45 protein-coding genes, 2 tRNA genes, 1 riboswitch and 1 other annotated feature are annotated in these 52,688 nt (G+C 37.7%); of the genes, 40 read left to right on the forward strand and 7 right to left on the reverse strand.

The window, feature by feature from the left end:
* Nucleotides 1–172: 172 nt before the first annotated feature.
* The 22 genes from ACRX5O_RS22750 (at nt 173) to rlmH (ending at nt 19,969) form a co-directional block, all read left to right on the forward strand.
* A complete protein-coding gene (locus ACRX5O_RS22750) occupies nt 173–694 on the forward strand; it encodes a phosphatase PAP2 family protein (protein WP_433908038.1) in 522 nt (173 codons plus the stop codon).
* A gap of 11 nt (nt 695–705) precedes the next feature.
* Complete coding sequence (locus tag ACRX5O_RS22755; RefSeq protein ID WP_433908039.1) at nt 706–1,857, forward strand: glycosyltransferase family 4 protein; 1,152 nt, start codon at nt 706–708, stop codon at nt 1,855–1,857.
* Between the two features lie 129 nt (nt 1,858–1,986).
* Nucleotides 1,987–2,274: a 30S ribosomal protein S6 gene (rpsF, locus tag ACRX5O_RS22760; protein ID WP_119710417.1), complete on the forward strand. Its 288-nt coding sequence runs from the start codon at nt 1,987–1,989 to the stop codon at nt 2,272–2,274.
* 72 nt (nt 2,275–2,346) lie between these two features.
* Entirely contained in the window at nt 2,347–2,868 is a 522-nt protein-coding gene (ssb, locus tag ACRX5O_RS22765; protein WP_119710416.1) for a single-stranded DNA-binding protein, read from the forward strand.
* 50 nt (nt 2,869–2,918) lie between these two features.
* On the forward strand, nt 2,919–3,158 hold the full coding sequence (gene rpsR, locus ACRX5O_RS22770) for a 30S ribosomal protein S18 (protein WP_066059822.1): 240 nt from the start codon (nt 2,919–2,921) through the stop codon (nt 3,156–3,158).
* Nucleotides 3,159–3,285: 127 nt separating this feature from the next.
* Nucleotides 3,286–4,224: a YybS family protein gene (locus tag ACRX5O_RS22775; protein WP_433908040.1), complete on the forward strand. Its 939-nt coding sequence runs from the start codon at nt 3,286–3,288 to the stop codon at nt 4,222–4,224.
* Nucleotides 4,225–4,252: 28 nt separating this feature from the next.
* Nucleotides 4,253–6,226 carry a DHH family phosphoesterase gene (locus tag ACRX5O_RS22780; protein WP_433908041.1) on the forward strand — a complete coding sequence of 658 codons (1,974 nt, stop codon included), beginning with the start codon at nt 4,253–4,255 and terminating at the stop codon, nt 6,224–6,226.
* Nucleotides 6,223–6,672, forward strand: a complete 450-nt coding sequence (rplI, locus tag ACRX5O_RS22785; RefSeq protein WP_433908042.1) for a 50S ribosomal protein L9 — start codon at nt 6,223–6,225, stop codon at nt 6,670–6,672. Before ACRX5O_RS22780 ends, rplI begins: the two co-directional genes overlap by 4 nt.
* Nucleotides 6,673–6,801: 129 nt before the next feature.
* Complete coding sequence (dnaB, locus tag ACRX5O_RS22790; protein WP_433908043.1) at nt 6,802–8,166, forward strand: replicative DNA helicase; 1,365 nt, start codon at nt 6,802–6,804, stop codon at nt 8,164–8,166.
* Between the two features lie 191 nt (nt 8,167–8,357).
* A complete protein-coding gene (locus tag ACRX5O_RS22795; protein WP_119710412.1) occupies nt 8,358–9,650 on the forward strand; it encodes an adenylosuccinate synthase in 1,293 nt (430 codons plus the stop codon).
* 146 nt (nt 9,651–9,796) lie between these two features.
* A tRNA-Glu gene (locus tag ACRX5O_RS22800) sits at nt 9,797–9,868 on the forward strand.
* 88 nt (nt 9,869–9,956) lie between these two features.
* Nucleotides 9,957–10,088: a hypothetical protein gene (locus ACRX5O_RS22805; RefSeq protein WP_433908044.1), complete on the forward strand. Its 132-nt coding sequence runs from the start codon at nt 9,957–9,959 to the stop codon at nt 10,086–10,088.
* An 88-nt stretch (nt 10,089–10,176) separates the two neighbouring features.
* Nucleotides 10,177–10,249, forward strand: a tRNA-Phe gene (locus ACRX5O_RS22810).
* A 377-nt stretch (nt 10,250–10,626) separates the two neighbouring features.
* Nucleotides 10,627–12,102 carry a peptidoglycan DD-metalloendopeptidase family protein gene (locus ACRX5O_RS22815; protein WP_433908045.1) on the forward strand — a complete coding sequence of 492 codons (1,476 nt, stop codon included), beginning with the start codon at nt 10,627–10,629 and terminating at the stop codon, nt 12,100–12,102.
* Between the two features lie 166 nt (nt 12,103–12,268).
* Nucleotides 12,269–12,976 (forward strand): response regulator YycF, encoded by a 708-nt coding sequence (gene yycF, locus ACRX5O_RS22820; RefSeq protein WP_119710410.1) that lies wholly within the window; start codon nt 12,269–12,271, stop codon nt 12,974–12,976.
* A 7-nt stretch (nt 12,977–12,983) separates the two neighbouring features.
* Nucleotides 12,984–14,819, forward strand: coding sequence for a cell wall metabolism sensor histidine kinase WalK (walK, locus tag ACRX5O_RS22825; protein WP_433908046.1), 1,836 nt, complete (start codon nt 12,984–12,986; stop codon nt 14,817–14,819).
* Nucleotides 14,816–16,153: a YycH family regulatory protein gene (locus ACRX5O_RS22830; protein ID WP_433908047.1), complete on the forward strand. Its 1,338-nt coding sequence runs from the start codon at nt 14,816–14,818 to the stop codon at nt 16,151–16,153. The genes walK and ACRX5O_RS22830 overlap by 4 nt, the downstream gene beginning before the upstream one ends.
* A complete protein-coding gene (locus ACRX5O_RS22835; protein ID WP_433908048.1) occupies nt 16,140–16,949 on the forward strand; it encodes a two-component system regulatory protein YycI in 810 nt (269 codons plus the stop codon). Before ACRX5O_RS22830 ends, ACRX5O_RS22835 begins: the two co-directional genes overlap by 14 nt.
* Nucleotide 16,950: 1 nt before the next feature.
* Nucleotides 16,951–17,745, forward strand: a complete 795-nt coding sequence (locus ACRX5O_RS22840) for an MBL fold metallo-hydrolase (RefSeq protein ID WP_433908049.1) — start codon at nt 16,951–16,953, stop codon at nt 17,743–17,745.
* A gap of 119 nt (nt 17,746–17,864) precedes the next feature.
* Complete coding sequence (locus tag ACRX5O_RS22845) at nt 17,865–19,079, forward strand: S1C family serine protease (protein ID WP_433908050.1); 1,215 nt, start codon at nt 17,865–17,867, stop codon at nt 19,077–19,079.
* Nucleotides 19,080–19,250: 171 nt separating this feature from the next.
* Nucleotides 19,251–19,409 (forward strand): CxxH/CxxC protein, encoded by a 159-nt coding sequence (locus ACRX5O_RS22850; protein ID WP_119710404.1) that lies wholly within the window; start codon nt 19,251–19,253, stop codon nt 19,407–19,409.
* 80 nt (nt 19,410–19,489) lie between these two features.
* The gene (rlmH, locus tag ACRX5O_RS22855) at nt 19,490–19,969 is read left to right on the forward strand and encodes a 23S rRNA (pseudouridine(1915)-N(3))-methyltransferase RlmH (protein WP_433908051.1); all 480 of its coding nucleotides are present in this window, start codon (nt 19,490–19,492) and stop codon (nt 19,967–19,969) included.
* A 150-nt stretch (nt 19,970–20,119) separates the two neighbouring features.
* Here the strand turns inward: rlmH and ACRX5O_RS22860 are convergent, their stop codons facing one another.
* Nucleotides 20,120–21,985 carry a glycoside hydrolase family 15 protein gene (locus tag ACRX5O_RS22860; RefSeq protein ID WP_433908052.1) on the reverse strand — a complete coding sequence of 622 codons (1,866 nt, stop codon included), beginning with the start codon at nt 21,983–21,985 and terminating at the stop codon, nt 20,120–20,122.
* A gap of 502 nt (nt 21,986–22,487) precedes the next feature.
* On the opposite strand from ACRX5O_RS22860, the gene ACRX5O_RS22865 reads away from it, so the two are divergent.
* The 7 genes from ACRX5O_RS22865 (at nt 22,488) to ACRX5O_RS22895 (ending at nt 29,208) form a co-directional block, all read left to right on the forward strand.
* Entirely contained in the window at nt 22,488–22,757 is a 270-nt protein-coding gene (locus ACRX5O_RS22865; protein ID WP_433908053.1) for a CD3324 family protein, read from the forward strand.
* Nucleotides 22,758–22,901: 144 nt separating this feature from the next.
* Entirely contained in the window at nt 22,902–23,552 is a 651-nt protein-coding gene (locus ACRX5O_RS22870) for a FusB/FusC family EF-G-binding protein (RefSeq protein WP_433908054.1), read from the forward strand.
* 768 nt (nt 23,553–24,320) lie between these two features.
* Entirely contained in the window at nt 24,321–25,043 is a 723-nt protein-coding gene (locus ACRX5O_RS22875; protein ID WP_433908055.1) for an ABC transporter ATP-binding protein, read from the forward strand.
* 11 nt (nt 25,044–25,054) lie between these two features.
* The gene (locus ACRX5O_RS22880; protein ID WP_433908056.1) at nt 25,055–25,921 is read left to right on the forward strand and encodes an ABC transporter permease; all 867 of its coding nucleotides are present in this window, start codon (nt 25,055–25,057) and stop codon (nt 25,919–25,921) included.
* 24 nt (nt 25,922–25,945) lie between these two features.
* Nucleotides 25,946–27,013 (forward strand): ABC transporter substrate-binding protein, encoded by a 1,068-nt coding sequence (locus ACRX5O_RS22885; RefSeq protein ID WP_433908057.1) that lies wholly within the window; start codon nt 25,946–25,948, stop codon nt 27,011–27,013.
* A 178-nt stretch (nt 27,014–27,191) separates the two neighbouring features.
* Nucleotides 27,192–27,270: riboswitch (ZMP/ZTP riboswitch) on the forward strand.
* A 58-nt stretch (nt 27,271–27,328) separates the two neighbouring features.
* Complete coding sequence (locus tag ACRX5O_RS22890; protein WP_433908058.1) at nt 27,329–28,528, forward strand: phosphoglycerate dehydrogenase; 1,200 nt, start codon at nt 27,329–27,331, stop codon at nt 28,526–28,528.
* A gap of 137 nt (nt 28,529–28,665) precedes the next feature.
* Complete coding sequence (locus ACRX5O_RS22895) at nt 28,666–29,208, forward strand: phospholipase D-like domain-containing protein (protein WP_433908059.1); 543 nt, start codon at nt 28,666–28,668, stop codon at nt 29,206–29,208.
* 63 nt (nt 29,209–29,271) lie between these two features.
* On the opposite strand, the gene ACRX5O_RS22900 is transcribed toward ACRX5O_RS22895, so the two are convergent.
* Nucleotides 29,272–29,898, reverse strand: coding sequence for a histidine phosphatase family protein (locus tag ACRX5O_RS22900; protein ID WP_433908060.1), 627 nt, complete (start codon nt 29,896–29,898; stop codon nt 29,272–29,274).
* Between the two features lie 78 nt (nt 29,899–29,976).
* Nucleotides 29,977–32,007 (reverse strand): sigma-54 interaction domain-containing protein, encoded by a 2,031-nt coding sequence (locus ACRX5O_RS22905; RefSeq protein ID WP_433908061.1) that lies wholly within the window; start codon nt 32,005–32,007, stop codon nt 29,977–29,979.
* Nucleotides 32,008–32,237: 230 nt separating this feature from the next.
* On the opposite strand from ACRX5O_RS22905, the gene ACRX5O_RS22910 reads away from it, so the two are divergent.
* From ACRX5O_RS22910 to ACRX5O_RS22945, 8 genes are all read left to right on the forward strand, one after another.
* Nucleotides 32,238–33,668, forward strand: a complete 1,431-nt coding sequence (locus tag ACRX5O_RS22910) for a YfcC family protein (RefSeq protein WP_433908062.1) — start codon at nt 32,238–32,240, stop codon at nt 33,666–33,668.
* A 33-nt stretch (nt 33,669–33,701) separates the two neighbouring features.
* Nucleotides 33,702–34,874: a beta-aspartyl-peptidase gene (gene iadA / locus ACRX5O_RS22915; RefSeq protein WP_433908063.1), complete on the forward strand. Its 1,173-nt coding sequence runs from the start codon at nt 33,702–33,704 to the stop codon at nt 34,872–34,874.
* Nucleotides 34,875–35,502: 628 nt separating this feature from the next.
* Entirely contained in the window at nt 35,503–36,117 is a 615-nt protein-coding gene (locus tag ACRX5O_RS22920; protein WP_433908064.1) for a hypothetical protein, read from the forward strand.
* Nucleotides 36,110–37,810 carry a GMC family oxidoreductase N-terminal domain-containing protein gene (locus tag ACRX5O_RS22925; protein WP_433908065.1) on the forward strand — a complete coding sequence of 567 codons (1,701 nt, stop codon included), beginning with the start codon at nt 36,110–36,112 and terminating at the stop codon, nt 37,808–37,810. Before ACRX5O_RS22920 ends, ACRX5O_RS22925 begins: the two co-directional genes overlap by 8 nt.
* Before the next feature lie 65 nt (nt 37,811–37,875).
* A complete protein-coding gene (locus ACRX5O_RS22930) occupies nt 37,876–38,403 on the forward strand; it encodes a DUF3231 family protein (RefSeq protein WP_433908066.1) in 528 nt (175 codons plus the stop codon).
* 380 nt (nt 38,404–38,783) lie between these two features.
* Nucleotides 38,784–39,959: a ParM/StbA family protein gene (locus tag ACRX5O_RS22935; protein ID WP_119710389.1), complete on the forward strand. Its 1,176-nt coding sequence runs from the start codon at nt 38,784–38,786 to the stop codon at nt 39,957–39,959.
* A gap of 8 nt (nt 39,960–39,967) precedes the next feature.
* A complete protein-coding gene (locus ACRX5O_RS22940; protein WP_433908067.1) occupies nt 39,968–40,552 on the forward strand; it encodes a hypothetical protein in 585 nt (194 codons plus the stop codon).
* Between the two features lie 263 nt (nt 40,553–40,815).
* Nucleotides 40,816–41,094, forward strand: coding sequence for a hypothetical protein (locus ACRX5O_RS22945; protein WP_433908068.1), 279 nt, complete (start codon nt 40,816–40,818; stop codon nt 41,092–41,094).
* Nucleotides 41,095–41,162: 68 nt separating this feature from the next.
* On the opposite strand, the gene ACRX5O_RS22950 is transcribed toward ACRX5O_RS22945, so the two are convergent.
* The 4 genes from ACRX5O_RS22950 to ACRX5O_RS22965 form a co-directional block, all read right to left on the reverse strand.
* A complete protein-coding gene (locus ACRX5O_RS22950; protein WP_433908069.1) occupies nt 41,163–42,425 on the reverse strand; it encodes a glutamate-5-semialdehyde dehydrogenase in 1,263 nt (420 codons plus the stop codon).
* 13 nt (nt 42,426–42,438) lie between these two features.
* Nucleotides 42,439–43,569 (reverse strand): glutamate 5-kinase, encoded by a 1,131-nt coding sequence (gene proB, locus ACRX5O_RS22955; RefSeq protein ID WP_433908070.1) that lies wholly within the window; start codon nt 43,567–43,569, stop codon nt 42,439–42,441.
* A 33-nt stretch (nt 43,570–43,602) separates the two neighbouring features.
* Nucleotides 43,603–44,457 carry a pyrroline-5-carboxylate reductase gene (gene proC / locus ACRX5O_RS22960; protein ID WP_433908071.1) on the reverse strand — a complete coding sequence of 285 codons (855 nt, stop codon included), beginning with the start codon at nt 44,455–44,457 and terminating at the stop codon, nt 43,603–43,605.
* A gap of 289 nt (nt 44,458–44,746) precedes the next feature.
* Nucleotides 44,747–48,253 (reverse strand): bifunctional 2',3'-cyclic-nucleotide 2'-phosphodiesterase/3'-nucleotidase, encoded by a 3,507-nt coding sequence (locus ACRX5O_RS22965; RefSeq protein WP_433908072.1) that lies wholly within the window; start codon nt 48,251–48,253, stop codon nt 44,747–44,749.
* A 333-nt stretch (nt 48,254–48,586) separates the two neighbouring features.
* Nucleotides 48,587–48,797 (forward strand) — a binding site (T-box leader).
* A 49-nt stretch (nt 48,798–48,846) separates the two neighbouring features.
* On the opposite strand from ACRX5O_RS22965, the gene proB (ACRX5O_RS22970) reads away from it, so the two are divergent.
* From proB (ACRX5O_RS22970) to ACRX5O_RS22980, 3 genes are all read left to right on the forward strand, one after another.
* On the forward strand, nt 48,847–49,977 hold the full coding sequence (gene proB / locus ACRX5O_RS22970) for a glutamate 5-kinase (protein WP_433908073.1): 1,131 nt from the start codon (nt 48,847–48,849) through the stop codon (nt 49,975–49,977).
* Nucleotides 49,974–51,221, forward strand: coding sequence for a glutamate-5-semialdehyde dehydrogenase (locus tag ACRX5O_RS22975; RefSeq protein WP_433908074.1), 1,248 nt, complete (start codon nt 49,974–49,976; stop codon nt 51,219–51,221). The genes proB (ACRX5O_RS22970) and ACRX5O_RS22975 overlap by 4 nt, the downstream gene beginning before the upstream one ends.
* Nucleotides 51,222–51,367: 146 nt before the next feature.
* Nucleotides 51,368–52,579, forward strand: coding sequence for an ATP-binding protein (locus tag ACRX5O_RS22980; protein ID WP_433908075.1), 1,212 nt, complete (start codon nt 51,368–51,370; stop codon nt 52,577–52,579).
* The last annotated feature ends 109 nt before the right edge of the window (nt 52,580–52,688 follow it).

Here is a 52,688-nt window from a genome sequence, read left to right on the forward strand (position 1 = left end):
AGTCCGGTACAATACCGGACTCAGACCTTAAGAGCTGCCTGATGAAATAAAATGTCTAACTTTATGGGGTCACTTCAAATCAAGGTGGTTTTTTACGTTTTCTTAACAGTAAATCAACCTGGTTTCAATGTTTTCCGCTTAAACTGAAAGCATTAGAAAGGTGGGTGTATAAGTGAAGCGAACAATGGATTGGATTGTAAAATCTGATGAAATCATTTTCTACTTATTAAACAAGCAGCCGTTATTCCTAATTCAAATCTTTAGATGGGTTACTCATTTAGGTGGTGCTCTTTGCTCTATGGGAATACCTTTATTCGTTTGGGTGTTTGGTCCGTTAGAGCTTAGAGAAGTAGTTATCGTCGTTTACTTTTCTTTGACCTTAAGCCATTTGTTTGTCTTTTTAGCTAAGAGGCAATTTCGACGACTTAGGCCTCACTTATCAACCTTACAAGCTACCATACATGGTCCAACACTAAAGGATCCTTCCTTTCCGTCTGGCCATTCTACAGCAATATTCTCAGTTGTTACACCTTTTATTTTATTTGATCCATTTTTAGCTCCTTTATTGTTTCCTATTGCAATCATGGTTGCGCTTTCTCGTGTAATACTAGGCGTCCACTATCCAACCGATGTGTTAGCAGGTTCGTTACTAGGTGCTTTCACAGCAATGGGATTTTGTCATCTATTTTTCTAGGGGGGATCAGTTTGAGAATAGCTATTTTTACTGACACATTTTTTCCGCAAGTAAACGGTGTAGCAAAATCATTGAAAAGATACTCTGATTACCTACTACAAAAAGGGCATACAGTAGAAATATTTGCACCTGAGTTGGAGGGGAGTAATACGTACCCCTATGTTCACCAATTTATGAGTATTCCTTTTTTTATCTACCCAGAATGTCGAACAGCATTGGCTCTGCCGAATACCATCCTTGAACGAGTACAAGCATTTTCTCCAGACCTTATCCACGTGGCTACGCCATTAACGATGGGAGTACTAGGTTCCCATGCAGCTAAAAAATTGCATATTCCTATCATTTCCTCTTATCACACACATTTTGATCAGTATCTGGATTATTACAAGCTGAGTTGGATCTCTCCAATTCTGTGGAGATATTTAAAATGGTTTTATTCTTCCTCAGAACGAATTTTTGTTCCCTCTAAGGAGACGTTAACGCATCTCCAAACAAAAGGCTTCACCAATTTATCTATGTGGTCGAGAGGGGTAGACTGCTCACTTTTTCGTCCTTCTAACCAAACGGTCAACATTCGAGAAAAATATAATATAAAAGCTCCTTATATTCTTCTTTATGTAGGAAGACTTGCACCAGAAAAAGACCTATCTACACTACAAAAGATCATTGAACATTTCTCGAAAAAGTGGAAAGTAAGCGTCCACTGGTTAATTGTAGGGGATGGTCCTAGTTTTGAGGAGATATCTAGTCTTTCGAACGAGAGCACAAATATAACAATGACGGGGTATTTAAGTGGGAATGAACTGGCTTCTTGTTATGCAGCTAGTGATTTATTCGTATTTCCATCTCAAACAGAAACATTTGGGAACGTTGTACTAGAGGCACTTGCTAGTGGAACTCCTGCAATTGTCTCTAATCGTGGAGGAGTAAGTGGAATTGTAGAGCATAACAAAACTGGAAAGATATGTGAAGCTGGCGATTACCAGGATTTTATTAAGCAGACGGAACAATTACTCACTAACAAAGTGAGTAGGCTCATCATGGGGAAAAATGCAAGAGAATATGCACTAAAGCAAACATGGGAAGGAATCTTCGACGATTTAATCAATGAGTGTAAACGAACGATTAAGCGGAAATTAGTAAATTTAAAAAAGAATGCTTAACTGTAATCAATGAGTGACTTCAATCTAACCTTGTGTTTCGTTTCTTACTATGATATAATTTCTTCTTGTGAGTAATGAATATTGCTCCTTGCCCAATTGGGCCGTTTAGACCAAAAGGAGGTGAACGTGATGAGAGCGTACGAAATTATGTACATCATCCGCCCAAACATTGAAGATGAGGCTAAAAAAGCCTTAGTTGAGCGTTTCAACACTATCTTAACTGATAATGGTGCGGAACTTACTGAAGCAAAAGAGTGGGGTAAGCGTCGTCTTGCATACGAAATCAATGATTTCCGTGATGGCTACTACCAACTTGTAAAAGTTAACTCTGATGCAGCTGCAGTGGAAGAATTCTCTCGCTTAGCTAAAATCAGCGAAGATATTATCCGCCACATGGTTACTAGAGACGAAAAATAAGAATAGATAAGCACTTCTAATCTTGATGTTTCACGTGAAACATTAGACGTAGAAGAAAGGGGGTTGATTCTGATGATGAATCGTGTTGTTCTAGTCGGTCGGTTGACGAAAGATCCTGAATTACGCTATACACCAAATGGGGTTCCTGTGGCTACTTTTACACTTGCGGTCAATCGTGCTTTTACGAATCAGCAAGGAGAAAGAGAAGCAGATTTCATCAACTGTGTGATTTGGCGTAAACCTGCAGAAAACGTAGCAAACTTCTTGAAAAAAGGCAGTCTTGCTGGCGTAGATGGTCGTGTTCAAACACGCAGCTATGATGGACAAGATGGTAAGCGAGTATATGTCACTGAAGTATTAGCTGAAAGTGTTCAATTCTTGGAGCCAAGAGGTGCTTCTGGTGGTTCTGCTCCTGGCGGAAACGCAGGAGGCTTCGGAGGGCAAAGAGAAGCTTCACCATACGGGAATAACAATCAGAATCAACCATATAGAAACAACAATAATAATAACCAAGGTTTTACAAGAATGGATGAAGATCCATTTGCAAATGACGGTGGTCAAATCGACATTTCTGATGATGATTTACCATTTTAAATCCTTGAACATACGATAACTTTTATTAAAGGAGGGAAATACTCATGGCAATGGGCGGAGGACGTAGAGGTGGACGCGCGAAGCGTCGTAAAGTTTGCTTCTTTACAGCAAACGGAATCACTCATATCGATTACAAAGATGTAGATCTTCTTAAAAAATTCATCTCAGAACGTGGTAAAATCTTACCTCGTCGTGTAACAGGTACAAACGCTAAATACCAACGTAAATTAACAGTTGCTATCAAGCGTTCACGTACTATGGCATTACTACCATACGTTACTGGTGAATAATGAACGGAGAAAGACACCCTTAGTGGTGTCTTTTTTTATTCTTAACTTTGACATCTAATCTGTATGAGTTGAATCCATCTCTAGAACTAGATAAAATAGAAGTGATGCAATTAAATGAGGTGAGGGATTGAATAATGTTCGACAGTTAACAACAGGAGCTTTGTTACTAGCTATTTATGCAGCTCTTCTTTTGTTAACAACGTATTTGCCCCTATTAGGGATGGTAACCAACTTGTTCTTGGGATTACCTTTTATTCTTTTTGCGTATAAAAATGATCGCAAAAGTATGCTAGTGTTTTTTGTTGCTTCCATTTTACTATCACTAATTGTGGGAACAGTATTTGCCATCCCAGTAGCCATTACCTTTGGTCTAACAGGCTTAGTGATGGGAGACTTTATAAGAGAGAAGAAAAGTAGGGAAGCGATTTACTTTGGTGGCTCCATAGCCTTTCTATTAACCGTTGTGTTGACCTATGCTATTTCAGTTGCTTTTTTCCAAATTGACTTTATTGACGAAACCATAGCAGCAACCAAAGCTTCCATAGAATCCTCCCTTTCAATCATGGAATCATTAGGACAAACTCCCAATGAGAAGCAGATGGAAGAACTACTTGCTGGAATAGAGGCGGGAAGGTTTTTAAAACCAACTTTGTTTGTTATGGCTGCATTTCTTGCAGTGTTCTTTATTCAACTAGTTAGTTTTCCTATAGCAAAACGTTTTCAAGTTGAAATTACGAATTGGAAGCCTTTTCGTCAACTTCAGTTGCCAAAAAGTATTTTATGGATCTATTTATTTTCCATTATTGCTTCGATGATATTTAACCCTGAAGAGGGAAGTTTTGCTTTTATGGCCATTGTAAATATCGCCTTTTTACTTCAATGGTTAATGGTTTTACAAGGTTTGGCTTTCATTTATTACTTTAGTAATGCAAAGAAGTTTCCAAGGGCAGTGCCAATAATGTTCACAATTGGAGTCTTGTTATTTCCACAACTACTTTATATTGTACGGATATTAGGTATAATTGATTTAGGCTTTGATTTAAGAAAGAGGATAAAGAATCAATAAAATACACTACTGTGTGGGAGCTGAAATTATGCCTTCTTATCTAGAAAAGCGATCGATTCGCTACCCCATCTACGCATTAATTGCCATAACAGTGGTGCTTCTCGGATTAATTGCTGTGTACAATTGGTTACTAGGCTTAATCGGATTAATAGTAGCATTCCTTCCCTTTTTCTATATCTTTCAGCTTGAAAGAAAACAAAGAAAAGAAATGGAAGAATACATAACTACATTGTCCTATCGAGTGAAAAAAGTGGGCGAGGAAGCGCTCATGGAAATGCCAATTGGTATTATGTTAATTAATGATGACTACTATATTGAGTGGACGAACCCGTTCTTAGCTTCATGCTTTGAAGAGGATACACTTGTTGGTAGGTCACTCTATGATGTAGGCGAATCACTTATTCCTTTAATTAAGCAAGATGTTGAAACAGAAATCATCACGATTCATGATCGTAAATTTAGAGTCATTCACCGTCCTGAGGAAAGACTCCTGTACTTCTTTGATGTAACTGAACAAACAGAAATTGAAAAGTTATATGAAGATGAACGCACCGTCATTGCAATTATTTTCTTAGATAATTATGATGAATTAACGCAAGGAATGGAAGATCAGACAAGAAGTAGTTTGAATAACCTTGTCACATCGATTTTAAATAAGTGGGCGCAGGAAAATGGAGTCTTCCTAAAAAGAATTACCTCTGAACGCTTTATTGCTGTATTTAATGAAAATATCTTACAGCTGCTCGAGAAAGGGAAGTTTTCTGTCCTTGATGACGTGAGAGAAACGACTTCAAAACAAAATGTCCCGTTAACCTTGAGCATTGGAGTAGGTTCTGGTGTATCGTCACTACCAGAGTTAGGCTCATTAGCACAATCTAGTCTTGATTTAGCGCTAGGTCGTGGTGGGGACCAGGTGGCGATTAAGTTAACAAATGGTAAGGTTAAGTTTTTTGGTGGAAAGACGAATCCAGTTGAAAAACGGACAAGAGTACGTGCGAGGGTCATTTCGCATGCACTTAAGGAGCTTGTAACAGAAAGTGACAAGGTCATCATTATGGGGCATAAAAGTCCGGATATGGACGCTATTGGAGCTTCAATAGGTATACAAAAGGTTGCCCAAATGAATGAACGGGATGCTCATATCGTCTTAAATCCAAACGATATTGATACAGGTGTTCAAAGGTTATTAGAAGAGATCAAAAAACATGAATCATTGTTTGAACGATTTGTTACACCGGAGCAGGCACTAGAGCTTGCAACGGAGGACACTCTGTTAGTGGTTGTTGATACACATAAACCTTCATTAGTTATTGAAGAGCGTTTATTAACAAAAATTGACCATGTTGTGGTTATTGACCATCATAGACGAGGAGAAGAGTTCATTCAAAGTCCACTACTCGTTTATATGGAGCCATATGCGTCCTCAACAGCAGAGCTCGTTACCGAGTTATTAGAATATCAGCCAAAACGTGGAAAGATTGATATGCTTGAAGCAACAGCTCTTTTAGCTGGTATTATTGTAGATACAAAAAGCTTTACTCTTCGTACAGGAGCTAGAACCTTTGATGCTGCTTCGTATTTAAGAGGGCAAGGGGCTGACACGGTTCTTGTACAAAAGTTTTTGAAAGAAGATGTTGATTCATTCTTAAAACGTGCTAAATTGATCGAAACGGTTTATTTTTTCAAAAAAGGGGTCGCTATTGCAAAAGGAAATAACACGCAGGTTATTGACCAAATTTTAATTGCACAAACGGCAGATACCCTGCTGACGATGGACGGAATTCAAGCTTCATTTGTTATTTCGAAGCGTTCAGATCAAACAGTTGGAATTAGTGCCAGGTCGTTGGGTGACGTGAACGTCCAAATTATTATGGAGAATCTCGATGGTGGAGGCCATTTAACAAATGCAGCAACACAGCTGACTGATGTAACTATTGAGGAAGCGGAAGAAAGACTGCAAACGGCCATTCACGAGTATATGGAAGGGAGAAAGAAAGAATGAAAGTGATCTTTTTGAAGGATGTTAAAGGAAAAGGAAAAAAGGGAGAAGTGAAAAATGTTGCCGATGGGTACGCACAAAACTTCTTGATTAAACAAGGACTTGCAGTAGAAGCGAATTCAACAAATGTTAGTACCCTTGAGGGACAGAAAAAGAAGCAAGAGAAGCTAGCTGCAGAAGAGCTTGCTGAAGCAAAAAAACTAAAAGAAACGATTGAAAAAATCACAGTAGAATTAACTGCAAAAGCTGGTGAAGGTGGGCGACTTTTTGGTTCTATCACTAGTAAGCAAATTGCAGAAGAGCTGCAAAAAAAGCATAATATTAAAATTGACAAACGTAAAATTGAATTAGAAGATGCTATCCGTGCTTTAGGTTATACAAAAGTACCGGTAAAGCTTCATACCGAAGTTCAAGCTACGTTAAATGTACACGTAAAAGAAGTAAACTAAATTTGGAAGTTCCATTTCGGTATATTCATGATAAAATAGAGTAGCTAACAAAATGTGACCCGTTTTTCTGGTCACATTTTTTCTGGTTTTTATCATATCCTCTAAGAAAGCAAAGGGAGGTTACTATAAATGAATGATTTATATGCTGACCGTCTCCCTCCTCAAAATATAGAGGCTGAGCAGGCGGTTTTAGGTGCGATATTTTTAGAACCATCTTCTCTTACAATGGCTTCGGAAATATTAATTCCTGATGATTTTTACCGAGCAGCACATCAGAAAATTTTCCAAATGATGTTACAGCTGAGCGACAAAGGAAAAGCCGTCGATTTAATAACAGTGACAGAAGAGCTTTCAGCTGCGAAGCTCCTTGAAGATACTGGTGGCGTAAGCTATTTAAGTGAATTAGCTGGTTCGGTTCCGACAGCTGCTAATATAGAATACTATGCTAAGATAGTTGAGGAAAAATCATTACTTCGACGATTAATCCGTACAGCAACCACCATTGCTACAGACGGTTATACGCGTGAAGACGAAGTTGAAGTTTTGTTAGGAGAAGCAGAGAAAAGTATTTTAGAAGTATCCGGCCGAAAAAATGCGGGTGCTTTTCATAATATAAAGGACGTCCTTGTCCGAACATATGACAATATTGAAGTCATGAATAATCGTGTTGGGGAAGTAACGGGTTTAGCAACAGGGTTCTCAGAGCTTGACCGTATGACAGCAGGGTTTCAACGGAATGACCTAATCATTGTAGGAGCACGACCATCCGTTGGTAAAACAGCCTTTGCCTTAAATATTGCGCAAAACGTCGCATCAAAAACCGGTGAAAATATTGCTATTTTTAGTCTCGAGATGGGTGCTGAACAGCTTGTGATGCGTTTGCTTTGTGCAGAAGGAAATATTGATGCACAAAGGCTTAGAACGGGTTCATTAACAGACGAGGACTGGGGTAAGCTAACGATGGCTATGGGGAGCTTATCGAATGCTGGAATCTTTATTGATGACACCCCAGGGGTAAGAATTACAGATATTCGTTCAAAATGTCGCCGTTTAAAGCAGGAACATGGCCTAGGTATGATTCTGATTGATTACTTGCAGTTAATACTAGGAAGTGGGCGATCTGGCGAGAACCGTCAACAAGAGGTATCAGAAATCTCCCGTTCCTTAAAGGCTCTTGCTCGTGAGCTGAAAGTACCTGTTATTGCCTTATCACAGCTTTCTCGTGGAGTAGAACAGCGTCAAGATAAGCGTCCAATGATGTCAGATATCCGTGAATCAGGAAGTATCGAGCAGGATGCCGACGTAATTGCCTTTTTATATCGTGATGATTATTATGATCGTGAATCGGAAAGTAAGAACATTATCGAAATCATTATTGCGAAGCAGCGTAATGGTCCGACTGGAACAGTATCGTTAGCGTTTGTGAAGGAATATAATAAGTTTGTTAACTTAGAGCGGCGTTTTGATGATAATGGAGTTCCATCTGGAGCTTAATAGATTAGAATAATAAAAGACTAGCAGAACCGGCTAGTCTTTTTTCTATGAAAAACGAATTAATTACGAACAAAAAATATTAATCTTACAAAAATCGTTCGGGTTTTATTGACTTTTAGCGGTTCACATTGGTAAACTAATGATGTTTGATTGCACGAAAAAAACTAAGTTACCTTTGGAGGTGCTGTTATATGTCATCAGTAGTTGTAGTTGGAACACAATGGGGAGACGAGGGAAAAGGAAAGATCACAGACTTCTTATCAGAAAATGCAGAAGTGATCGCTCGTTACCAAGGAGGAAATAATGCCGGCCATACGATTAAGTTCGGCGGAGAAACGTATAAGTTGCATTTAATTCCTTCTGGAATCTTCTATAGTGATAAGGCTTGTGTGATTGGAAATGGAATGGTTGTAGACCCAAAAGCTTTAGTAAAAGAGCTTGCTTACTTACATGACAAGGGTGTTACAACAGATAATCTTCGTGTGAGCAACCGTGCACATGTTATTTTGCCTTACCATTTGCGCCTTGATGAAGTAGAGGAAGAAAGCAAGGGAGCAAATAAGATTGGTACTACGAAAAAGGGAATTGGCCCAGCTTATATGGACAAGGCAGCGCGTATCGGAATACGTATTGCTGACCTTCTTGACCGTGAAGTGTTCGAGGAAAAGCTAGCACGTAACCTAGAAGAGAAAAATCGTTTGCTTGAGCGTATATATGAGACTGAAGGCTTTAAGATTGAAGATATTCTTGATGAGTATTACGAGTATGGTCAACAAATTAAACACTATGTGTGTGACACTTCAGTTGTGTTAAACGATGCACTTGATGAAGGACGTCGCGTTCTCTTTGAAGGTGCTCAAGGAGTTATGCTTGATATTGACCAAGGTACATACCCGTTTGTTACATCTTCAAATCCTGTGGCAGGTGGAGTGACGATTGGATCGGGTGTAGGTCCTACGAAAATTAAGCACGTAGTTGGGGTATCTAAGGCTTATACGACTCGTGTAGGGGACGGTCCTTTCCCAACGGAATTAGATAACGAAATTGGTCACCAAATTCGTGAGGTGGGCCGTGAATATGGTACAACTACGGGACGTCCGCGTCGTGTCGGTTGGTTTGATAGCGTAGTCGTCAGACATGCTAGAAGAGTAAGTGGAATTACAGATCTATCTCTAAATTCCATTGACGTGTTAACAGGTATTGAAACATTAAAAATCTGCGTGGCGTACCGTTACAAAGGGGAAGTAATTGAAGAATTCCCGGCTAGCTTAAAAACATTAGCTGAATGTGAGCCAGTCTTTGAAGAGCTGCCAGGCTGGACGGAGGACATCACAGGCTGCAAATCACTTGCTGAGCTACCAGCAAATGCTCGTCACTATTTAGAGCGAATTGCACAGTTAACAGGTATTCCATTGTCAATTTTCTCTGTAGGTCCAGATCGTACACAAACGAATGTTGTGTTAAATCCATGGAGACAAAGCTAATCAAATTAATCTCAATATTCGCCACTGATCGTAGTGGCGAATATTTTATTTAAGTAAAATGAATTTTTTTATAAAAACATATTGCAAACTATAAAGCTATTATGCTAATATAAAAAACGTCGTCATAATATGTCGAATAAGCACATGGCCCCTTGGTCAAGCGGTTAAGACACCGCCCTTTCACGGCGGTAACACGGGTTCGAATCCCGTAGGGGTCATCACACTATTCCAATCTCTTCAAAGGCAAGAGGTTGGAATTTTTATAAATACATAATTATGGCTCAGTAGCTCAGTCGGTAGAGCACGATGAATAAGCTCCAAAGAAAAGACATCCAGCGTACCGATTTGAAAAATCGGGACGAAGGACAGAGCAATACATATCTAGGGTTAAATAATAAATGCGGCTCAGTAGCTCAGTCGGTAGAGCACGATGAATAAGCTCCAAAGAAGAAACATCCAGCGTACCGATTTGAAAAATCGGGACGAAGGACGAAACAATACATATCTAGGGTGAAATATTAATTACGGCTCAGTAGCTCAGTCGGTAGAGCAAAGGACTGAAAATCCTTGTGTCGGCGGTTCGATTCCGTCCTGAGCCATCTATGAAAGAGGAGTTTGTCCTATGACAAATTCCTCTTTTTTGTTACAGAGATGTAATATTCAAGTAAATTTCTTCCAAGAAATTTGTCGAAAATAGCCGTAGTGATTTTTCTAAGAAATGAAAGCGTTTCTTTTGGAAAAGCTGTTATATCAATGTTTTGCTAGAAAACCTACGCAAGATATCATTCTATTCATTCGACTAGCTTTTGTAATATAATGTCATTAATTATACATTTGTGTTACATATCAGGTGCTAGTAAACTCTTACTGGCTTATTTATGGTAAAGTAAAGAAGTCTTATTATGCAATAATATAAAAATAAAAGAGTTAAAAGCACTAAAAGTGTTTTGTTGCGCTAGTCTAGGAGGATTAGAGAATGGGTTTTTTCAATAAGAGACTTTCCGAACTAACGATCAACACATCTAATAGTCTAAAACCTACAATAAAAATGGCAGCTATTTCAGCAATGGCAATAGGAGCATTTACATTTGGTGTAAGTACTGCATCTGCTAGTGGCTCTAATTTAAGCACCGTATACTATGTATATATGAATAAAGAATATGTTGGTACTGTTTCTGACAAAGAAGTGGTTCAAGAAATTCTAGATGAAAAAGTAGAAGAGTTTAAGCAATCATATACAAATTTAGATTTAGCAGTTGATTCACAACTTACATATGTTTCAGAGCAAGTGTTTAGTTCTAGTGCTAAAACAAATGACGAAGAAGTTGCAGAAATCATCCAAAGTAAACTGGCCGTTCAAGCAAATGCTTCAGCATTAGTTATTGATGGAAAAGCTGTAGCTTACTTAAATAGCGAAGCAGAGGCGGATCAGGTGTTAAATGCTTTGAAGCTAAAGTATGTTTCACAGGACCAACTAACAGAGTTGGAAACTCGTAAGGCAACTCCTGAAGTGGTATTATCTCCTCTAAAGGAAAATGAAGTTCGTCTATTAGACGTTTCATTCACAAAAGAAGTTTCACAAAATGTAGAAAAAGTTACTCCAGATAAAATACTAACTGTTGAGGAAGCAGTTACCTTTTTAACTAAGGGTACATTAGAAGAAAAGAAATACTCTGTGAAAGAGGGAGATGTGTTAGGTGGAATCGCCTCAGCACATGGAATGGAAATGTCACAATTATTATCCATTAACCCGGGTATGACAGAAGATAGTGTGTTAAAGATTGGGCAAGAATTGAATGTAACCTTCCTGCAACCCCTTCTTCAAGTAGTAGTAGTGAAAGAAAAAGCAAAAAAGGAAACAATACCATTTGCTAATCAAGTAATAGAAGATGAAGCAATGTATAAAGGTGATACAAAAGTAGAACAAGAGGGAAAAGAAGGGGCTCGTGAGGTAACATATAAAGTCTCAGAGCAAAATGGAATCCCTGTAGCTCAAGAGGTTACAAGTGAACAGGTCCTTCAAGAACCTGTTAATTATATTGTTAGAAAAGGAACAAAAGTTGTACCATCTCGTGGTGACGGGTCCCTTGCATGGCCTGCAAATGGAGGTTATGTTTCCAGCCAAATGGGCTTTAGATGGGGCAAACAACATAAAGGTATAGATATTGCACGACCTAGCAGTGGAACCATTAAAGCTGCTGACAATGGAACAGTCGTATCTGCTGGGTATGATGGCGGGTATGGAAACAAGATTGTCATTGATCATAATAACGGAATGCGTACGGTTTATGCGCATTTAGCTTCAATCAGTGTAAGTGTTGGCCAAACAGTTGTTAAAGGGTCAGCTATTGGAGTGATGGGTTCAACTGGAGATTCAACAGGTGTCCATCTTCATTTTGAAGTTTATAAAAATGGTAGTTTAGTAAATCCACTAAATTATGTAAATAGATAATATATTAATACCTCTAGTGAAAACTAGAGGTTTTCTATTTCTTAATGAAGTGATATGCCTGCTAAAAGCGTGAATTCAATGGCATATCATGATAAAGTAAGGATTATGAACAGTAAAAATAGCGGAAGATAAAATAAATATTACAGTCAACTAAAGGAGCTATGAAATGGAAAAACGTATACTAGTTGTCGACGATGAAAAACCGATTGCAGATATCCTTCAATTTAACCTTAAGAAGGAAGGGTACGACGTATATTGTGCATATGATGGGAACGAAGCATTAAAGATGGTAGAAGAAATTATGCCAGACTTAATCTTATTAGATATTATGCTTCCTCAACGTGATGGAATGGAAGTATGTCGGGAAGTTCGTAAAAAATATGAAATGCCTATTATCATGCTAACAGCAAAGGATTCTGAAATTGATAAAGTTCTTGGTCTTGAACTTGGTGCAGATGACTATGTAACAAAACCATTTAGTACAAGAGAATTAATTGCTCGTGTGAAAGCAAATTTAAGAAGACATCAAACAAATTTAAGTCAGCAGGAAGAAGATGAGACAAATGAGATTGAACTAGGCTCATTGACGATTCATCCAGATGCTTATATTGTTTCAAAGCGCGGTGAGATGATCGAGCTTACTCACAGAGAGTTCGAACTGCTTCACTACTTAGCCCAGCATATCGGACAAGTGATGACGAGAGAACATCTATTACAAACCGTTTGGGGTTACGATTATTTTGGCGATGTTCGTACAGTCGATGTGACCGTTAGAAGACTTCGTGAGAAAATTGAAGATAACCCAAGTCACCCAACATGGATTGTGACAAGAAGAGGGGTTGGATACTATTTACGAAATCCTGAGCAGGAGTAATCAGTAAATGAAAAAGGTTGGGTTCTTTCGATCTATTCATCTTAAATTTGTCATGATTTACGTATTGTTAATATTAATTGCAATGCAAATCATCGGTGTTTATTTTGTTAGGCAGCTTGAAAACACATTGTTGAGAAATTTTGAAACCTCTATTGAAGAGAGAGTTAATCTTTTAGCCTATTACTTAGGGGAAGAGCTAGGCAAGGAACGTAATCCAGATGATGAAGGGCCAACTATCGAAGAGGCTGTTAAGAACATACTGTCTGATTTAAATACGACAGATATAACAGAGGTTCGTTTAATAGAGGCTAGTACTCAAAAAATAATTGGCACATCAGATCCTTATAATCAAGGAATTGTAGGTCAAAGATCTACCGATACATTAATTAGGCGTGTCATTGCTACATCCTCTGATGAAGGAGAGGATGTCACTCAAATAGATCGACAGAAAGGACGGATTTGGATATTAGTAAAACCTGTTCGTTCCGATGATGATGTTACCGGAGTTATTTACTTGGTAGCGAAGAAAGAAAATGTGTATTCACAAATGAAAACCATTAATAATATTCTTGCGACAGGGACTGGTATTGCATTATTGATTACAGCAGTACTTGGAATTTTACTAGCACAAACGATTACAAGGCCGATTTCTGATATGCGAAAGCAGGCACAGGCAATGGCTAAAGGAAATTTCTCTCGAAAGGTAAAAGTATACGGATATGATGAGATCGGTCAGTTGGCCATTACTTTTAATAACCTTACAAAAAAGTTGCAAGAGGCACATGCAACGACTGAAGGAGAACGTCGAAAGTTATCGTCTGTTCTCTCCTATATGACAGATGGTGTAGTTGCTACCGATAGAAAAGGGCGAGTAATCCTTATCAATGAACCTGCGGCAAAGCTTTTAAGTGTTTCACGTGAAACAATATTATCTAGCTCCATTGTGTCTTTATTAGGCTTAGAAGAAGACTATTCGTTTGAAGACTTACTTGTAGAGAAAGAATCGCTTATTTTGGACTATAGCACAGCGACAAAACCTCTTATTCTACGGGCGAATTTTTCAGTCATTCAAAAGGAAACAGGTTTTGTAAATGGACTAATAACGGTTCTTCATGATATTACAGAACAAGAAAAAATTGACTTAGAGAGACGAGAATTTGTTGCCAATGTGTCACACGAGTTGCGGACACCTTTAACCACGATGAGAAGCTACTTAGAAGCATTATCAGATGGTGCATGGAAGGACGAGGAAATCGCTCCAAACTTTTTAAGTGTGACGCAAACAGAAACAGAGCGTATGATACGTCTAGTGAATGATTTGCTTCAGCTTTCTAAAATGGACAGCAAGGATTATCGCCTTAAGAAGGAATGGTTTAATTTTATAGATTTCTTCAATCGAATTATTGATCGTTTTGAGATTATTAAGGACGAAAATACTGCTTTTGAACGAAACCTATTAGATCATGCTGCCTTTGTTGAGGGAGATGCAGACAAGCTTACACAAGTTCTTGATAATATCATTTCAAATGCTATGAAGTATTCTCCACAGGGTGGGAAAATCACGTTTAAAGTGGAGGAAAAGGAAGATCATATTGTAGTTAATGTCAGTGATCAGGGGATGGGCATTCCAAAAGAAAATCTTCAGCAAATTTTTGAACGATTTTATCGAGTGGATAAAGCAAGAACAAGAAAGCTTGGTGGAACAGGTCTAGGACTAGCCATCGCAAAAGAAATGGTAGAAGCCCATGGAGGAGAGATTTGGGCGGAGAGCGTGGAAGGGAAGGGGACAACAGTCTCATTCACCCTCCCTTATGATCGAAATGAGGAGGATGATTGGACATGAAATATGAAACGATAAAGTCTATCGTCCTATTAATTCTTGTTGTTTTTAGCATTCTTCTTACATGGATGTTGTGGACATATCAGCCCAATTATGACACTTTGAAGGAAAGTGGTAATACCGTTGAAGAGGTATCGCTTGGTGAAACGAAGGAATTGAGCAAAATTGTTCGCCCTGAACGATTGTTTTTACATCAAGGCGAGAAACACTATGGTACATTTGATTCCTTTGAAATTGATCAAACCATGAAGGAGTTAAGCTTATGGGGATTCAGCGAGTTTGAAGATATATCAGAACTCGTAAAAAACATTCCTTCCTTTATTTATGATAAAAACGCTTTAGAACTTATTTTTCCTGATATTGTTCCTTTAAAGGAGTATCGAAGCGCGTTACAATTACCTAGTAATGATCTTCCTAAAAGTAATTTTGACCGAATTGTTATTGATTTAGAGCCAGAAACAAGAGAGGGAGGAGTCGTTTATTTTATTTCCTCCAAAGAACATGAAGTGCTTCGAGCATATGTTTCAGCCTCTTATATCAATGATTTTAAAGAGCGCTATTATACGAACATAAATGAGAATGAAAAGCTTGCACTATATGAACCAATTAATCGGGAAAGTTTTACGATGCTTAGAAAAGAGCCTGTAAAAATTGCCTTTTATAAGCATCTAACTGTGGACTTATCGACGGAAAAACTTCGTGGCGCCTTATTTAGCGATCCGAATGTAGTGTCAAAGAATTATAGCTCTTTCGGTGAAGAGTACACGGATACTACTACATTGTTGAGTATCAATAATGAAACAAATACCGTTTCCTATGTGAAAACAGAAGATGTTGAAAGTGAGACAACAACGAAATCGAGTCACCTCCTGGAAAAAAGTATTGATTTTATTAATAGTCATGGTGGCTGGACGGATAATTATCGATATGTAGGAATGGATGAGTCAGAACAGGTCATATTATTCCGATTATACGATTTAAATGGTTACCCCATCTTTGGCGACAATGGAATATCGGAAATTTTACAAATGTGGAATGCTAGTGGAATAAATAAATATTTTCGAAGTAATTTCATGTTAGGAAGAAGATTGGAAGCAACTGAAATTACGCTTCCCTCTGGTGTCAGTGTACTAGAGGAGTTGAAAAAAGTAGAAGATGTTGACCTTGATTTTCTTCAGGATCTTACGATTGGCTATCACATGTCTAAGGTTACCGAAACCGAAATTACCCAGAATTCACTAATTTATTTAGAACCCTCTTGGTACTATAAGTATAACGATGAGTGGAAAATGGTACCCAGCAGCGAGAATGGGGGGATAAAGCATGGATTGGAGTAGAATTAAAACCATCTTTATCCTTTCCTTTTTCGTTTTAAATATCTATCTTATGAATGAGTTCTTAAAGATTCGTACCGCAACCAAATATGAATATGCGACCAATCCTTCTTTAGAAAACCGATTAAAGGCGGATGAAATCACATACAATGATCTTCCAAAAAACCTTGAAAAGGACAAGTACTTAAGTACGGTACCGAAAGTGTTTACAGAGGAAGAGGTTGAAATGCTTATAGATACAACACTCAGTGGTCAAACCATTACGATAAGAAACAACCAATACATTGAATCAGAATTGGATACACCTTTAAAAGTGAGTAGCAAAGGGCAACCACCTGAGTTAGATGCGTTTTTAAAAGGATCAGTCATGAATGGTGACCAGTATCGTTATTGGGGTAGAGATGATACCGAAAATAGTATTACTTATTATCAGCAGTACCAAGAAAAGCTATTTTATAAAAACCAAAGTGGCCAAATCACGTTCAAATTAAATAGTGATAATGAAGTAGTTTCCTACAAACAAACATTCCTCGGTAAAATCGAGGAGCTGTCGGAAGATGAAAGAATTATTCAGCCCATCAAGGCGATAGAAACACTTTATGAAAATGGCTATTTACCGTATGGAACGAAGATAGAGAGAGTCGAGTTTGGCTATTACACACTTGTTCGTTTAACTTCATCACAGGTATTAACACCTGCGTGGCGCTTTGTGTTAAACGGAGGGGAGAATTTATTTGTGAATGCCTTTGAAGGACAAGTCATTCAACTAAAGGACGAAGAAAATAATTGGAGTGAATAGTATGTCATTGCATTTTAGTATCCTAGCGAGTGGGAGTACAGGGAATGCGATTTATGTAGAATCGGAAGGTCAGTCCTTTCTAGTAGACGCAGGACATAGTGGGAAGCAAATGGAGGCTCTTTTTCAAAAAATTGATCGGGACATTAGTAAGCTGTCTGGACTTTTTGTAACCCATGAGCATAGTGACCATATCAAAGGAGTCGGAATATTAGCGAGAAAGTACAAGCTTCCTGTTTATGCTAATGCAAAAACATGGGATGCCATGAATCATTTGGTAGGGGAAATTCCTGTGGAGCAGAAATTTACGTTTGACATGGAAACAGTCAAAAGCTTTGGTGGGGTAGATATTGAATCATTTGGCGTGTCCCATGATGCGGCAGAGCCCATGTTTTATGTATTTCATCATAATGGAAAGAAGCTCGTTCTAATTACAGATACAGGATATGTTAGTGATCGTATGAAGGGAATCATTCAGAACGCAGATGTGTTTGTTTTTGAGAGCAACCATGACGTTCAAATGCTTCGTATGGGAAAGTATCCATGGAGCATTAAGCGCCGAATTTTGAGTGACGTTGGACATGTATCGAATGAAGATGCAGCCATTGCGATGAGTGAAGTAGCTGGTGATAACACAAAACGTATTTACTTAGCTCATTTAAGTCAAGACAACAATATGAAAGATTTAGCTAAAATGTCTGTCGAGCAAACACTTCAAAGCAAGGGCATCATCATTGGAGAGCAATTTGATTTATACGATACCGATCCTAAAGTTCCAACGGTGTTAACTGCGGTATAATAAAGGTGATTCCGACTTTCGGGTCACCTTTTTGGTTTATTCTCTGGCAAGAAGGGATTATATTATATATAGGGATAAAAACTACATAGATAATGATTGTTTGAAAGGATTGGTGAATCGTGGGTTATTATGATCAAGACTACGAAACACGGTACAGAAAACAAAAGGGAAATCGAGGAGGGTACTTTTTAGCAAGCTTAGTTGGAGCCATTTTAGGTGTTTTTCTTATTGTGGTTGCCTTGCCTCGAATTGGCTTTGATGTTCTTCCATATTCAACAGAAACAGATTCAGATGTAGAAGACGGTACGACAAACAACGACGCTGTTAGGACAGAAAATGTTAGCTTAAACGTAGTGACAGATATAACAAAGGCAGTAGAAAAAGCAGGAGATGCGGTAGTTGGAATTACGAATCTTCAAACGACCAGTTTTTGGTCAGAAACAAGTAGTCAGGAAGCAGGGTCAGGATCAGGTGTTATTTATAAAAAAGTGGATGGCAAAGCATATGTTGTAACAAACCATCACGTAATCGAAGGGGCAAACTCACTTGAGGTTACATTGTCTGATGGAACAAAGCTTGAAGCTAAGCTAAGAGGCAGTGATGTTTGGACTGATTTGGCTGTTCTTGAGGTTGATGGAAGCAAAATAGAAACTGTTGCTGAGTTTGGTGATTCGGATGCTTTAAAAATTGGAGAGCCAGTTATCGCCATTGGAAATCCACTTGGGGCAACGTTTTCTGGCTCAGTTACACAAGGGATTGTATCAGGTTTAGAGCGTGCGATTCCTGTTGATATCAACCAAGATGGTGCGATTGATTGGCAGGCTGAAGTTCTCCAAACGGATGCTGCAATTAACCCTGGTAATAGTGGTGGAGCATTAATTAATATCAGTGGGCAAGTGGTTGGCATTAACTCTATGAAGATTGCTCAGAGTTCCGTAGAGGGAATCGGCCTCTCCATTCCAATAAAGTCCGCTGAGCCAATTATTAGTGACCTAGAGGAGTTTGGTGAGGTAAAACGACCATACATGGGAATCCAACTTCAATCAGTAAATGAAGTATCAGCCTATCATCAGAAAGAAACATTGAAACTTCCGGAAGATGTAACATCTGGAGTGGTGATTATGACGGTGGATCCAAACTCACCTGCAGAACAAGCAGGATTAGAAGATTTGGATGTGATTGTTGAAATGGACGGCGATCCAATTAAAGATGTAATTGATTTAAGAAAGCATCTATATAATAAAAAGAAAGTTGGAGATCAGCTGAAAATTAAATTCTACCGTGCTGGAAAGCTTCAAGAAACAACGATGAAGCTAGGTGGAAATACATTATAGTTGAGGGAGAAATGCAGGCATGATGTCTGTATTTCTTTTTTGTGGATAGAAATTTCGCGGTACTTTTGGTAGGATGGGATAGGAATGTGGATAAGTTTTGGACAAACTACATATAAGATATCCACATAGGATTTTGTTGAAGTTTGGAGAATTTTGAAGGAGGGAAATAACATGATTTACTGCTGTGAAGAACACGTAGATCTTGCTATAGATACGGTCGTAGATGAGTTTGAGACATTTCCAACCTTACTAAAAGTTGAGGGAAATGAGTTATCAACAACTTGTGAATATTGTCGAAATGATGCTATATATATGGTAGGGAACAAATGATCCTATACAACATGTGGATTAAAAATGTGGACATGTGGATAACTTCTGTGGATATCTTGTTCGTAAAGTGAGGATGAAGTGTGAATATCTCATTATTAACAATTGGCAAACTTAAAGAAAAATACTTAAAGCAAGGGATCGATGAGTATTTGAAAAGACTAACGGCCTATGCGAAGGTCGAAGTGATTGAGCTCCCAGATGAAAAAGCTCCAGAGCAATTAAGTGAAATAGAAATGGAACAGGTAAAGAATAAAGAAGGAGAGCGGCTGTTAGCGAAAATTTCTCCAGATACATATGTCATTGCCCTAGCCATTGAAGGAAAGCAACGATCGTCAGAAGAACTGGCGGATATGATTGATAAGTTAGCTACATACGGAAAAAGTAAAATTGCCTTTGTTATTGGAGGTTCGCTTGGCTTAAGTAAGGATGTACTAAACCGTGCAGATGAGAAGTTATCATTTTCTAAAATGACATTCCCACATCAATTAATGAGGTTGATCCTGCTTGAACAGGTATATCGGGCTTACCGGATTAATAGGAATGAACCGTACCATAAGTAAATGAGGTTTTTCCTTAAATTAAAGGAGAAAGTAATAGTTAAACTACTTTCTCCTTAGTGGGGCAAATGGGGATTATAAATAGTAATGACTTTTGAAACGATTTCTCCGATAAAATTATTAAGTTATTTTATAGAAAAATTAGCAGGGCTCTCAACCATATAAACTATTATATAACAATAGTGATCTTATCACACCTGATTGAGAATAACTTGGCATCGCAATCCCTCTTGGACGGCCTTTACTGTACAACAACTCGGGTAAAAGTCCACAAAAAGCGCTGTTATTGTAATTATGGTTAAAATATTTCCAGGCTTGGTTTACATCATTGTTAACTAAGAATGCTTCTCCTAACCAGAAGGTTGGCCCTGTCCACGGTTTTAAATCACCTTCTTCCGTTGTTAAACTCTCATGTCTCCAAATACCTCCGATGAAGGGATCTTCAAGTCTTTGCTGAATGGCTTTAAGTGTTGGTTTCAGCCACTCTTTTGGAAATATAGGGAATTCAGAGAAAAATAGAGTAACAGATGCATCTAATCGTTTTGTTTCCATAGATCGAGTTACAATTCCGTTATGGACGTTATGCTTAGAAATTGCATGAATTAATTCAGAGGCTCCTTGTTTTAATCGATACGCTTTCTTATTTTCAAAGATAGCTTCAGCCATTTCTGCTGCTCTTAATAATCCAAATGCTGAAATAGCTGATGTCCATGTCATATGTTCGAATTTTTCCCCTAAATGCGGCCCGAATGTTTCCCAAATGCCGGCATCTGGGAAGATAAGTCCGCTTGAGTCACGATTTTTCAAAATCCATTCGGTAGAATAATTTATAATTGGCCAAAGATCATGTATGATCGTATGATCTTTTACCAACGACCATACTTGCCATATTCCGTATAAAATGAGTCCAGTCGTATCGTTTTCAAAAGCATGCTCGTTCGGTAAACGTGTTACTACATTATAAGCAAAGTAATAATTGCCATCGGGGCGTTCTTTTAAATAACTCAACGTTGCGTATAATGCCCTTACGGCGTCTTCAAGATGTCCAGCTAGCGCTAAAGTAGATGCAATCCACAAGCTATCACGAATCCATACATTTCCTTGATACGGTTTAAATCCAATGATAATAGGTGTTCCATCTTTTTGTAGGCTCATTTTTAATAAAGTGTTACTTACTTTCCAAAAATAGTCTAGCTTATGTGGGAGTGCTTTGATTTCTACTGTATTACTGTGCCATGTTTGCCATGCTTTTAATGTCTGTTGTTCACTTTGATTAATGTGAACCAATGTACTTTCTAATTCTTTAAGGGCTTCCTCTTTAGAAGCACCTGCTGCAAATACCTGAAAGACAGGCTTGCTATATTCCGGACCTGGGACCCTTTGAGCGGGAATGGTAAAGACCAAGGGAACAGGGAGCAAACTGTGTTCAAAGATCGTTACCTGACTTCCAGTTACTGCTTTAGAAATATCGCCTGTTATTCCTTCTACAGAAGGGGAAATAGTGGTTGCCAGCCATTTGTTTTCAGAAATTCGAGAAATAAAGATGTTATCAATTCTTTGAACAATGTTTTGTAAATGCACGACAGGGTAGATCGATACTTCTGAAGGGTTGCTACGGAGAGTTTTAATTTCGATAGAGCGTATAAAAGAGTTTCTATTAGGAGGAGCCCATGTTTTTGTTCTAACTATTGTATTACCTTTATGAGAGACTACTTCATATATTCCATAGCCATGAATGTACCTAGTGCTATTTATTGAAATAATTTCCCCGATTTGTCCCAGCTTCTCTTGAATGATTCCATAGGGATCATACCAAATTCTCTCATTATGGTCTTTTGCTAGTATGTAAGAACCTGAATTATCTAAAAGTGAACTTGACATGTCAAAGCTTTCGAAAAAAAGTTGACTTATTTTATCAACTGGACGACATGCAACATCATATTGCTGAAGCCAAGCTAATACAATACCATTTGAAATAGGAGCATGATTGTCTTGATTTTTACCAATAAAATAATGCATTCATTTCACTCCTTAATTGAAAAAAATCAGGCCATCAATATAATATTAAATATTTGGGATTTTTATGTTGTAAATAGGGAAAGAATGAAATGAAGTCAGTTCCTGAGCATGATATATTAATAAATAAGATAGGTTAGGTTATTAACCATGTATAGACAGGTTAATAGAACAACCTCACTTAAACACATCACGGTGAACCGTATCATAAATAGGTGCGGTTTTTTTTGAGTAAATTGTAAAAACGCGATTGTTTTTCTTGAAAAAACAAGGCTAAAACAATTCAATAGAAGGTGAATTTCGATATAATGAAAATAAAGGGGGTGCTTACAAATGGAGAATCACATAAGATTGTCTGGTACTTCTTCCACTCATGCAAAGCCTATTATTGGAAAGGCGATACTTTGCATGGGGCGAAACATTTAGTTTTATCGCTGAATAAGCTTTTCTAATATTTTGGCTTTGCACCTTATTTTTTCAAAATCAAAATAAGGAGCGGGCAAAATTGAAATATATTAATGCAAACAAAGTTTTACCTGAAAAGCTAATCGTGGAAATCCAAAAGTATGTTCAGGGGGAAACCCTTTATATTCCTAAGCAGGAAACGGAGTATCAAAAGTGGGGAACTTCAAGTGGAGGAAGACGGCTGCTTGACCACCGTAATGCAGCAATTAGAAATTCTTTTATTAGTGGCAGTAGTATTCATCAACTGGCTGAGGAATATTACCTTTCAACAGAAACGATTAAGAAAATAGTTTATTCATATAAAAAGTAGGCGAAAAGCACTGGTGAAAATCCTTCATCAGTGCTGTTCTTATGTAAAAAACGTTTCTAAGTCATTTTATCCATTTTAGAAGTTTACTGCACTATTTAAAATAAGTGTAAAGAGACGGCAGCAAAATGATTGGAGATAAACGTAATGACCGAAAAATTTATTAAAAATGAACAATTAAATTTTATAAAAAAACAGATTGCCTTAATTAAGGACAGCACTAAAAAGAACGTACCTCAAAACGTTTTGGCTGCTGTGATCGACTTAGCCAATGCCAAAATCTCGGAACTCTTTCCCAATGTATCAATGGACCAACAAGAAATGCTGGATCTTTCCAGATTGAAAACAGATAAAGAGTATGAGCAATATATCCAACATCTTTCGGACTATTTGCTGCCCTTTCCAAGAATCACCGAGCAGCAACTGAAAAAAATGTTTCCGAAACAAAAAAAATTAAAGCTGCCTGATTTATCAAATATAGACCACAGCCAGCTGACCTATTTAAGCTGGAACGATCTAAGATCCAATAAAAAATTTATAGTATATGAGCTGGAGGGAAAACTGGTCGGTATTGAATGTGAATTTGCACCGACTAGTAAAAAAAATCTTTGTTCCTTCTGTAATAACTTTGGTGAAGTTTCCTATTTTTCCACCGTAACAAAAGCGAAAAATCCACGAAACTCGGATTATTACAAGTCCATCGGTAATCTTATTTGCTCCGATAGCAGCGAATGCAATAAAAAAATAACTAGTGTAGAATATTTAGCCACTTTTCTAAAAGACTCACTAGGAATGTGAAGACTTTACATGGTACCTGTCATCATTGTGAAGTTTTCATATTTGTTTTTACTTCATTAATTTAATCAAAAACGCACACTTCTGTACAAAAATAATTAAGTTAATGCCTCTTTCAACTCAGCATCTTTTGTATTACCTCATATAGATGCGTTACGGTGAACCGTATCATAAATAGAGAAACTTTTTCACTTATAACGAAAGCTGGTCAGATTCAGATAGAATAATAGCCTGTATCGAGGGTAAATGAAAGCCTAGTACTACAGGATAAATGGTATACGATGATGAACTGTTCCCCAAATCTTAAGAGGATTGGTTCCTGTATTTCACAGGATTCAATCCTTTTAATGTTTTACTAACCCTTGCATCAATCTACATTTAAAAATCAAAATACATTTAATTGAATACAAACTCCCACTCTATTAAAAAAAAGTGTGTGAGGAAACCTAACATATTAATTATCTTGATAGTGATTCTGAACCGTTTCTGCTTGAGGATATTTTTAGAAGAATCATGAAGCAAGTTCAGGTGAGTTTTTTATTAAGGAAAGCTTATAGACCGCCATTTTAAAAGAAAAGTCACAAAGAAGAATGATGAAAAGAGGGATAAATTCTAAGTGGAGATTGACCCTATCTAAAATAAAGAGACAGATATTTTAGATAATTATTACAAAATAAAAATACATTTTTAGTCATTTTAAATAATGACGAAGATTAACCTTTATGATTATAATGAGTCCATGTTATAAAATATTACATGAGAGGTAAGAAAATGAAACTTACTATTCAGAATGTGAAAAAGAACTTTAATGATCGACAAATTCTAAAAGGAATTAATCTTCATATTAAAAATCATGAGTTTATTTGTGTACTAGGTCACAGTGGTTGTGGTAAATCAACCTTGCTTAATTTAATTGCAGGTTTTACCCAGCCGGATGAAGGAGTAGTCATTGTTGATAATGAAATCGTACGTGAGCCTTCAAAGGAAAGAGGTGTGGTATTCCAAGAGCATGCATTGTTTCCATGGTATACAGTTTTGGAAAATATCTCTTTTGGACCTATTGTTCAAGGAGCGGATAAAGAAACCTCGTTACATAAAGCAAAAAAATATTTAAACATGATCGGATTGGATCGCTATGAAAATCATTATCCATCTGAACTTTCTGGTGGTATGAAGCAAAGAGTGGGTATTGCCAGAGCGTTAGCAGGAGAACCCAAGTTGTTATTGATGGATGAACCGTTTGGAGCATTGGATGTTTTTACACGTGAGAATATGAGAAATGAGTTAATTGATATTTGGAAAAAGTTAGAGACAACTATTATTTTCATTACACATGATATATCTGAAGCGATTTGCTTAGCTGATCGGATTATTGTAATGAAAGACGGTCAAATTGCTCGTGATGTTAGTGTTAAATTGCCCCGTCCACGGAAGATCACCGAATCAGGATTTGGTGAATTAATGACAGAGCTTGAACAGACGTTAGTTCATTAGGAGGAAGTAGGATGGAAATGAATAAAGTGGCGGAAGTAAACAAAAATGCATTTGTCTCCTCTCTAGATTCTCCCCAACAAGTAAAAGTAAAAAAACGTCAAAAACCGGTAAAAAGTTATATTCCGATTCTTGCATTCTTTCTCCTTTGGGAAACCTTCTCGAGAGTCAATATTACTTTGGAACTTATGAATCCGAAATTCCTTCCGCCACCAACAATGGTGTTAGTTCGAGCGTGGGAAATGATTCAAACTGGAATCTTGCTGGAAAGTTTATTATCAAGTACCCTTAGGGTCTTAATCGGCTTCTTAATTGGCGGTGTACTTGGTGTGGCAATGGCCTTACTAATTGGAAAGTCTAAAAGAGTGGACGATTGGATAACACCTGTTCTGAATATGCTTGGTCCAATTCCTGCGTTGGCGATCTTGCCGCTATTCATTATTTGGTTTGGAATTGGAGAGGTTCCGAAAATCACTTTAATTGCTTGGACCGTATTTTTTCCTGTTTTAACTAATACAGTAGATGGCATAAAATCCGTCAATTCTACCTTGATCCGATCAGCGTTAAGCTTAGGGGCTAATGAAAAGCAGATTTATAGAAAGGTTGTTTTACCTTCTGTTTTGCCTAATATTTTAGCAGGCTGTCAGATTAGTTTAGGTTTAGCTTTCGGTGCTTTAGTTGTTTCTGAAATGATGGGAGCTACTTCGGGTTTAGGTTATATCATTGTAGATGCGAGAAACTACTTTAAGCTGTCTGATATGTACGTATCCATCATTGCTATCGGGATTGAATATAGTCTTTTTTCAGTCATGCTAAAAATAGTAGATAAAAAAATGCTTACGTGGAGACGCGGTGGATTCTCACAAGCCGTTGAAAAATAAAAATTAAAAAAGGTGGAGTAAAAGATGAGAAAAAATATTCTAGTCATGATTACAACATTATTTTTAGCTATTTTATCAGCTTGTGGCAACAGTACCGAAGAAACCAGTTCTGATAGTAGCAAAAGCAATAATTCTAGTAAAGAATTAGAAATGACAGAATTTGAAATAGTAGGGGTGAGGGATGCCCAAATTTCGTCTCAACAAATCATTGCAGACAAATTAGGTTATTTTGAAGAAGAAGGATTAAAAGTTTCGAATAAGTTGATTGAAAGTGGCCCGGATATTGGTCCCATGGTCTCTGGAGGTAGTGCCCCTGTAAGTCTTCAAACCAACTTTATGGATATTATCTTATCTTCAAATGATGTAGATGTTAAAATTGTCGCTCCATTAGCACAAATTGCTGGAACGCAAGCGGTTGTTGCAGGGCCAAAGGCAGATATAAATGAACCAAAGGATCTTGAGGGTAAGACAATTGGAATTCCAGCTGGAGCTGATGTACAGATTGCTATCAATAATATGGCAGAAGAATATGGCGTAGATTTGGAAAAGGTGAAGGTTGCAAACTTAGCTCCAAGTGATGCTTTAACCGCTCTAGAAAGTGGTGATATTGACGCGATGGCTGCTTGGGAGCCGTTCATTACAAAAGGAATTACGGCGGGTGGAAAGTTACTATTTAGTGGAACAAGTAGCGAGCTTGAAGGGGAACCAAAAGAAGTGGATTGGATGAGTGTTCATTCCACTCTACAAATAACCGATAAATTCCTTGAAGAAAACCCGAACACGGTAAAAGCCATTATCCGTGCACTTGAGAAGGCAACTGATTATATTAACGAGAACCGGGAAGAAGCAATTAAGATCTTAGCGCCAGAACTTCATTTATCGGAGGAAGAACTAACGGAAATCATGAATCGTAACGTATATGACATGACAGCAGACGAATCCTTTATTGAGGGAAGTAACGGACAAGCCGTTACCGATTATCTACTAAGCGTTGGAAACATCCAATCTGCACCAGAACAATCTGAGTATATTGACTTAACCTTATTAAAAGAAGTAAACCCAGAGTTAGTGAAAGCAGAACTTGCTAAGTAACAGAAAGTGAACAAATCCTATAAAACTCTAGCATAGGGCAGAAGGGGAATTATTATGGAGATTTAAAGTTTCTGCTAGGGCAAGTCGATAGGTAAATTTTAGTAGTAAGAAAATTAAAATAATAATCATATTTAAGGTTGAAGACTGATTAAGAAATTGTTAGAATAAGATAAATGAAAAGACTTTGTGTGACTGGCGAAACGCGGATAACCGCGAGGGAGCACATGGTGTCGTAGCCGTTCGCCTGGGCAGAGGTAAGGGTTATTAACCCTTACCTCTTTTTGTTCAAATTTATAATAAAAAAGGAGAAACAATATGAGCCCAATTACATTAAAAAAAGTGAACCAGATTAAAACATTAAATAATATTGCTGAAAGCGGGTTAAAAGTCTTTCGTAAGGAAAACTTTGCAGTCGACAATGACTGTGAAAATCCGGATGCAATCATTGCTCGTAGCTTTAATATGCATTCAATGGATTTCGGTAGTAATTTAAAAGCAATTGCAAGAGCTGGAGCAGGTGTTAATAATATTCCTGTCGACAAATGCACAGAGCAAGGAATTGTCGTTTTTAATACTCCTGGAGCAAATGCGAATGCTGTAAAAGAGATGGTTTTAACTACAATAATGGCGTCATCAAGAAACCTTTTTGCTGGTGTGTCATGGACAAAGACCCTAGAAGGTGAAGGGGAACAGGTTCCAAAGCTTGTAGAAGCAGGGAAAAAACAATTTGTAGGAAAAGAAATTAAAGGTAAAACTCTAGGTGTTATTGGACTAGGTGCAATTGGAGCACTTGTAGCGAATGATGCCATTGCTTTAGACATGGATGTGATTGGTTTTGACCCATTTATCTCTGTTGATACAGCATGGAATTTATCACGTACGGTCCAACGTGCTTTAACCATTGAAGAATTGTTTGCAAACGCTGATTATATCACTGTACACACACCATTAACTAATGATACAAAGGGAATGTTTAATCAAGCCACATTTAGCATTATGAAACCAGGTGTTCATATTCTGAACTTCTCACGTGGGGAACTTGTGAACGAAATAGATTTGGCAGTTGCTCTTGAAGAAGGAATCGTGGGTCAATATATTACAGATTTCCCTAATGAAAATGTATTGAAAATGGAAAACACCATTTGTGTTCCGCATCTTGGTGCATCAACTGCAGAGTCTGAGGAAAATTGTGCGATTATGGCAGGGCGTCAAATAAAGGATTTTCTTGAGACAGGAAATATTAAAAACTCAGTGAATTTCCCGAATGCCACTCTACCGTATTCAGGAAAACAACGTGTAGCAGCTTTCCACCAAAATATCCCTGGAATGGTTGGGAAGATTACCTCAGCTCTTTCAAGCTATGATTTAAACATTGCAGACATGGTGAACAGAAGTCGAGGAGAATATGCATATACAATGATCGATATTGATAATAATGTAACGAGTGATATTATTCCTCAGTTAGAGGAAAAAATCAGCTTAATTGAAGGTATTGTAACTGTACGTATACTTTAATGAGCGTTTACCAAAGGTGATACAAATTTTTGTATCACCTTTTTTGTTTTTCTAAAAAAGGATTCATTTAAGGTTCATTTAAGATAAATGGTGTAAAAATGATATAGCTTTAGAGAGAAAAACAAGGAGGTTTAACTTTGAATAGAAAACTAGGAAGGATTCTTTTGATCATATCACTCGTAGTGAACCTTTTATTAGTAGGTAAGATCATGATAGATTCAAGTGAAACAGAGTTGTCCTACGCAATTAGTGGATTTCAAGGTAGCCCAGAGGATGATTTAATAGAGGTAATTAATAACACAAAAGAAGAGCTTAGTATTGCTATCTATAACCTAGATAATGATAACATCGTAGCTGCTATTTCTGCCGCAGCGGAAAGAGGCGTTTCCATTAGAATCATAGCCGATGGGGAAAATACAGAAAACAAAGATAGTAAAGAAATATTCGATAAGCTAGAGGCACTAGATATACCGATTAAAATAAATACAGATGAAAAAATGCACATAAAACTAACCATATCAGATAACCAAACCGTCGTAACAGGCTCCTTTAATTACACAAAAGACTCTGCAGAAGATAACCAGGAAGTCCTCTTAACCGTAAGTGATTCGGACTTAGTTTCATCTATGAATGATACATTTAATGAAATGTGGGATAGTGGTGATTTGGCGGAGTGGTAGAAGTCAGGAAATTAATTCAGTAGTTAAACACCTCTATACCATCCGTATAGAGGTGTTATTATATTATTGATACCTGTCCCTAAAGGAAGTGTCAGCAATCGTTTCTACACTAAATTCACCGTTGCCATACTTAATTATGGAAACACTGCAATTATCATGGTGTGGATAATCGCTCATTTTTGTTAATTGCATTAAGTAGTTACCGATCGTTACTCCGTGTGAGAAAACGAGTATATTTCCGCCTTCATTTTTGTGCTTGTCTATGATTTCTTTAACCACGGAGGTTGTGCGTGTATAAAGCTGGGAGTAGCTTTCTCCTTCTGGTGCAGCCATATTAAGGTCGTTAAGGGTAAATAATTGTTCAAGTATATTTCCATATCGCTCGGTGATTTCTGATTCTACAAGTGACTCTAAAGCACCAAAGTTCATTTCTTTCAGGCGTGGGTCTGTCATAGTTGGGAGATTTCGATGACCAACTGCATACTTAGCTGTATCTATGACTCGTTGGCTTTCACTAGTGTATACAGCAGTAAATTCAATATCATCTAGGCCCATTCCTACAGACTTAGCTTGAGCAATTCCGCGTTCGGTAAGCGGGGAATCACAAAACCCTTGCATACGTTTCTCTATATTATATTGAGTCTCACCATGACGTACAAAATAAAGCTTTAGTTCTTTTTCGGAGGACAAGCTATAACACCTACTTTGTATTGTAATTATTGTTTAGTTACCAAGAATTTTACCATACCTACTGAAGAATTGTTATTACTATTGGTTGATATAAGAAGAGAGGAAATTTACCCCTTTTGAGGTGATTTTTGTTCCAGCTCTTCCTTTCCCTTTAATGATTAAGTCTTGAGATTCTAAGAAATCAAGTCGTTTCCTAACCTGTTGGGGAGATAAGTAATATTTAGATTCTTTACTATATGAGGAAATCCATTCTCTACTAGCTGCTTTTCCAGAATCATTGCATGCTTTAATTGCATCTAAAATAAACAAATACTCATCCTGTTCTAGTTTACTTTCAACTAGAATCAAGCTTGAACGTTCTTGTGTTATAGAAGGGGTTAGTCCATTACTGGGAATGTCATTTTCAGTTATGAGATGATTTTCACATACGGTAAGCATATAATCAACCACACTCTTTAATTCTCGGATATTACCTGGCCACTCATGCTGTAAAAGGAGATTCGTTACCTGATTCTCGATTTTTATATCTAACCGATGTTTTTTGATAAAAGAATCAACAAGTAAGGGTATATCACTTTTTCTCTCTCTTAAAGGAGGGATTGAAAAGGTTAGAACATTAAGACGATAATATAAATCAGAACGAAACGTACCTGCTTGGATCTTATCTTGTAAATTTTTATTAGTAGCAGCGATAATTCGAACATTAATGGGAATGATTTTATCTCCACCAATTCTACGAATCTCATTTTCTTGTAGGACTCTTAATAAATGGGCTTGAACGTTAAGGCTAATATCTCCAATCTCGTCTAAAAAGAGGGTTCCATTATCCGCTAACTCAAATAATCCTTTTTTTCCGCCTTTCTTTGCCCCTGTAAATGCTCCATCCTCATATCCAAATAATTCACTTTCTAGTAAGCTCTCCGTTAATGCACTACAATTAACAGCCAAAAATGGTCCGGATTTTCTTGGTGAGTGGAGATGTATCGCGTTGGCAAACAGCTCTTTTCCAGTTCCTGTTTCTCCTTGAATAAAAACGGGATGTTCTGACTTAGCTAGCTTTTTAGCAATGTTTTTACACTGTAAAATTTTCGGGTCGTGTCCAATAATATCTTGTAAATCATATTTTGCATATAAACCCTTCTTTTTTAACTGTCGTTGAGCTGCTTTTTCAATCTCAAATGCTTGATTTACACTTTTAAAGGTAGCAACAATGGTATTTTCTATACTCATTTGAGAGCGAAAGATAACAATTTCTATCCCTTTAACGGTAAAAAATTTACTATTTTCATTTCCGTGTAGGATAAAGTCAACAATCTCAGCGGGAAGTAGGGTTCCGATTGGTTTATGCAAAATATTTTGTGAAGAGAGTTGAAATAGTGCTTCTAAATGGTGGTTGAAAACGGTAAGTTCCTGCTGTGAATTCACCGCCAATACTCCGTCATCAACGGAATCAACGACCTTTTGTAAATGATCGTTCAACAGTTTTGTTTTTTGATCAGCGCTCAATAATTTCTTATGTAATTCTACAATATTACGGATATATCTTTCTGATATCCGAGACGAAATATCTGTATGTAAGTGACAGTAATCTACTAGTTTTAGAATGGTAGTCATATCAAAAAGTCGAACGTGAACATCAATAATATTTGGAATAAATGGTGGACAAAGATGAGGTTCTCCAGGTGTGACGGCTGTATCAATATCTTCATAATATAATTGTCCTATTTGAAAAGGGACAAATTGAATATGGTTGATACCCAGCTGATATAAAGACTCAATAAATTCTGTGGTTTCTGAATAATTATCGTTTACTAAAAGAACTTTTTTATTTTCAGGGATCTTCAACAGCTGGTCAATATATTCATGGTGAATCATACGTTTTCCAACAAAAAAATGTTCACATTGTATTTCTAACTTTTCAAAAGCCTCCTGTTTCACTACTTCTGATGAAAATAGTAGTAACGGTTCCCTTAAATAAGAGGGTATTTCTTCATCCATTGCATAGCTTTTCACATCAATATAATCACCAAGTAATTGTTGAAGTTGGCCATGCAACACTCTTTTTGTTGTTGAACCTCCTGCGATTAAAGTAATACAAGGTTTTCTCATAAAAACACTCCTTATACACTTAATTGGTTTAATAGTAAACCCAATTAAGGTCAAAAACAACCAATTAATAAAATAAAGAAATAAAGAAATGGCAATAAGAAAGGGTTTTAATTTCTGGCACGGTACTTGCATCAAAGTATGTGACTAGCTCAATTCTGAATATTCAAACTGTGGAATGTTTTTTTTAGAATTGAATGGTGATTGTTTGAATAAAAAAGGGGGAAAAATGGATGAGTCAACAGTTAAAGAATTCTGTAATAATTTCACCGGAGAAGCAAAGCAATAAGAAACAAAAAAAGATTAATGTTTTTGCTTTGTTGTTAGGAATTTTATTGATCTCTACGATTCTAACTTATATTGTTCCAGCAGGGGAATATACTCGCGTGGAAGTAGATGGACGTACTGTTGTAGACCCTGATACCTTTCAGTGGAAGGATGCAACTCCTGTTGGCCCGTTTGATATGATCCAATCTATTCATACTGGAATGGTAGAAGCAGCTAATATTATTTTCTTTGTTCTTATTATCGGAGGTTTTTTTGGCGTATTAAGTGCAACAGGAACCGTTGATGTATTAATCCAAACAATGGCCAATAAACTGACTAAACGAGAAAAGCTACTTATCCCGGTGATGATGTTATTCTTTGCTACAGGTGGGTCATTAATGGGTATGGCAGAAGAAACACTCGCTTATATTCCGCTACTCATCCCTTTAGCTTTAGCATTGGGTTTTGACACCATTACTGGTACAGCTATGGTGATATTAGGGGCTTCAGCAGGGTTTACAACAGCTGTGATGAATCCATTTACAGTAGGAATTGCTCAAGGAATTGCTGAGTTACCTATGTTTTCCGGAATGGGATATCGACTGATTCTGTTTGTGATTGTCTATCTTGTTTCTGTAGTATTTGTGTATCGGTACGCAATGAAGGTAAAGAAAAATCCTGAAATTGGATTCTATGGAAATTATTCAAAGGAAAGTGCATCAGATTTAGTGTCTACTTCTGTTAAGTTTACAGCGAAGCATAAATTAATTGTAACAGCCTTTCTTTTAAACTATGTGGTTTTGGCATTTGGGGTTATTAAATATCAATGGTATATCACAGAGATTGCTGCATTATTCGTAGCATTAACGGTTATTATTGGATTAATAGGGAGATTATCAGTTGATAAGCTAGTAAGCTCCTTTACAAGCGGTTCAGCGGCATTAATTGGAGGAGCGCTTGTTATTGGCTTATCTCGTGCTACGCTTGTTGTTTTAAATGAGGGTTCTATTGTTGACCCAATGTTGTATGGAATATCTGAAGCCATTAAAGATGTGCCGGCTTATTTAAGTGTAATTGGGATGTATAATTTTCAAGCTATCATTCATTTCGTTTTGGCATCTGGAAGTGGCCATGCAATGTTAACTATGCCTATTATGACACCGCTTGCTGATTTATTAGACATCACTAGACAAACCGCCGTGTTATCTTTTTCTTTTGCAGATGGAATTGGAAATATTATTTTTCCAACAGCAGGTACATTAATGGCTGGTCTAGCTATCGCAGGTATTCCGTGGACAAAATGGGCTAAATGGGTGTTGCCATTAGTATTTATTCAATACTTTATTGGTTTAGTGGCTGTTGTAATTGCCTATTTTATTGGTTATGGGCCATTTTAGCTCGTATGGACTGACAGTTAGGAGTGAAGAACTTTGTTAAAGTTAATAAAAAACGGAGAGGTCTATGCACCAAACTATCTTGGTGTAAGAGATATCCTCATTGCAGACGATAAAATTGCTTTTATAGAGGAGCAAATAAACACTCCTACTTCTTTTGTCCCTATCGAAGTGATTGACGCATCTGGTCAACTTATCGTGCCTGGATTCATTGATTCTCATGTTCATATTATTGGTGGTGGAGGAGAAGGTGGATTCAAAACAAGAACCCCAGAAATTATGTTAACAGATATAACGATGTCTGGTGTAACAACTCTAGTTGGTGTGCTTGGAACTGATGGTACAACAAGGAGAATGGAAAGCCTCCTAGCAAAGGCCCGAGCACTAGAAGAAGAAGGCGTTACCTGTTATATCCATACAGGTTCTTATCAAGTACCAGTCAAGACATTAACCTCAAGAATTGAAGATGATCTGATTTTAATTGACAAAATTATTGGTGTTGGAGAAATTGCTATTTCTGATCATCGCTCCTCTCAGCCTACATTTGAAGAAATAGTTAAAATTGCCACAGCAGCTAGAAATGGTGGGATCTTATCTGGAAAAGCTGGACTTATAGAAATCCATGTAGGGGATGGAGTGGAGAAACTATCATTGTTAGAACAGATAATCGAGAAAACAGAAATCCCTGCTAGACATTTCCATCCTACTCATATTAATCGCAATAAGGAGTTATTTGATGCGGGTATTACGTATGCAAAGAAGGGTGGGTATGTCGACTTGACCACTAGCACCATTCCTCAATTTTTAGAAGAAGGAGAAGTGAAGTGTTCGACAGGATTAAGATTAATGCTCGAAAAAGATGTCCCTATTAGCAGTATTACTTTTTCGTCAGATGGGCAGGCTAGTCTTCCTTATTTTGATGAAAGGGGCGAATTTAAAGGGCTAAAAGTGGGGAAAACGGCTTCGTTATTCCGGGAGGTAAGGGATGCAGTATTAAATGAGAAAGTCTCTCTAGAGCAAGCAATCCAAGTGATTACATCAAATCCAGCACAAGTTCTCAAACTACCTCAAAAAGGCAATATTCAAAAAGGTAAGGATGCTGACCTTGTAATTTTAGATAAAGAAACATTAACCATTCATACGGTCCTTGCAAAGGGTCAAATAATGGTGGCCCAAGGTTCTCCTTTAGTGAAAGGGACCTTTGAGTAAATTCTAAAGTAAAACCTGTGCCTAAGAAGGTAAGTAGTTCGTTTTGAAGTACAAAATTAGAACTAACCTTGCTATTCAAACGGTAATTCACACCAAATTACATGCAATTTGATAAGCAAAAATGCTTGGAACGTGTGTCTCCAAGCATTTTACACATTGTTTTCACTAAGTTTGAAAAATAAACGGAGAAATTCCGTTTATTTTGGGAAATACCAACATTTCCCGCAAAATAAGCGGAGTTTTTCCGCCTATATGAACCTAATCTTTAGATTTAGGTAAATATAGAGAAGTTAATCGGAATATTTCCGCTTATATCTGCTTCTTGAGCCCCTACTATAGACATTAACCGGAATTTCTCCGACTATGAATTTCCATACCTCCTCGAAAAAGTTAACAATGAATAACAACAGTGTCTTTTCTTTTCAGATAACTTGTCTTTCTAACTTGAATATCCAAACACCTACCTACCACTTTCAGCACATCAATCCCCAATAGTTTTTGTACTCGAAAGCCGAACCCGTTACTAAGATGGTGCGGGTTTTTTTCTTCCTCAAATTTATGTATTCTATTCTTTCAAATTCCCAAATAAATTGGAGGATGGGGATTTTTGTTTGTAAGGGGGAAGGAAATGATAAAACCTTTAACCAGTGAAATACATGATGCTCATACGAGGATAACCATCCAAGCTGCAGTGGACGCCATTCTTCAGGATTCTCCAATGGATGAAGTGATTTATGGGTATGTTATAGCGGTTTTGGATCAGACTTTGCCATCTACCATAAATCAAGGAGTAACTAACCCTTTGTCAAAACAGACAGCTAATTTATTAGACATGGCTGGTATTCAACTAATGTACATAGAAAAAGGAATGTATTTTTACCCTATATCAGCGTTTCCTAGGGAAGGGATCTTTTCTACTCTGTCACGTAGTGAGCGGTTAAGGGCAATCAACTTGCTTGAGAGATTAGAAGTACCATTGGAGAGCTTACCAGAACCTTTTACCAATAATCCAGGTTTGACTCAAAGTATGAAGAATACGATAACCCAGATTACGTTTTTGGGCTATTATTCGGAATGGACTGGATATGGATCAACTCGATTCAACCGACCTGATTTTAAACGTATCGAGTATTTTCCAATTGGATGGATTCAAACAAAATACCCAGGACCAGCATTTGGATATCGAAATCTTCGTGGATTTCTATTGAATGGATCGAACAAAGGGGGAAATCATCATGTCTAATCCAGATGTTATAGTCATTGGTGCAGGAGGTGGTGGAGCAGTGATAGCGAAGGAGCTTGGGGAAAAGGGTTTAAAGGTATTAATTTTAGAAGCGGGCCCATGGTACGGAAATCAAAAGTGGCCCAAACCAAATCTTCAAGCTGGAGATAAAGAAAGTTCCGATAAAAATGATTTGGATATTACTCTTTATAGGCAACAAATGAACAAGTATGAAGACAATATGAATAATTTGGTTACAGGTAGATTTCGATGGGGACCAGCAAATAGAGATCGGGCACCATGGGTTCGCTTAGCACCACATAAGCAAATTATTTGGCAAAGTGCGGGTGTGGGAGGGTCCACACAGCATTATACAGCTAATTCTCCTCGTGCTTTTCCATCAGCCATTGACCAAGTATGGCCCGTCTCCTATCGAGAACTCATTCCTTATTATGAAAAGGTAGAAGCCACATTGCCAGTCCACTTTGCACCAACAACAGCAAAGGAAGAATTATTTTATTTCGGAGCAAAAAGAGCGGGGTGGCAGCTTAATTCTACCTTAAATGTTACAAGTCCGGGCTATCGTCCACAGCCCAACGCAATCTTACCTGTAAATAAAAATATTAATAATGTAAATGTTTCACTTGAGCAATTATCGTGGATGGAAGGATGTACCCTTTGTGGACATTGTATAAATGGCTGCCCACATGGTCCTTCCGTAGATAAGGTTGCAAAGAGATCAACAACCGTTAGTTACATACCTTTGGCTATGAGTACTGGTAATGTCACGATTAGACCTAATTCATTTACAATAAAAATCTTAACGGATACCAGTTGTTCTCGAGAGTTACATGCGACTGGAGTCCTTATTAGGGATACATGGACAGGAGAAGAGGAAGAACTAAGAGCGAAGGTAGTTGTTCTTGCTGGAGGTAGCATAGAGAGCCCGCGACTGTGGTTAAATTCTAATCTCCCACAAAATCCATGGGTAGGTAAGGGTTTAACGAACCATTATATGGATTGGGTAACTGGAATCTTTAATGAAAAAGACCTTATGTCTATCTTAGGCGAACCGGACATCAATCCTTTTATTGGACATACATGTGGTGCAAGACTCGATTTTCCTGGCTTAGGCTCGATGCAAACGGCCGGTATGAGCCCAGGACTAACAGCTTCTCTTTCCTATGGAATTAGTCAATTTGGGTGGAATATCTATCAAAAGGAACAGTCCAACTGGGAGTTTCATAATCAAATTGTTGGAAGCAAATTAAAAGATTTAATGTTAAATTACAGAAAAACGTTAAATATATTAATCATTACAGACGATGAGGTTGATCATAGAAACGGAGTGAACCTCAATCCTACAATAAGTGATGAACATGGTCCAGTACCTAACCTGAGCTATATTCCTACAAAGAAATCTATAAAAAATAGAAAAGAATTAATGAAAATGGCTATTCATATTTTGCATAAGGCTGGGGCGAAACAAATGATTTCATCTAACTGGCCAGCAGGAATCATGATTCATTTAGAAAGTACAATGAGAATAGGGTTTGTAGTGGATTCTAATTGTGAAGCTTACCAGGTCAAACAGTTATTTATCGCTGATAATAGTGTTCATTATAACAGTTTGGGTGGAGTAAACCCCACACTTACCACGCAGGCATTAGCGACACGTACAGCTGAAAAACTAATTGAAAAATATTTCAATTAGTATGATTACTAAATGAATGGTCATGATACTACTATAGGAATTAACATGCCTGGAGGGGTTATCATATGAATCTTTTTGAGATGATTCATGACACATTCGAACCATTTTTAGATGGTGAAAAAAAGCCATTAAATGTAATGGAAGTCTCGAATTTATGGTTTTTTTTATTAGGTACGGAAACATCACTGCGCAACGAGGAACTTGGGTACAATTTAGCTCAGGATGAGGAATTAAAAAGGATCATCTTGGATTCAAAGGAGAACGTACATATTCCCATCAGAGACGAGTTAAGAGAATTCTTAATAAAAGAAGGAGTCCCACTCCCAAAAAATACACCGGAAAAACCTGTAGGGGATTTTCGTGATATACCTGAGGGTGCCAAATTAAATGATGAAGAGCTAGCTAATCTAATGTCATATAACTTAGCAAGTGGTGTCGCATACGCTGCTAGGGGACTTACAGAGTCCATACGGGCAGACGTTGGGTTACTTTTTTCAAAGATTATAATGAAAAAAACACTCGCAGGGTTACAAGTAAAACAGTACTTAGAGCAAAATGAGTGGCTACGCATTCCTCCCTATTACAAACCATAAATACAAAAAGTAATTAGGTCTTACTTAAAGTAGGACCTTTTTGTGTTACGGGTGTTAACCTGACACAAGCCCTTTGTTTACAAAAGTCGTATACATGTTTACTTAATGTAAACAACTTGTATACTTTTGTGTTTACATGTATACAAACGTGTATACATTCCGTTTTAATCATATGTATACGCCTTTGTAGTGGTTGTTTACAATTATGTTTACAAAAAGCCCTTTGTTTACAAGGTGTTTACAGGTTTACAATTATATTTCTTTTCAGTAAGGTTCATTGAATAATCTAGTAATCTCCTATACCCTTTAATAGAAAGATACATAGAAATTATCAGCAACTAGGAGCTATAAATCTATTAAAAGAGAAGGGATGATCTATTATGTCAAACTCTAGAATTGCAGCAGTAGATGTTGGAAATGACTCGATTAAAGCGATCTTTGGGGAGATGGAATATGAAATTAATATTCCTAATATTGTTGCCAGGGATACAGAAGATCGGCCGGTCATTGGAATAGAGGAACTGGATAGCAAAAATCCCTTTGATGGCATTCATATTAAGGTTCATTCTCCTGCCTTAAAAGACAATAATGCCATTTATCGAGTAGGTAATCTTGCAACGAAAAGCAGCAATGCAACAGAATTGGATCCAGGAAGTAGCAAATCAGAAGAGGATCAAACATTGGTAATGCTCTTTGCTACATTGGCATTGGATGCAGTGAAAGAAGAGAATACAGGCATTTTTCCGAGATCAAAACAGGTGATTGATGCCAATTACACGCTTGGTACTGGTCTTCCACTACGAGAAGTAAAGGAAGGAAAGGATGCGGGGTACCGATCGAAATTAGTCGGTTCAGTCCACCAAGTGGAATTTCTTGTTACACCTAAGTATCAAGGGTTAAAAGTAAATATTAAATTTAACGAAGTGAAAATATATCCAGAAGGTTTTGCGGCTTATATTAATCTTGTGATGGATACCCAGCTAAAGATTATTAATAAGGATTTAATAGATAAAAGAATTCTTATTCAGGACATCGGAGGACTTTCCACGGATATTGCCGTCATTAAAAATCGTAATGTCGACGATGATAAGGCACAAGGATTCAACCTAGGCGTTTCTGAATCTCTAGAAGCCATAAGAGAGGAAATAAGAACAAAACATGGGGTGGAGTTAGATAGCCGTCGTGATGTGGTAGAAATTATCACCAGAAAAAATGATCGTAATCATATTATGGTGAAAGGTAGTCGTACGAGTGTTCATGACATAACGGATCGTATTTTACTGGAGTTAGCCAAAAAACAATACCGTTTGTTGAGGAATATTTGGCAAAAGAACTCTCAAACGGAAATCTGTTATTTTGTTGGTGGCGGCGCACATGTATTAAAGGACTATATTAAAACACTAAATAATAATTTAGATGGTTACAATATTGAGTTTTTTGAAGATGAAAAAGAGAGTATTTGGATGATGGCCAATGCCTATTACAAGCTTATTACGGATTATGTAAGGAAAGTTGAAAAGCCAAAGAAAGCCCAAGAACCAGTTAAGAACTCATAGGTGATGATATGAATAAATCAGCTTCCAATGAAGTGAAGAGGGGCCAAGCAATCTCCTTTCGAATTCCATCTGATACGCCAGATCATTTATTAAAGTATTTACAAAAGTTGAAGGAAACCGAAAGAAGAAATTTTTCTAGTAAAATAGCTGAATTTGTCATGCAGGGAGTTAGCCAGTCTTCGTCCAGGGAGCAGGAAACAATCACGATTCCCATTCCACATAAATTAAGCAAATCCCAACGAAACTGGTTAAAGCATGAGCATTCAGAGGCTTTGCTTGGAAGTATCATGTACCAGCTGTTAACGGATCCTGTTCGAGCAACTGCATTGCTCGCGTCCTTAAATAGTAATGCTCTAGATATATCAGATGCCTTATATTTACAGGAGGAGGATTCTAAACTTGATGAGCAGTTCGTTGAGCCCATCCCTGAAATAGCAGTTTCAAAAGAGCTAGAGGCATCAGAAGATGATCTGGATGCCTTTAGTTGGGAAAGTATCAGTCAGGAAGAACCAGAAACAACGGACGAAGACCAAGATCATGAGAATGACCTTGATAGTCTTTTAGGTGATTTTCTTTCAAAAATGAATAAATAGTCATACCTGATCCCTTTGTCTATTTCTAGATGAAGGGATTATTTATTTTCCTAAAAAAATTTCCCAGGAAGTATTAACAACATTTTGTTTAACATTTTTGTGTAAAAAAGGGCAATTGACTATGCCTCAGTGCCCATAGGGCGGGAAACAAGAGTCCAGCGGGTAGATACTCGAATGATTATATTTATCTTGTAATATACTTACTTTGTGTATTAAGATTTCGATAATTAGTAAGGTTCATTGTATGTATGGAGGAGAAACAAGTGAAGCCATTTTTAATTATTACTCAAATTCTGTATGTCCTATCTTTACTGCCTTGGTTTGTCATTTGGGGTATGTCTTTTATGAGCTTTGATGCTGGCATTGGTTTCTATAATTCTTTATTTGTCATCATTATTACCTTATATCCGGTTGCGGTCATTGTTAGCTCGATTCTTTCTTGGGTATTCCATCGAAAAAGAAAGAAGCTTTCAGTTATTCTTAATTTGGTTCCGATGGTATGGGTGATCGCCTTTGCTGTATTTATGTTATGGAATAGCTAATGAGATGTTATAAAACGAAAAGGACGATCATGAGCACATCCCTCATCATGATCGTCCTTTTCGTTATATCATCGTATTTGTCCGTTACCAGACATCATAAATTTCACTGTTGTTAAGGCAGGTAAGCCCATTGGTCCGCGAGCATGTAGCTTTTGAGTAGAAATTCCAATCTCTGCTCCAAATCCAAGTGCTCCGCCATCTGTAAACCGTGTGGATGCATTATGGTATATAGCTGAAGCATCTACTAAACTCATAAACTTTTTCGCTGTTTCTTTATTCTCGGTTACAATTGCTTCGGAATGCTTAGTTCCGTAAACTTCAATATGGTCAATTGCTTCTTCGACATTGTTAACTGTTTTGACAGCTATGTCTAAGCTTAAATATTCGTTTGCCCAATCTTCCTCCGTCGCTGGGACCGTATTTGGTATATAGGTTTGAGCCATTTTATCGCCATGAACGATAATGCCATGTTTATTGAAAATCTCAACTAGATGACTCTTGTTTTTGATAAGCCAATCTTTATGAATAATGGCTGTCTCTAACGCATTACATACAGCAGGACGGTCCGTTTTCGCATTAATGAGTATGTTTAATGCTTTATCAACATCTGCTTCAACATCAATGTATAAGTGGCAGTTTCCAACACCAGTTTCGAGTACAGGAACGGTTGCTTGATTCACCACCGCGTTTATAAGAGAAGCTCCACCTCTAGGAATGAGCACATCGATATGTTGCTTCATAGTAAAAAGCTGCTGAGTAGCTTCGCGATTTGTACTTGCGATGAATTGAACAGCCTCTTTTGGAACCAAGGTGTGATTTAGTGCTTCATGCATGACTTGAACGATTGCTTGGTTTGATGATAAAGCAGATGATCCGCCTTTTAAGACAATAGCATTTCCCGATTTGAGGGCAAGACCGGTGGCATCAACGGTCACATTTGGACGTGCCTCATAGATCATTCCTATGACACCTAATGGAACGGATACTTTTTCAACCAATAAACCATTGTCTAATGTCCAACTTGATAGAATCTTCCCCGTTGGATCCTCTAGAGTAGCTACTTGTCGTAAACCTTCAGCAAACTCCAATACTCTTTCTTTAGAAAGGGCCAGACGATCCATGTAAGCAGCGTCATAGCCTTTTGCTCGACCCGCATCTAAGTCTAGCTTATTTGCCTCTAAAATCACGTCTGTCTTTGTTACTAACGCGTCGGCTAGAACATGCAAAACCGTATTTTTTTCAGAAGTTGATAATTGGCTAAGGACTTTTGCTGCTTTTTTTGCAGCAATGGCTTGGGCTTCAACATTTGTAAATTCCTTAGTTACTGACATGCAATTCCTCCTTTTATATGACAACAGGCAGTGATAGCTCTAGTTCACACACAAAGTGTTCGAATTGAACAACCTCATCATTCCTCAATTCTTTACCTATAGATTTCATAATCAGCTCAAGTTCTTCAGTTGAATAATTCACTACACCTAATCCAACTCTTTCGCCCTGGTGGTCTAGGATTCGAATAACAGAACCTTTTTCAAACCGTCCGTTCACCTTCTCAATATGGGAGGATAGAATGCTCTGTTTACACTCAACAATGGAGAGCTTTCCGTGTTCGTTTATGAAAATTTCCCCCTTTGGACCGGAGTGAAAGGCAATCCATTGTTTCTTTTGATCTAAGTTGACCGTCTCGGTAGAAAGTTCGAAGTAAGTCCCTTTGGCGGTACCTTGAACGGCATCATTTAATATATTTGAAATGGTTGCTTTGCCAAGAAACGTACTAATACCTGAAGCCATAGCAATCTTCGCTGCATCAATCTTAGACTTCATTCCTCCTGTTCCGACAGAACTTCCCGAACCACCAGCACCTTGTTCAATTTCAGGTGTAATTTCGTATACTTTTTCTAGAAGTTTGGCATGTTCATTTTTGCGGGGATCTGAATCGTAAAGTCCATCTATATCAGATAAAATGATCAGTTGGTCAGCTTCAATTAAACCAGCCACTTTAGCAGATAATGTATCATTATCACCAAACTTTAGACGGTCGACTGTAACGGTGTCGTTTTCATTAACAATAGGAATAATTCCTCGTTCTAATAAGACATTTAGTGTATTGCGAACGTTATGATAGCGGGTCTCATCGGAAAAATCACTACGTGTAATTAATATCTGTGAGGCAATATACCCATGGGATAAGAAAATCTCTGAATAGGCTTCAATTAGTAGTCCTTGGCCAATAGAGGCTGCCGCTTGTTTCTCTGGGAGAGAAGTGGGGCGGTTAATGCAACCTAGTTTACGATATCCAGCCGCGACAGCTCCGGAGGATACAAATACAATTTCATGACCAGCATCCTTTAAAAGAGCAATTTCATCTGCTAATTTTTCAAGTTTCCGCCGACTAATTTCCCCATGTCGACTGGTTAAAGAACTGCTTCCTACTTTTATTACAACCCGTTTCTTTCTGTTTTCGAGGGTCGTCATTTTATCACTCCTGAGGCAAATTTATATATTTTTTTATTTTGTTGACGGTCTAACTAATAGACTTTCTTTTATTTGGTCACTTATTTCTTTTGAACGTTTGGCAGCGAATTCTACGGCTTTTGCTATCGCCTTTCCACCGCCATTTACATCTAGTGCGTGGAGGCCAGCAGCTGTCGTGCCGTTAGGGGAGGTCACTTTTTCTCTAAGAACGGTAGGGGTATCATCTTGTTCCTGGACCATTTTTGCGGCTCCAACAATCGTCTGAGCGATAATTTGTCGAGTTGTTTCTAAATCAAAGCCTGCTTTTGCTCCTTGTTGTTCCATATGCTCCATTAAATAATAGAAATAGGCTGGGCCACTTCCGGCAAGTCCTGTGAATATATCCATATTCTTCTCATCGATTTGAAAGACCTCACCTATGCACTCAAGTAACTCTTTTGTTACGTATACGTGATTTTCTGCTGTATTATGACCTGGGGATATGGCAGTAGCGGATTCACCGATTGTACTTGATGTATTCGGCATCACTCGAACTACTTGCTGGCCATCATGAAGGTTTTGTTCTAGATATGTTGTTGTAATTCCAGCTAAAACGGATAAAATGAGTTGATTAGATTTAATTCGGTGTTTTAAATGGTTTAATGCTTGATCGACATCCTTTGGCTTCATAGCCAAGATAAAAATATCTATTTGGTCAAACGGTAGATGGTCAAGTTTCAATCCTTTAATTCCATACTTCGCTTCAAGTGCAGCTAATCTTTGTTCATTCGAGCGGTTTGTAGCAATAATATTTTCTGCTGGAATTCTTTCTGATAGAACTAATCCAGCAATCATTGCTTCTGCCATTGAGCCTGCACCTATAAATGCAACTGTCTTATTGTGTAGCATCTCATCTCTCCAATATTGTTCGTATTTTTGTTCGTAATATATCTCAGAATTTAATACTAACATGGTGATTTTCATATTCAAGGGGTTCAAGAAAGGTTAGGAGTATTTCTTCCAATTAGTTAGTGTAAGCGTTACCATGCGGAGTTATATCCGTTAGATAGCGTCTCAGCATGGATAACAGCGTCTCAGCCGTGTATTTGGAGTTTTTTTGGAGGAATGGGACAAGCAATCAATTGATAAAAACATAAAAAACCCCAGGAGAATCATCTCCTGAGGGCAAATATTGGCCTTAGTTTACTCTTTTAATTCTTCCTTCAGACTTGTAGTCAATTGAGGAAGTAAGGGATTTAACAAAATCAACAGTTGCATCTAAATCAACTGGGCCAACTTCCATGCTTGAAGATAGCTCATTAATGCTTGAACCTGTGTTTCCGTACATATAGTTGTTTACGACCACCGTGTATTCTTTTACTGGGTCAATTGGAGTTCCATCAGGTAATGTGATATCTACTACTTTTCCAGTCTTAGCAGTATCGTCATATGTGTACGTATATTTGAATCCAGAAATATGGTAATCAAGGCCTCTAGCTGTAATTTGCTCATCTAGGATCACACGTAAGTCTGCGCCACTTAGAGTAGCTTTATTTAGAACATTACCAAATGGTTGAATAGCAAATAAATCACCGTAAGTTACTTCTCCAGCATCAAGTTGAGAGCGTACTCCACCGCCGTTCATAAGTGCAAAATCAGAATCCATTGCTTTTTTCATACCATCGGCAATGAGGTTTCCTAAACCTAAATCACCAAATTCTTTAGCAACTATTGGATATCCTTTTTCAAGGGTAGTAAGGGACTGTCCAACTACTTGTGCTTTAATAGGTTCTACTTTTTCAGCATATTTTTTCATAATCGTAGCCACTGCTGGATCTGGAGTGTACTTGTCTTGGTAAACGGTTTTAATTTCTGCTGATTTCTTAAAAATATCTCCTGTAAAAGGATCGATTTCTAAGTCTACATCAGAGAATGCAGAACCGTAGGAATAGGCTTGTACAATCAGCTTATTATCAACTACACGATTCACTTTTACATGATTGTGAGCAGCAAAAATCACGTCAACTTCATCATTTACTTGTTCTGCAATTTTACTAGCATCATAGTAATCAGTGTATCCAGTTTGTGTAGCAGGATTATGAGCAAGAACAGCAATTGCTTCTACACCTTGAGCTTTTAATTCAGCTGTGTACTTGTTAATGGCTTCTACTTCATCTGTGATTTTAAGAGATTCATTGCCTTTTGTGACAATCATTGAAGGAGTTTCTTGCGTTACCACACCAATAACTCCAATCTTTTGCCCACCAGTTTCAAGCACTGTGTATGGTTCAGTGATTAACTCTCCATCTCTTGTATCATATGCATTTGCTGCAACAAGAGGGAAGTTCATTCCATTATAACCAACAGTCCCATTCGGATGGTCTCCACCGTTGATTATTCGCTTAAGCTCATCGATTCCTTCATCAAACTCATGGTTTCCTAAAGTTCCAGCATCAAAGCTGATTTCTTCAAGAACTTCAATCGTTGGTTCATCTTGGAAAAGAGCAGAGATAAGCGGACTTCCTCCAATCATATCACCAGCATGTAAGATTAATGTGTTAGGGTTCGTAGCTTCTTCTTGCTTTAAAGCACCAGCTGTGTACTCAATTTGACCAGCTAAAGAAGTACCAACTTTTGTAACAGTGTCTAACTGACCGTGTAAGTCATTTACACCTAAAAGCTGAACCTTCACTCCGCGGTTTAGGTTGATATTGAAAATACCAAATCCAGCTGAATCTTTTTTACCAGTATAAGTGAAAGGGCTATTTTCCCCAATGTATTGCTCTGCCTTTGGTGAAGTTGTAAACGTCACATTCACATCACCAGAAATAGGTGCGATTGACCAGTTGTTATCAGCTGTTGGTGTAATGACTTTTTCTTCAGAAATATAATCCATTAAGATTTGACGGTTTTCATCCGCAGAATCAACCACTAGTTCACTGCCCTTGACTCCAGGGAAGTTACCGCCACCACCAGCACGGTAGTTATTTGTTACAACAATAAATTCTTGCTCAGGGTCAATGGGTTCACCGTTGTATTCTAGATTCACGACGCGGCTAGATTCTGGGTTTACTAGATTACCTTTTGTATCGTACTTAGCTGGTTGTGTTACATCAATTTGATACTCTACTCCATCAATCACATCGAAATTATAAACTGGGAAGGATGGATTTAGAAGCTGCTGTTCTTCTGTTTTAGCTGGATCAATTTGATTAAATTTCCCTGCAGTCATCTCAATCCATTCCTTAACAACTGCACCTTTTACTTTCACAGCTTTTAATGTGTTATCGTAAAGGTATAGGTCACCAGCGCTACGAATCGTTAAGTCACCTTGCTTAATTTCTGTATACTCTTCAACACCATTTCGTCCTGCTTTAAATGGTGCACCAACAGATAGGATAGGAAGGTCTTTTAATTCTGGTTTGTTCAAACCAATATATTTCTCTACATACCATTTTTGTGCGTTTGTCACCACTTGAATAGAAGGATCATCTTGCACAAGGGCAAAATAGCTATAAATATCATCGGTTGTTGTTCCGATAGGAGTGTTTACATATTCAATCGTTGCATCGTGATCAGCTTTTACTGCTTCTACAATTTTTTCATCTGGCTTTACTGTATCGATTGCACGTGTAGAAGATTGAGAATCTGCAACAGACCATTTTCCTTTTACCTTTTGTAGGGTAAGGTCGATAATACCTAAAGCTCCACCACCGTAACCAGCTTGTACAGCTGCAACGCCATTAATGGTTCCTTTTGCATTGTCTACACCTGGTAGAGGTTGTCCATCCGCACCTTTGAATAATGCATCTAGTGAACTAACATCTTTTGCAGGAAATACCTTATGAGTGTGTGAGAAAGTAATCGCATCAATTCCATCTACTTTACTTAAAGCATAGACGGTATCTTCTGTATTCCCTTCATTCCCGCTAAATCCAGAGTGAGCCATTGCAACAATTACGTCAGCTCCTTCTTCCTTCATCATTGGAACAAAACGTTCGGCAGATTCTACGACATTCTTGGTAATAACTTTTCCATCAAGATTGGCTTTATCCCATTCGTTGATTTGAGGTGGGACAAATCCGATATAACCAATTTTAATAACTGCCGTTTTGCCGTTTTCATCCGTTACTTTTTTCTCAATAATTTTATAAGGTGTATATTTATTTACATCGTTGGTTGGATCGTTATCATGATCATCCACATAAACGTTCGCATTAACGAACGAGAAGTCCGCATCATCATATACTTCGTCAAGATATTCTAAACCATAGTTGAACTCATGGTTTCCAAGGGTTGCCATGTCATAACCCATTAAGTTCATTGCTTTAATAGCTGGATGAACTTCTCCGTCCTCTAAAGGATCAATCTTGGCTTTGTATGTTCCAAGAGGAGTCCCTTGGATAAGGTCACCATTGTCTACTAGTACAGAGTTATCTGCCTGTGCTCGTGCTTCTTTTACAAGTGTAGCAGTTTTTGCCAAACCTAACTTTGGAGCGGTTGCATTCTTGTAATAATCAAAGTCTAATAGATTCGTATGAATATCAGTTGTCTCCATGATACGAAGTTCAACTTCTGATTGAACTTTGTCAACGGAAGGCTTTGCTGCAAGTACATTGGTTGGTATTAATGGTGCTGCAATCATGCTTAGAGCAAGTGTGCTAGATAAAATTTTATTACCTTTCTTTTTGCTTTGCAGTTTCATTCGATCCATCCATCCTTATCGTCTTATTGAGATATTTAGGGTCTCTAAACTAAAATATAGCATGGCTAATGTTAAGTTGGTGTTAAAAAATTAATAAGTTTGATAAGTTGAATAGATAGTCCTAATATGCAGAAAAAACGACAATTTTCACGTGGTCTTTTCTCCCTCTAATATATCAATTGGTATAGGTATAATTGCATGAAAGATCAATTTTGGAAGAGATTAACAGAGTGAAGTTGTTCTTTAAAAAGAAAAAATTAACAAGGGCGAATAGGCTAAATATCCTTGACGAATATATGGATAAAAATTATAATATTCTGCAAAGAAATGAACGAAGAAGCGATGAGAGGAATTAGTACATCTTGTACATGTGTGAAGAGAGTGGGGGCCTAGGCTGAGAGTCCCTGCCACCGCTGACAGATAGAACCTGTCCTTGAGCAGTTAGCAAAAACTAACCGTTTCCCCTCGTTACGGGGGTTTGAGAGGCAGCCTTTTTAAGGTTGCTAAAAAGGTGGTACCGCGGATTAACTCTTCCGTCCTTTTAAGGATGGAGGAGTTTTTTTATTTAGACGGACAATATTAGAGAATGAGGGATGGAAGTGGCCAAACAACGCATCGTTGTAAAAATCGGGAGTAGTTCGTTAACGAATTCGCAAGGTGGACTATCAAAGAATAAGATCACAGAACATGTGGCTGCCCTGTCTAAGCTGAAGAAGGAAGGAAACGAAGTGATTCTTATTTCTTCAGGAGCAGTGGCTGCAGGATTTTCAGTTTTAGGTTATCAGACAAGACCTGTGACCATTGCTGGTAAACAAGCGGCTGCCGCTGTGGGCCAGGGCTTGCTCATGCAAAGCTACTTTGAAGAGTTTCAAAAAGAAGGAATCGTGTCAGCACAGCTTCTTCTAACAAGAAATGATTTTTCCCAACAAGAACAATACAATAATGCCTATTCCACACTATCCGAGCTTTTAAAGCGTGGGGTCATACCGATAATTAATGAAAATGATTCGGTTGCGGTAGATGAACTAACATTTGGCGATAATGACATGCTTTCTGCTTTGGTTAGTGGATTTATTCATGCCGATATGCTCATTATTCTTACAGATATAAATGGTTTGTATGACGGAAATCCCCGCAAGGACCCGAACGCTAAAAAGTATAATTTCCTCCCTGAGGTTACAGAGGATGTATTAGAGGTTGCGGGAGGTTCTGGTTCAAAGGTCGGTACAGGTGGGATGCGTTCTAAGCTTGAGGCAGCAAAAACGGCTTTATCTGTCGGTGTGAAGGTGTTTATCGGCAAAGGAGAAGGAACGGATAAGCTAATAGATATCGTTACTGGTAAGGGTGATGGCACTTATATTGGCTATAACTTAGGGACTTCCTTAAAAAGTAAGAAACAGTGGATAGGGATTCACTCGCATATTGCCGGACGAATTGACATTGATTCAGGTGCTGAATATGCCGTTATTCACCAAGGAAAAAGCCTTTTGCCAGCAGGGGTAAAACATGTTGATGGTTCCTTTACACGTGGTGATGTGGTTGAGGTATGGAATGAAAAAGGTGAGTTAATTGGAAAAGGGCAAATCAATTATACAGTTGATGAGCTATCCAAAATTAAAGGACTTTCTAGTAAAGAAGCCAATATAGTAAATATGCATAATCGAATTGAAGTCATTCACAGAGATAACTGGGTTACTTTTACAAAGGAGAGGAAACAAAGATGACAGAATTATTAGAAAAGGCACGTCTAGCAAGTACTCTAGCAACGAACTTAGCACTTTGTACAACCAAGCAGAAAAACGATGCATTGCTCCTTATAGCTAATCAATTACTAGAGGATATTCCTTTTATATTACAAGAGAATAAGAAGGATATTGAGGCAGGGAAACAGAGCGGGATGGGGGATAACTTACTCGATCGTCTCAAATTAACAGAAGAACGTATTCAAGACATGGCAGAAGGTGTAAGACAAGTAGCTACCTTAACAGATCCTGTTGGTGAGATTTTGGAGGGCTGGGATCGCCCGAATGGTCTTCATATTGAGAAAGTCCGAGTTCCTCTTGGAGTGGTCGGAATGATCTATGAAGCAAGACCAAATGTAACGGTTGATGCAGCAAGTCTTTGCCTGAAAACGGGTAATGCGGTGTTGTTGCGTGGAAGTTCATCTGCTATTCATTCAAACAAAGCGATCGTAGCGGTCATTCACCGTGCACTTGAAAAGAGTGAATGTCCTCGAGAAGCGGTGCAGTTACTTGAAGATACAAGTAGGGAAACGGCCTCACAAATGTTTAAGTTAACCGAGTACTTAGATGTTCTTATCCCTAGAGGAGGAGCAAACCTCATTCAAACAGTTGTAAATAATGCTTCTGTTCCTGTTCTTGAAACAGGGGTGGGGAATTGTCATATTTATATTGATGAAAGTGCAAGTAATAAAATGGCAATTGATATTGCCGTAAATGCGAAAACCCAACGTCCATCCGTGTGTAATGCTGCAGAAACGATACTTGTTCATCAAAAATGGGCAGATCAGCATTTAGAAGATTTAATTAAAGCGTTACATGAGAAAAAGGTTGAAATACGAGCAGATGAAAAGGCAAGACAAATCGATAAAGATTTACTTCCTGCTACTGAAGAAGATTGGGAAACGGAGTTCTTAAACCTAACAGTAGCACTTCGAGTGGTTTCAAATGTAGACGATGCAATCAGTCATATTGCGAGCTATAGTTCAAAGCATTCAGAAGCGATTATTTCGGAATCTGCTGAGAATGTTGAGGCATTCTTTAATAGAGTAGATGCAGCAGCCCTATATCACAATGCTTCTACAAGGTTTACCGATGGCTTTGAGTTTGGATTTGGGGCAGAGATAGGGATTAGTACGCAAAAGCTTCATGCTCGCGGTCCAATGGGCTTACCAGCGCTTACCTCCACCAAGTACATTGTTCGTGGAACGGGGCAAATAAGAGAATAAAAAGTAGTCAAAAATAGAGTAGCAGATTCTCGAGCTACTCTATTTTTGATTTAAATTTTTTCCAAAACAAAAGGGTATTTATGGTAGTATATAGGAAGAGGTAAATCGTATTAACCGAAATGCAACCCTGGTTTAAAGGAGTAAGTATGAAGGAACTTTATACGGAAATTAATAAAACACTGTATTATTTTACGATAACTGTTGTTATTGCCATTATGTTAATGGGTCTGTTAGTTGACAATCCACATTTTAGTCAAGGTGGAATAGCATTTTTTCTCCATGGGTTATTCCTCGTATTCTTTGCTATTTGTCTATTGTTGTATCCGAGATATACATCTCATTATTCCCGATTGCTCATCATGATTTCATCATTTGTGTATTTTTATTCACTATTCTTTATGTATCCTGATACATGGTCAAACTTTATCTTTTTGTGCTTTGTTCCAGCTATATCGATTTTATTTTTTGATCCAAAACTCTTTTACTTTTCACTGGCACTTAATAGTTTTGCTATCATAATGACTTTCATATATATCATACTTGTTGATCAAGGTGTTCGTTATTCCTATATCCAAGAGGATCTTGTGGGAAATATAATCAATTTCTTTGGTAGTCAAGCTATCATTTACTTTATTTTTTATATATCCTATGGTCGGTTAAAGAAACAACAACTATATTTTCAACAAATAAAACAGGCAGAGCGTTTGAAGACGACTGGACAACTTGCAGCTGCAGTTGCTCATGAAATCAGAAATCCTTTGACAGTAGTTAAAGGATTTTTACAGTTTTACGAGCAATCCAATGAAGTAGATATTGAGTTGAAAAAACATTTTCATTTAATGGTGGATGAGCTGAACACAGCGGAACAGGTCATATCGCAATTTTTATCGATTGCAAAACCAACAAAGGAAAAGGAATTAGAACCGGTAAATATCAGGCAAGTTCTTCAAAGTGTGACCGATTTGCTCCATTCCTACGGTCTATTACACGATAATCAAATCGAGTTACAAATTGTAGAAGACTCCTATGTGGCTGCTAATACAATTGAAATGAAACAGTTATTCATTAATATCATTAAAAATGCAATCGAAGCATCGAATATTGGAGATTCTGTCGTAGTGAATGCTTCAAAAGTTAAAGATGTTGTTGAAATTAACGTTATTGATTATGGTCAAGGGATGACAGAGAAAGAAATTGAGTCTCTAGGAACTCCGTTTTATTCTTTAAAAAGTAAAGGGACCGGACTGGGAATGATGATTTGTTTTAATATTGCAGAGAATTACAAAGGAAAAATAAGTTTCAAAAGTACAAAAGGAGAAGGAACAACCGTTACCATTCGTTTTCCATCCCTCATATAGTCTTCTTTAGAAATGTAAGTAAACGTCCGGATTGAAGTGACCCCATAAAGTTAGACATTTTATTTCATCAGGCAGCTCTTAAGGTCTGAGTCCGGTATTGTACCGGACT

The sequence above is a fragment of the Robertmurraya mesotrionivorans genome (assembly GCF_050971805.1).
In the GTDB taxonomy this organism is placed as follows: Bacteria; Bacillota; Bacilli; order Bacillales; family Cytobacillaceae; genus Robertmurraya_A.

Bases quoted from the DNA above. Each gene is read 5' to 3' on its own strand.
- proB (WP_433908070.1), bottom strand. From the start codon at position 43,569: ATGACGACCCTCGAAAACAGAAAGAAACGGGTTGTAATAAAAGTAGGA.
- ACRX5O_RS22805 (WP_433908044.1), top strand. From the start codon at position 9,957: ATGAATAAGCTCCAAAGAAAAGACATCCAGCGTACCGATTTGAAAAAT.
- proC (WP_433908071.1), bottom strand. From the start codon at position 44,457: ATGCTACACAATAAGACAGTTGCATTTATAGGTGCAGGCTCAATGGCA.
- walK (WP_433908046.1), top strand. From the start codon at position 12,984: ATGAAAAAGGTTGGGTTCTTTCGATCTATTCATCTTAAATTTGTCATG.
- proB (WP_433908073.1), top strand. From the start codon at position 48,847: ATGGAAGTGGCCAAACAACGCATCGTTGTAAAAATCGGGAGTAGTTCG.
- ACRX5O_RS22910 (WP_433908062.1), top strand. From the start codon at position 32,238: ATGAGTCAACAGTTAAAGAATTCTGTAATAATTTCACCGGAGAAGCAA.
- rpsF (WP_119710417.1), top strand. From the start codon at position 1,987: ATGAGAGCGTACGAAATTATGTACATCATCCGCCCAAACATTGAAGAT.
- dnaB (WP_433908043.1), top strand. From the start codon at position 6,802: ATGAATGATTTATATGCTGACCGTCTCCCTCCTCAAAATATAGAGGCT.
- ACRX5O_RS22860 (WP_433908052.1), bottom strand. From the start codon at position 21,985: ATGCATTATTTTATTGGTAAAAATCAAGACAATCATGCTCCTATTTCA.
- ACRX5O_RS22940 (WP_433908067.1), top strand. From the start codon at position 39,968: ATGAATAAATCAGCTTCCAATGAAGTGAAGAGGGGCCAAGCAATCTCC.
- ACRX5O_RS22870 (WP_433908054.1), top strand. From the start codon at position 22,902: ATGACCGAAAAATTTATTAAAAATGAACAATTAAATTTTATAAAAAAA.
- ACRX5O_RS22950 (WP_433908069.1), bottom strand. From the start codon at position 42,425: ATGTCAGTAACTAAGGAATTTACAAATGTTGAAGCCCAAGCCATTGCT.
- rpsR (WP_066059822.1), top strand. From the start codon at position 2,919: ATGGGCGGAGGACGTAGAGGTGGACGCGCGAAGCGTCGTAAAGTTTGC.
- ACRX5O_RS22815 (WP_433908045.1), top strand. From the start codon at position 10,627: ATGGGTTTTTTCAATAAGAGACTTTCCGAACTAACGATCAACACATCT.
- ACRX5O_RS22830 (WP_433908047.1), top strand. From the start codon at position 14,816: ATGAAATATGAAACGATAAAGTCTATCGTCCTATTAATTCTTGTTGTT.
- ACRX5O_RS22880 (WP_433908056.1), top strand. From the start codon at position 25,055: ATGGAAATGAATAAAGTGGCGGAAGTAAACAAAAATGCATTTGTCTCC.
- ACRX5O_RS22835 (WP_433908048.1), top strand. From the start codon at position 16,140: ATGGATTGGAGTAGAATTAAAACCATCTTTATCCTTTCCTTTTTCGTT.
- ACRX5O_RS22795 (WP_119710412.1), top strand. From the start codon at position 8,358: ATGTCATCAGTAGTTGTAGTTGGAACACAATGGGGAGACGAGGGAAAA.
- yycF (WP_119710410.1), top strand. From the start codon at position 12,269: ATGGAAAAACGTATACTAGTTGTCGACGATGAAAAACCGATTGCAGAT.
- ACRX5O_RS22885 (WP_433908057.1), top strand. From the start codon at position 25,946: ATGAGAAAAAATATTCTAGTCATGATTACAACATTATTTTTAGCTATT.
- ACRX5O_RS22850 (WP_119710404.1), top strand. From the start codon at position 19,251: ATGATTTACTGCTGTGAAGAACACGTAGATCTTGCTATAGATACGGTC.
- ACRX5O_RS22925 (WP_433908065.1), top strand. From the start codon at position 36,110: ATGTCTAATCCAGATGTTATAGTCATTGGTGCAGGAGGTGGTGGAGCA.
- ACRX5O_RS22905 (WP_433908061.1), bottom strand. From the start codon at position 32,007: ATGAGAAAACCTTGTATTACTTTAATCGCAGGAGGTTCAACAACAAAA.
- ACRX5O_RS22920 (WP_433908064.1), top strand. From the start codon at position 35,503: ATGATAAAACCTTTAACCAGTGAAATACATGATGCTCATACGAGGATA.
- ACRX5O_RS22840 (WP_433908049.1), top strand. From the start codon at position 16,951: ATGTCATTGCATTTTAGTATCCTAGCGAGTGGGAGTACAGGGAATGCG.
- ACRX5O_RS22780 (WP_433908041.1), top strand. From the start codon at position 4,253: ATGCCTTCTTATCTAGAAAAGCGATCGATTCGCTACCCCATCTACGCA.
- ACRX5O_RS22930 (WP_433908066.1), top strand. From the start codon at position 37,876: ATGAATCTTTTTGAGATGATTCATGACACATTCGAACCATTTTTAGAT.
- ssb (WP_119710416.1), top strand. From the start codon at position 2,347: ATGATGAATCGTGTTGTTCTAGTCGGTCGGTTGACGAAAGATCCTGAA.
- ACRX5O_RS22980 (WP_433908075.1), top strand. From the start codon at position 51,368: ATGAAGGAACTTTATACGGAAATTAATAAAACACTGTATTATTTTACG.
- ACRX5O_RS22935 (WP_119710389.1), top strand. From the start codon at position 38,784: ATGTCAAACTCTAGAATTGCAGCAGTAGATGTTGGAAATGACTCGATT.
- ACRX5O_RS22890 (WP_433908058.1), top strand. From the start codon at position 27,329: ATGAGCCCAATTACATTAAAAAAAGTGAACCAGATTAAAACATTAAAT.
- ACRX5O_RS22875 (WP_433908055.1), top strand. From the start codon at position 24,321: ATGAAACTTACTATTCAGAATGTGAAAAAGAACTTTAATGATCGACAA.
- rplI (WP_433908042.1), top strand. From the start codon at position 6,223: ATGAAAGTGATCTTTTTGAAGGATGTTAAAGGAAAAGGAAAAAAGGGA.
- ACRX5O_RS22965 (WP_433908072.1), bottom strand. From the start codon at position 48,253: ATGAAACTGCAAAGCAAAAAGAAAGGTAATAAAATTTTATCTAGCACA.
- ACRX5O_RS22975 (WP_433908074.1), top strand. From the start codon at position 49,974: ATGACAGAATTATTAGAAAAGGCACGTCTAGCAAGTACTCTAGCAACG.